Source organism: Achromobacter colocynthidis (assembly GCF_057334535.1).
Genome location: NZ_JBHFIZ010000038.1, coordinates 373,637 through 431,307 on the forward strand (window position 1 = coordinate 373,637; position 57,671 = coordinate 431,307).

Here is a 57,671-nt window from a genome sequence, read left to right on the forward strand (position 1 = left end):
CCCCCCCCCCCCCCCCAGCCCTACTTACCGCTAGAGACCCGCATGACTCAACGCATCCAGCACCACGGCCTGCAAGTGGCGGCCAATCTCAACCAATTCATCGAACAAGAAGCCTTGCCCGGCACCGGCCTGGATGCCGACGGGTTCTGGCAGGGCTTTGCGGCGCTGGTACACGACTTGGCGCCCAAGAACCGCGCGCTGCTGGCCGAACGCGACCGCCTGCAGGCGGAACTGGACACCTGGCACCGCGCCAACCCCGGCCCCATCGCCGACCCGGCCGCCTACCGCAAGTTTCTGGAAGGCATCGGCTATCTGCTGCCCCAGCCCGCCAGCGTGCAGGCCACCACCGATAACGTCGATACCGAAATCTCGCAGCAGGCCGGCCCGCAGCTGGTCGTGCCGATGTCGAACCCCCGCTATGCCTTGAACGCCGCGAATGCGCGTTGGGGCAGCCTGTACGACGCCCTCTACGGCACCGACGCCATTCCCGCCACGCCGGGTGATACCGGCAAGGGCTACAACCCCGAGCGCGGCGCCGCGGTCATTGCACGCGCGCGCAGCTTCCTTGATACGGCGGCCCCGCTGGCCAACGGATCGCACGCCGACGCGCAAAGCTACACCGTTGAAGGCGACCAACTGCGCGTGGCCTTGGCCAAGGGCGTGGTTACCGGCCTGAAGTTCGGCTCGCAGTTCGCCGGCTACCAAGGCGAGGCGTCCGCCCCCACGGCCATCCTGTTGAAGAACAACGGCCTGCACTTCGAAATCCAGATCGACCGCGCCAACACCATCGGCAGCACCGACGCCGCCGGCGTGAAGGACGTGCTGGTTGAAGCCGCGCTGACCACCATCATGGACTGCGAAGACTCGGTCGCCGCCGTCGACGCCGACGACAAGGTCCATATCTACCGCAATTGGCTCGGCCTGATGAAGGGCGACCTGACCGAAGAGGTCACCAAGGGCGGCAAGACCTTCACCCGCAAGCTGAACGCCGACCGCCAGTACACGCGCCCGGACGGCGGCGCGCTGACCTTGCATGGCCGTTCGCTGATGTTCGTGCGCAACGTGGGCCACTTGATGACCAACCCCGCCATCCTCGATCGTGACGGCCAGGAAATCCCGGAAGGCATTCTGGACGCCGTCGTCACCAGCCTGGCCGCGCTGCACGACCGCACCGCCAAGCTGAATTCGCGTACCGGCTCGGTCTACATCGTGAAGCCCAAGATGCATGGCCCCGATGAAGCCGCCTTCGCCAGCGAACTCTTCGACCGCGTGGAAGACCTGATCAAGGTGCCGCGCAACACGTTGAAGATGGGCATCATGGACGAAGAGCGCCGCACCAGCATCAACCTCAAGGCCTGCATTGGCGCCGCCGCCTCGCGCGTTGCCTTCATCAATACGGGCTTTCTGGACCGCACCGGCGACGAAATGCACTCCAGCATGGAAGCCGGCCCGATGCTGCGCAAGGGCGACATGAAGTCCACCGCCTGGATCACGGCCTACGAGCGCAACAACGTGCTGGTCGGGCTGGACACCGGCCTGCGCGGCCGCGCCCAGATCGGCAAGGGCATGTGGGCCATGCCCGACCTGATGGCGGCCATGCTGGAACAGAAAATCGCGCATCCGAAGGCCGGCGCCAATACCGCCTGGGTGCCTTCGCCCACCGCCGCCACGCTGCACGCGCTGCACTATCACCAGATCGACGTGCAAGCGGTGCAGAAGGAACTGGAACGCACCAAGCTGGATAGTGTGCGCGACGACTTGCTGGGCGGGCTGTTGACCGTGCCGGTGGGCGACCCGTCCAAGTGGTCCGCCGCCGACATCCAGCAGGAACTGGACAACAACGTGCAGGGCATCCTGGGTTACGTGGTGCGCTGGATCGACCAGGGCGTGGGTTGCTCGAAGGTGCCCGACATCCACAACGTGGGCCTGATGGAAGACCGCGCCACCCTGCGCATCTCCAGCCAGCACATCGCCAACTGGTTGCGCCACGGCGTGACCAACAAGGACCAGGTCATGGAGACCTTCAAGCGCATGGCCAAGGTGGTGGATGGCCAGAACGCCGGCGACGCGCTCTACCAGCCGATGGCCGGCAACTTCGACACCTCGCTGGCGTTCAAGGCTGCATGCGCCCTGGTGTTTGAAGGTCTGACCCAACCGAACGGCTACACCGAACCCTTGCTGCACAAGTATCGTCTGCAATTCAAGGCGGCCTGATCACTGTTCGCGTTACACGCCAAAACGGGCAGCCTGGGCTGCCCGTTTTTTTGCCAGCCAAATGAGCCCCATTTAATAAACACGTTACTTTCGCACAGTCGTGCTAAATTCTGCCGCATGACTGCCAAAACAGAAAAAAGCGAGCTGACCTTCGCCGCCATCGTGGATGCGTCCCTGGAGATGGCCGCGACGCAAGGCATGGAAAGCCTGTCGCTGGGCCAGGTTGCCAAGCGGCTCGGCATCAGCAAAAGCGGCGTGTTTTCGCGTGTGGGTTCGCTGGAAGCCTTGCAGCAGGCCGTGCTGGACGAATATGACCGGCGCTTTGTGGCCGCCGTCTTCACCCCCGCCATGGCGCAACCGCGTGGCCTGCCCCGCTTGAACGCGCTGGTGTCGCTATGGGTGGAGCGCGCCAGCAACGTCGAGCTGTCGACGGGCTGCGTCTACGTGGCGGGCGCCTTTGAGTACGACGACGTGGAATCGCCGCTGCGGGCCGTGCTGGAAGGCAACTTGCGACGCTGGCGCATGGCCATGGTGCGCACGGTGCGCCAAGCGCTGGAAGCCGGCCATTTGCGGCCCGACACCGATCCGGAACAACTGGTGTTCGAGGTGTACAGCCTGATGATCGGCCTGATGCATGACGCCCGCTTCCTGCGGGACCCGAAAGCCCCCGCGCGCGTGCGCGCTGCCTATGACAGGCTTATCTCGACGTACCGCAGCTTTACGTACCTGGAATAACCCACTCCCCGCCGGCCAATGCCGGCGATTTTCTGGACCAATTTCGCACGATCGTGCGAAATATTCTTTGGATACTGCCATGTGGATGCTGATCGTCGCTCTTGCCCTTGCCATACTTGCCTACCTTTGGGGGCAGTGGCGCGCCCTGCTGCGTGAATTGCCCGACTGCGCGGAACATCTAGTGCTGTTCTAGTGGTCAAGCGTCATCCCGGTCTATATTCCGGAAAAGGCCATCGAAATTCCCCATGCCGCGTTCCGTCCATTTATTGATCGTCGACCCGCAGAACGATTTCTGCGATCTGCCCGAGCCTTACCTGCCCCGGGATCCCATGACCGGACAGGCCAGGCAACCCGCCCTGCCCGTGCCGGGCGCCCACGCCGACATGCAGCGGCTGGCGCGTTTCATCGACGCCACCGCGCCAGTATTAAGCTCGATCACCGTCACGCTGGATTCGCACCATCGCGTGGACATCGCGCATCCAACGTTCTGGCACGCCGGTGAAGGTCAGGCCGTCGAGCCGTTCACGCCGATATCCGCCGCGCAGTTGCGTGCCGGCCAGTTTGTGCCTCGCCACGCGGACGACCTGCCACGCACCCTGACCTATCTGGACCAGCTTGAAGCACGGGGCCGATACACGCTGATGGTGTGGCCGGTGCATTGCGAAATCGGCACGTGGGGCCACAACGTGCACCCCGACGTGCGGGCGGCGTACAACCGGTGGGAAGACGCCGGGCAGTTCATCGTGCGCAAGGTGCCCAAGGGCACGAACCCATGGACGGAACACTACAGCGCGCTGATGGCCGAAGTGCCGGACCCCGACGACCCGCGCAGCCAGCTCAACCGGGGCTTGCTGGATTCGCTGGATCGTTCCGACCTCATTCTGGTCGCGGGCGAAGCGGGCAGCCATTGCGTGCGTGCCACGGTGGAGCATCTGTCCGAACATCTGCCTGGGGGCAACCTGTCGCGCATTGTGCTGCTGACGGACTGCATGAGCCCCGTCCCCGGCTTCGAAGACGCTCAGACAACTTTTCTGCAACGCATGCGCGACCTGGGTGTGCAGGAACGCACCAGCATCGACATGGCGCGCGCGCTGCAAAGCTGACATCCGTGGTTGACGTCAGTCCTGCTGCGCTTAGACGCCAGCCGCGGGCTTGGCGGCCTTGTCGCATGCCACGTACAAGGCGCTGATGGCCTCGCACAACGCGGGCGGTTGCTGGAACAGCCGCGAGACCAGCAGGCAGCCTTGCACGGTAGCAAAGACCGCGCGGCCTGCCGCGTCAGCCGAGCCAGAGAATCTCAGCGTGCCCTCAGCGGCGCCTTGAGCCAGCACACGCGCCAGCCACGCTTCGTGAGCACGGAAAAATCCCTGCAATGCGCCGCGAACGCGCTCAGACAAGGTCATGATGTCGGCGGCCAACATGCCGCCCAGACAAAGTTCACCTTCGCCGCAAGCCGCCGATTCCATCATCGACAGGTACGCCTTAAGCTGCGCTTGGGCAGGCTGCGTGGTGTCGATGCCGCGTATGGCACCCAGCGCGCGCGTGCTGTAGGCTTCGACCGCTTCGTACAGCAGGTCGTCCTTGCCTGGAAAATAATAGTGAATGCTGGACGTCTTCACGCCCACATGCTCCGCCAGGTCGCGGTAGCTGAAACCATTGCATCCGCGCGTGCGGATGAGCTTTTCGGCATGCGCCAGCAGCAGGTCTCGGGTTGTGTTGGGGGTCGGAGTGTCCATGGCTGAATATTACCTACTAATAGGTCGGTCCGTCATCGGTGCCCGCCCTAGTGTGTGGACCGAAGCCCGTGCGAACCCCGGCCGGGAAACATCCCGCCCCCCGGGGTTCGCATGTGCCGGCATCGGCTTAGCCTTGCACGGGCGGGTAGTCGAGTTCGCCGGTGTCGGTCAGGCCTTGGGCACGGGCTGCAGCCAGTTCTTGCTTGACCTGAGCGCGGGTCTTGTTGGCACCAACGGCGGCAAAGGCCGTGGCGGATTCGCCTTCTTCACCGAACACCAGTTCGCCATTGGCGCGGGCGTCGGCCAACTCTTGCTGCACTTGGGCACGGGTTACGGTGCTGGCGGTGTTAAGGGGAGGCGGATAGTCCAGTTCGCCAGCTTGGGCGGCGCCGATAAACGAGGCGGACAAAATCAGGGCGGATACGAGGGTCTTCATGGTTGATCTCCAGTAAGGATCGGTGCTGCGTAAGGGGGCAAGCGGTTTGAACAATCAGGATGAAACGCTGCTTCGAAAAGCCATCTATACCTAGATAGATAAGGCTTCAAAAAACTCAGCCTTCCACGGGCGGGTACGCCAGTTCGTTGCTTTCGGTCAGGCCTTGCGCACGGGCGGCGGCCAATTCCTGCTTCACTTGGGCGCGGGTCTTGTCCGAGCCAGCATCAGCAAACGTCGTCGCGGCGTAGCCTTCTTCACCGAATTCCAGTTCACCGTTGGCGCGGGCGGCAGCCAGTTCTTGCTGCACTTGAGCGCGCGTCACGGTGCTGGCGGTGTTCAGGGGAGGCGGGTAATCCAGTTCACCGGCTTGAGCGGCGCCAATGAACGAAGCGGACAGAATCAGGGCGGATACGAGGGTCTTCATGGTTAATCTCCAGTAAGGATCAGTGCTGCGTATGGGGGCAATCGGTTTGAACAATCAGGATGAAACGTTGCTTCGAAAGCTATCTATGCCTAGATAGATAAGGCTTCAAAAAAACTCAGCCTTGCACCGGCGGGTAGGCCAGTTCGTTGCTCTCGGTCAGGCCTTGGGCACGGGCGGCGGCCAATTCCTGCTTCACTTGGGCGCGGGTCTTGTCCGAGCCAGCATCAGCAAACGTCGTTGCGGCGTAGCCTTCTTCACCGAATTCCAGTTCACCGTTGGCGCGGGCGGCAGCCAGTTCTTGCTGCACTTGGGCGCGCGTCACGGTGCTGGCGGTGTTCAGTTCGGGCGGGTAGTCCAGTTCGCCGGCTTGGGCGGCGCCAATGAACGAGGCGGACAGGATCAGGGCGGATACGAGGGTCTTCATGGTCAGTTCTCCAGATGGAATATGCGAAAGATGCTTCGGTTTGGGTTACGATCACCAGCTATCTACTTATAGATAGGTACGGCGATAAATAAAAAGGGCCAATCAAAAAATCGTCCTACTGTATTTCTCGCTTCGGCGGCAGCGGTGTTTCCGGGGTGTGGCCGGAGTATTGCCTGTACTTGCCTGCTGCGGTTGCTGCTTGTGCTGCGTCGATGGATGAATCTTACCTACTACTAGATAGATAGCGCAAGCGGGTTTTGTGAAACTAAATATTTCATGATGCCGGGGGACCACAACGTGCTAGCGCGTCGCCGCCACCAACACCATCATCGGGCGATCACGCTCTTCATCCAGCGCCGGTTGCGCCGCCAGTTGCTCAGCGGGCGGCGCCCACTCCTGCACGTGCGTGATGGTGAACCCGGCCGCGATCAACTGGTTCAAATACGTGCCCAGCGTGCGGTGCTGCTTGATCACGCCTTTGGCCAACCAGTCCGTGGTGCGCGGCCCCTCCACGGCGTATTGGTTCAGCGGCCAGACCCGGCGCCCGGTGGCATCTTGCACGAAGCCCGGCTGCGCCGGCGCGGTGTAGATGGGGTGCTCCGCAGAGAACAAAAAATGCCCTCCTGGCGTCAGCGCGCGATAAATCGCGGCAAACAACTCGGGTAATCGTTCGATGTAATGCAGCGTCAGAGAGCTGTAGGCCAAGTCGTAGACCGCGGCGGGCAACGCCAGGTTTTCCAGGTCGGCGCATTGATAAGTAATTCGGCCGGCGGGCGTCGTGGCGCGTGCGCGGTCCAGCATGTTCTGGGATACGTCCAGGCCCAATACCTGGGCCGCGCCCTGCGCTTCTGCCCACCGGCAGAACCAGCCAAAGCCACAGCCCAGGTCCACCACGCGACTGCCGGCCAATGCGGGTATCAGCGCCTGCAACGCCGGCCATTCGGGCGCGCCATCCAGGCCGTGCACGGATCGGGCCATCTGGCTATAGCCTTCGAAAAACTCAGCGGTGTCATAGATGTTTTGCGTCATGGCGCGTCCTTTGTGCAGGGCATTCGTACGCCTGTATTGCGCATTCCGGCTGCGGATGCGTCAGGCTGGACCGACCTTACCAGGATCGCGGCGACGCGCCGTAGCGCAGTTTGAAGACCTTGCTGAAATGGCTCAAGCTGGAAAAGCCCACCTCGCCCGCCACCTGCGTGACACTCATGCCGGCCTGCAACAAGTCCGATGCGCGGGCCAGCCGCATATCACTCAGATAGGCATGCACCGAACGGCCCACGCATTCGCGCATCAATTGCTGCAAGCGCTTCTCTGACAGCCCCACCGTGCGCGCCAGAAGCCCCGGCGGCCAGTGTTCCGCGCAGCGATCCCGCAACAGTTGGCACGCGTGACGCACCCGTTGATGCTCATGCGCCGCGGGGCCTGCCAGCGCGGCAGGCAAGGACAGTAGCTGCACGAATGCCGACAGCATTTCAAGGGTCTTGGCGCGATACCAAAGGCGCCGCGCGTCTGCCGCCGGCGGCGCATCGCTGGAAAGGCTACCCGCCAAGGCCAGCAAGCTGGCGGGCGCGTCCAACGATGCCACCAAGGACCCGTGCGCCGGTACGCTGACATCGCGGTGGAAACGCTGCCGCAGCAAGCCGATGGGCATCGTGCCGCCCGCGCGCGCCAGCGCGTCCGGCGTGTAGCGGATATCCACCATCCGCACTCGACGCCTGGCCGGCAGATGCGTGGCCCAGCCCATCACGCGCTCGTGGTTGAACAAAAGCGCCGCGCCGCCCGTCACCTTCAGAGGCTCACCCCCTTCCAGCGCCAACAGGGCATCGCCTTCCAGCCAGACCTGCATGCCGAATACCGGCGCGCCCGGCGCGGGAATCGTCAAGGTTCGTCGTGGGCAGCCATCCAGCACCACCAGGCTGACGCCATCATCAACCCGCAGCACTTTTTCGATGACATCTTCCCAGTCGTGGGGGGGGGGCACGGTCGGCAGCGTGCCGCGCCACCATTCATGCGGCTTGACGGGACCCGTGCAGGGGTCGGGCAGTGACAGAGTAGACAAGGGCGCGGTGGCGCTGGCAGGCATAGGTGGCGGGCGCAAAAAACGGGGCGGCAGCAAAACCGTCAATCGGCGCCGAAGAAACGTCAGACAGAAAAACCGGGATCTGGAATCATGCCGACGCTTAGGAATGATTCTTGTTAATTATAAATTGAACCAGGGGTAACACCGTGTCCTTTTCCAAGAAGCCGCTGCCGTTGGCGCTGTTGGCCGCCATTGCCGCGTCGCCGGCTGTCGTCGCCGCCCAAACCGCGCCGCCTGCCGCAAGCGGCGTGACCACGCTGGCCCCGGTGGTGGTGCAAGGCGCGCGCGACGCGTCGCCCACTTCTGGCGCGGACTTCGTGGCCACGCGCAGCCGCTCGGGCACCAAGTCGGACGCGGAACTCATCAACACGCCCCAGACCATCAACGTCATTACCCGCAATGAAATGGACCAGCGCGGCGTCACCTCGGTCGCCCAGGCCGTGCGCTACACCCCGGGGGTGATCGCGCAATACGGCGACAACGATGTGCGTTATGACTGGCTGACCATACGCGGCTTTACGCCGTCGCGCTATCTGGACGGCCTGCTGCTGCCCTTTGGCGCGCGCGGCTATTCGCAGCCACGTATCGACACCTATGGCCTTGAGCGCATCGAAATCCTGAAAGGCCCGTCGTCAGGCCTGTACGGCCAAAGCGCGCCGGGTGGTCTGGTCAACATGACCAGCAAACGCCCTACCGCCGAACCACTTAACGAAGTGGTGTTGCAGGCGGGCAGCTTCAACCGGTTTCAGGGCGCATTCGACTTCTCTGGCCCGGCCGATGAAGAAGGCAAGTTCCTGTACCGCTTGACGGGCACGCTGCGCGACAGCGATACGCAGTATCAGCACGTTGACGACGAACGCCAGTTCATCGCCCCCAGCTTTACCTGGCGCCCGTCGTCCGACACCAGCCTGAACCTAAGCGCCCAGTATCAGAAGATCACCAGCCATGGCGGCGGCGGCGCCCCCGTGTTGCCCGTCATCGGCACGCTGTAAAAAAGCGACACCGCCGGCTACATCCCGCGCGACCGCTTTGTGGGCGAACCCGGCTACGACATCTTCACCAACGAACAAACCATGGTCGGCTACACGCTAGACCACCGCGTGAACAACACCTGGAGCCTGCGCCAAAGCGCCCGTTACACGAACGTTGATACCAACACGCGGCGCGTGCAGATTGGTGCAATGGTGTCGGACACCCAGGCCATCCGCTACGCCTGGGCCTTTCCCGAAACCTCGCACACCTTCCAGATCGATAACCAGTTGAACGCCAAGTTCAGCAGCGGCCCGATGCGTCATGACCTGACCTTCGGCCTGGACTACCTGCGCGAAAAGTCCCGCTACAACGAGAGCAGCCTGGGCCTGATGCTGCCGCCCGCGTCCCCCTTGTTTGACGTGTTCGACCCTGACTACGGCACCTCGGTGACGCGCCCGCCCACCGCCACCAAGATCAACATGACACGCACCCAATTGGGCCTGTACGCGCAAGACCAGATTGAACTGGACCGCCTGCGCTTCACGTTTGCCGGCCGCTATGACTGGACCGAAGGCACCACCGACAACGGCACCGTGGGCAGCGGCGGCCAATGGGGCTGGACGTCCCGCAAGGCCGATGCCGACCGCTTCACCGGGCGCGCCGGCGTAACCTACCGCTTCGACAACGGCCTGGCGCCGTACCTGAGCTATTCCACGTCCTTCCAACCCATGACGGGCGTCACGCGCGACGGCTCGGCGCTCAAGCCCACCACGGGCGAACAGTACGAAGCCGGCGTGAAGTTCCAGCCTGATGGCTACGACAGCTTCATCACGCTGTCGGCCTTCCAGATCACGCAGAAGAACGTCAGCACGCCGGATCCCGTCAACACCAGCTTTGTCGTGCAGACCGGCGAAGCGCAGGTGCAGGGCATCGAGCTGGAAGGCAAGGCCAGTTTCGACAACGGCCTGGACCTGACCATGTCGTATGCGTTGAGCGACAGCGAAATCACCAAGACCAACGTCGCCGCGCAACGTGGCAACCAGTTGATCTTCGTGCCGCGCCATCAAGCCGCCTTGTGGGCCGACTACACGCTGCGCGACGGTCCGCTGCAAGGCGTGGGCCTGGGTGCGGGCGTTACGTATCGCGGTGGGTTTTATGGCGACTTGAACAACCGCTACGCCATCCCCGCCGTCACGCTGGTGGACGCGGCCATCCGCTACGACCTGGGCCGCGCCAGCCCCACGCTGGCCGGCGCGCAGGTGGCGCTGAACGTGTCCAACCTGTTCGACAAGCGCTACGTCGCCAACTGCCTGGGCACGGCCGTCAGCTGCTACTGGGGCGCGGAACGCACGGTGATGGCGACGCTGCGGTATCGCTGGTAAATCGGACGTGGATCGCGGGTGATTCGCGGGTGAGCTGCTGAGGATGACCCGCTGAGAACGACCCGCTGAGAATGACCCGCAGCGGGGTTCGCCGGAGATTCGCCGGCAAACCCTGAGCGGGGCGGCTGCCGCCTACGCCGACAATTGCCGCATGACGGTGATCAGGTCCGATTTGCCTTCAAATCCGATGCCGGGCAGCTCCGGCATCGTGACGTAGCCACCATCCACCTTCACGCCATCGGGAAACCCGCCGAAGGGCTGGAACAGGTCCGGGTAGCTTTCGTTGCCGCCCAGCCCCAAGCCTGCCGCAATGTTCAAGGACATCTGGTGGCCGCCGTGCGGAATGCAACGGCTGGCCGACCAGCCGTGCTGCTTCAGCATGTCCAGCGTGCGCAGATACTCCACCAGCCCGTAGCTCAGCGCGCAATCAAATTGCAGCCAATCGCGGTCCGGACGCATGCCGCCATGGCGGATCAGGTTGCGCGCGTCCTGCATCGAAAACAGGTTCTCGCCCGTCGCCATGGGGTTGGCGTAGTAGTTGCGCAGCGTGGCCTGCAATTCGTAATCCAGCGGGTCGCCCGCCTCTTCGTACCAGAACAGGTCGTACTGTGACAGCGCCTTGGCGTACTGGATGGCGGTGTCCAGATCAAAGCGGCCGTTCGCGTCCACCGCCAGCTTCTGCCCGTCTTGCAGCACGCTCAAGATGGAATCGATGCGGCGCAAGTCCTCATCCAGCGACGCCCCGCCAATCTTCTTCTTCACGACCGTGTAGCCACGGTCGATGTAGCTGCGCATCTCGTCCTTCAGCTTGCCGTGGTCCTGGCCCGGGTAGTAATACCCACCCGCCGCGTAGACGAACACGCGACGGTCGGCCTGGCCGTTGCCGTAGCGGTCGGCCAGCAACTGGAACAGCGGCTTGCCTTCGATCTTTGCGACCGCATCCCACACCGCCATGTCGATGGTGCCGATCGCCACCGAGCGCTCGCCATGGCCGCCCGGCTTCTCGTTCGTAAACATGGCGTTCCAGATCTTGTGCGGGTCCAGGTTCTTGCCCGTCGCGTCCACGAGGGATTCCGGATCCGCCTCCATCACGCGCGGAATGAAGCGTTCGCGCATCAACTTGCCCTGGCCATATCGGCCATTTGAATTGAAGCCGTAGCCCACCACCGGCTTGCCGTCGCGGATCACGTCGGTGATCACGGCAACCAGGCTCAGCGTCATCTTGCTGAAATCGATATAGGCGTTGCGGATGGGCGAGCTGATGGGCAGCGTCTGTTCGCGGATCTCGACGATTCTCATGGGTGTCTCCTGATGCGCCGCCAGTTCGCGGCGTTGGTGCAAATGGGAACCCCTAGCGTAGAGGCGAATACCCGCACTAAGATTCACCATTATTCATTTGATTATTTACTTTCAGTGAAAACCGACATCGCGTCCGAACTGGAGTTCTTCATCCATCTGGCCCGGCTGGGTAGCCTGTCCGCCGCCGCGCGGGAACTCAATTTGACGCCGCCCGCCGCCACCAAGCGCCTGGCGCTGATGGAGCGGCGCCTGGGCGTGCGCCTGGTAAACCGCAGCACGCGCACCCTGAGCCTGACGAGCGAAGGCGAGACGTATCTGTCGCACGCCACCAAGATCCTCGAAGACCTGCGCGACATGGAAGACGCCGTCTCCAGCAGCGGCGCCACCCCGCGCGGCGCGCTGAAAGTGAACGCCACCTTAGGCTTCGGCCGCACCACCATCGCCCCGCTGGTCTCCGACTTCGCCAAGCGCTATCCCGAGGTCCAAGTCCAACTGGAAGTCACCGACCGCCCGGTGGACCTGGTGGAAAGCGGGTTCGACCTGGCGATCCGCTTTGGCGAACTACCCGACAGGCGCCTGAGCGCGCGGCGCGTCATGTCCAACCGTCGCTTCCTGTGCGCGGCGCCGCGCTATCTGGATAAACACGGCACACCCGCCACGCTGGCCGATCTTGCGTCCCACCGCTGCATCCTGCATACGCAAAACGATGAGGCGCACGGCGTGTGGCGATTCACCCGCGATGGGGAAAGCGTGGCAATCAAGGTGGATGGGGCCTTGTCCAGCAATGACGGAGATATCGTGCTGGGCTGGGCGCTGGACGGCCATGGCATCTTGATCCGGTCGGAATGGGATCTGGCCAAGTATTTGAAAAGCGGACGGCTGCGGGTGGTGTTACCCGACTTCACGCTACCGTCCGCGGACCTCTTTGTGTATTACCCACAACGCAGAAATCAAACCGCCCGGGCCAGGGCATTTATTGATTATCTGGTTGAGGTGTTCAAGCGGTCGGTGTGACCTGCCCATCGCACGGCCACGCGCCACTATTCATTATTCATGTTGATCCGGCTTACAAAAAAAAAATGCCCCCGCATTGCGGAGGCATTGATTGAAACCGTGCAGTGGCCGGAATCAGAACGGAATATCGTCGTCCATATCCGCCAGGTTCGCACCGCTGCTGGCCGGGGCCGCAGCAGGCGCCGGGCGCTGTTGCGGGGCCGGGCGTTGCGCCGGGGCGCGTTGTTGTTGCGGGCGCGACGGGGCGTCGTCGTAGCCACCGCCACCACCGTAGCTGGCGCCACCGCCACCGCCGTCTTCGCGGCCGCCCAGCATTTGCATCTGGTCAGCCACCACTTCGGTGCTGTAACGGTCAGCGCCGGTGTCCTTGTCTTGCCACTTGCGCGTCTTCAGACGGCCTTCGATGTAGACCGAACGGCCTTTCTTCAGGTATTCGCCGGCGATTTCAGCCAGGCGGTTGTACATGACGACGCGGTGCCATTCGGTTTCTTCGCGGCGCTCGCCCGATGCCTTGTCCTTCCAGGTGGAGGTGGTGGCGATGGACATGTTGCAGATTGCAGCCCCTTCCGGGCTGTAGCGGACTTCCGGGTCGCGACCCAGGTTGCCCACGAGTATGACTTTGTTAACCGATGCCATGCCGATGTCCCTCAGTTGTTGACAGCCTGCGCCTGTGCGTTGCCGCGAGCGCGCCGGCAACAACATAAAAAGCGATGTTGAAGACCGGCTTCATGAAACACGCCGGTCATCATGACAATGACCGGCGACGCCTGGGATCCTGATGACCCCTACTTCCGTGAAGCCCTAATTTGGTACGTATTATCGACGAAAAGCACGCGGCACGCCAAACGCGATTCGTGACAAAGCGATCCACCCAGGGAATCGATTTCGGGGCTGTTGGCCGCCATTCACAGCGCGATCAGGGACGTTTCGGATGAATTCGGGGACGCATAACCAGTTCGATCCAGAGCCCGATCCAGAGCCCGATCCACAGCCCGATCCACAGCCCTGCAACGGGCCGCACCGCCCTTAGCCAGCGGCCCCACGCCCACCTCAGCCGCCCTTACGCCAGCGGCCGCAACGCCCAGGTCACCGCCAACCACACCGCCGACAAAATAGCCGCGCCGATGAACACCGCGCTGGCGCCTGAATGCGCTGCCAGCCAGCCCCCTAAAGCGCCGCCCATGAACAGCCCCGCCGCCTGCGCCGTGTTGTAGAAGCCCAGCGCCAAGCCCTTGTAAGCCTGCGGCGCCACGCGCGACACCAGCGACGGTTGCAGGGCTTCCAGCACGTTGAAGGCGACAAAGAAGCCCGTCAGCGCGATGGCCAGCGTGTAGAAACCATGGCTGGCCGCCGGCATCAACGCGCACACCAGCACCAGGCCCGCCACGGCGGCGCGCAAGGCGCCTCGATGGGCGCGGCGCTTTTCCGCCACGAACACCACGGGCACCATCAGCACGAACGACACCAGGATGACGGGCAGATAAACCTTCCATAGCTCGCGCGCGTCCAGGCCCCCCACCTTGGCCAGCAGGGCCGGCACCACGACAAACATCGACACCTGGATCAAATGCAGCACGAACACGCCGAAGTTCAGGCGCAGCAGGTCGCGGTGGGTCAACACTTCCATCGGCCGGGCGGCTTGCATGGTGCGGGCCTGGGTGCGCGGCACCACGGGCACGACGAAACGCGCCACGGCCAGACAGATCACGCCCAGGCAGGCAATGGTCCAGAACAGGCCGGACAAGCCCCACCAGCCCACCAGCACGGGCGACAGCACCAACGACACCGCGAAAGACAGGCCAATCGACGCGCCCACCATCGCCATGGCGCGGGTGCGGACTTCGTCGCGGGTGGCATCGGCCAGCCACGCGGTGACGGCGGCCGAGATGGCGCCCGCCCCCTGAATGGCGCGGCCGATGGTGATCCAGTACACATCGGTCGCCTGCGCACAGACGATGCTGCCGGCCACGAACAGCAGCAGGCCGAACAGCACGACGGGGCGGCGGCCCCAGCGGTCGGACGCCAGGCCGAAGGGAATCTGCATGAACGCCTGGGTCAGGCCATACATGCCTAGCGCCAGGCCGACGCGGGCGGGGTCGTCTCCGCCCGGCATGCCGGCCGCCGCCACGGCAAACACCGGCAGCAACAGGAACAGCCCCAACATCCGCGCGGCGAACAGGCCGGCCAAAGCCACGCTGGCGCGGCGCTCGGAAGGGGTCAATTTCAGTTTGATGTCTGCCGGCATGCGGAAAATTCAACAATGACAAGGGCGGTGCGCGCGCGTGGATGTCACACGCTCACAGTCTGATCTGGCGGTGCGGCGCCGGAGCCCATTCAGTCCAAATCACGGACTGCCTTGAACGCGGGGGGACTCGGCGCGCTATAGTAACAAGTTGGCCTTTGAAACCGCTTAAAAGAGCCTGATGGACACCCGATCGACGTGACAATACGCATACGGGGTGCTCGCACCCACAACCTCAAGAACGTTTCGCTGGACCTGCCGCGCCACAAACTGGTGGTCGTCACCGGCTTGTCCGGTTCTGGCAAATCTTCGCTGGCGTTCGATACGCTGTACGCGGAGGGCCAACGACGTTATGTGGAAAGCCTGTCCGCGTATGCCCGCCAATTCCTCCAGCTGATGGACAAGCCGGACGTCGACCTGATCGAAGGCCTGTCGCCCGCCATCTCCATCGAGCAGAAGGCCGCCGGCCACAACCCGCGTTCCACGGTCGGCACCATCACCGAGATCCACGACTACCTGCGCCTGCTGTATGCGCGGGTGGGCACGCCCTACTGTCCCGAGCACGGCCTGCCGCTACAGGCGCAGTCGGTCAGCCAGATGGTGGACGCGGTACTGGGTTGGACGCCCGAAACGCGGCTGGCCGTGCTGGCGCCCATTGCGCGCGGCAAGAAAGGCAGCTTCGAGGACGAATGCGCCAGCCTGCAAGCGCAAGGCTATGTGCGCCTGCGCGTGGACGGGCAGTTGGTGGAAATCGACGGCATGGCGCCGTTGAAGAAGACCGAAAAGCACGATATCGATGTCGTCATCGACCGGCTGCGCATCAAGGCGGAAAGCAAGCAGCGCCTGGCGGAAAGCTTCGAAACCGCGTTGCAACTGGCCGACGGCCGCGCGCTGGCGCTGGACATGGACAGCGAGCACGAACAGGTGTTCTCCAGCCGCTACGCCTGCCCGGTGTGCAGCCACAGCCTGCCCGAGCTGGAACCGCGCCTGTTCAGCTTCAACAACCCGATGGGCGCCTGCCCCAGTTGCGACGGCATCGGCCAGGTGGGCTTTTTCGACCCCAAGCGGGTCGTGGCGTTTCCGGAACTGAGCCTGGCCGCCGGCGCCATCCGAGGCTGGGACCGCCGCAACGCTTTCACGCATTCGCTGTTGGCCAGCCTGGCGGCGCATTACGAATTTGATATCGAAGCCCCGTTTGAAGACCTGCCCGAAGCGCTGCGCGACAAAGTCCTGTACGGGTCCGGCGAAGAAGAGATTTCGTTTCTCTACCTGAACGAAAAAGGCCGCAGCACGGTCAAGCGGCATACCTTCGAGGGCGTCATCCCGAACCTGGAGCGCCGCTGGCGCGAAACGGATTCGGCGACGGTGCGCGAAGAACTGGGCAAGTACCGCAATATCAAGACCTGCCCCGACTGCGCGGGTTCGCGACTGCGCCCCGAGGCCCGCAACGTGCTGATCGGCCACGATCCGCGCGGCGGCGAACGCCATGGCCAAGCCATCTATGAAGTCGAGGCCATGCCGCTGTCCGGCTGCCTGGCCTGGTTCCGCGACCTGAGCCTGACCGGGGCCAAGCAGGAAATTGCACAGCGCATCGTGCGCGAGATCGAGGCGCGGCTCAGCTTCCTGAACAACGTCGGGTTGAATTACCTGTCGCTGGACCGCAGCGCCGACACCATTTCAGGCGGCGAGGCCCAGCGCATCCGGCTGGCCAGCCAGATCGGCTCGGGCCTGACGGGCGTGATGTATGTGCTGGATGAACCCTCCATCGGTCTGCATCAACGCGACAACGATCGGCTGATCGGCACCTTGCAGCACCTGCGAGACCTCGGCAACAGCGTCATCGTGGTCGAGCACGACGAAGACATGATCCGCATGGCGGACTGGGTGGTCGACATGGGCCCGGGCGCGGGCGAGCACGGCGGCGAAGTGGTGTCGCAGGGCGATCCGGAAACCGTGCAGCGCGATCCGAACTCCCTGACCGGCCAATACCTGAGCGGCGCGCGCGAGATCGCGATTCCCCCGCGCCGCCCGGTCAACGACGAACTGCCCTGGCTGACCCTGAGCGGCGCCAGCGGCAACAACCTGAAAGACGTCGAACTGCGCGTGCCCGCCGGCCGCCTGGTGTGCGTCACGGGCGTATCGGGTTCCGGCAAATCCACGCTGATCAACGACACGCTGGCGGTCGCCGTGTCGCGCCAACTGCATCACGCGCAAAGCGAACCCGCCCCCTACGTGTCGATGCAGGGGCTGGAGAATTTCGACAAGATCATCAGCGTGGACCAAAGCCCCATCGGCCGCACGCCGCGCAGCAACCCCGCCACGTACACGGGCCTGTTTACGCCCATCCGCGAGCTTTTCGCGGGCGTGCCCGAGGCGCGCACTCGCGGCTACGACCCCGGCCGATTCAGCTTCAACGTGAAGGGCGGGCGCTGCGAAGCCTGCCAGGGCGACGGCGTGGTCAAGGTGGAAATGCACTTTCTGCCCGACATGTACGTGCCCTGCGACGTGTGCCACGGCAAGCGCTACAACCGCGAAACGCTGGAAATCCGCTACCGGGGCCGCAACATCAGCGAAGTGCTGGACCTGACGGTTGAGCAGGCGCTGGACTACTTCGAATCCGTGCCGGCCATCTCGCGCAAGCTGCACACGTTGATTGATGTTGGCCTGTCCTACATCCGCCTGGGCCAAAGCGCGACCACGCTGTCGGGCGGTGAAGCGCAGCGCGTGAAGCTGTCGCTGGAACTGTCGCGCCGCAGCACCGGACGCACGCTGTACATCCTGGACGAACCCACCACCGGCCTGCATTTCCGCGATATTGAATTGCTGCTGCAAGTGCTGAACCAGTTGGTCGACAGCGGCAACACCGTGCTCATCATCGAACACAACCTGGACGTCATCAAAACGGCGGACTGGCTGATCGACATGGGCCCGGAAGGTGGCGATGGCGGCGGCTACGTGGTGGCGCAAGGCACGCCGGAAGATGTCGCGAACACGCAGGCCAGCCATACCGGCCAATACCTGGGCAAGCTGCTGCGGCGTAACGCAAGCAGGTAGAACGACTTATCAACACCCCGCAAGGAACCGCGCCATGTACACCCTGATCATCGGCAACAAGAATTACTCTTCGTGGTCCTTGCGGCCGTGGCTGGCGCTGCGTGCCACGGGCATCGCCTTCACCGAGCAAAAGCTCGGGTTCTTCACAGAAGAGTTTTCACGCAAGGTGGGTGCGGTGTCGCCCGCCGGGCTGGTGCCGGTCTTGCTGGACGGCGACTTCGCCGTGTGGGATTCGCTGGCCATTTGTGAATACGTGGCCGAGCAACACCCGGAAGCCGGCCTATGGCCGAAGGACGCCAAGGCCCGTGCCCGCGCGCGTTCACTGGTGGCGCAAATGCACAGCGGCTTTGGCGCCCTGCGTAATGCCCTGCCGATGAATATCGAAGCGCATCTACCGGGCATCAAACTGCCCGAGGCCGCGCAACAGGATATCTCGCGCCTGCAAGCCATCTGGCACGACACCCGTGCTGAATTCGGCCAGGGCGGCCCGTTCCTGTTCGGTGCATTCTCGATTGCCGACGCATTCTTTGCGCCGGTGGTGTCGCGCTTCACCACCTACGGCATCGCTGCAGCGGGCGCCGTGCGCGACTACATGGATGCGGTCCTGGCGCTGCCGGCCATGCAGGATTGGATGCGCGATGCGCGCGCTGAAGCCACGTTCGTGCCCGAAGACGAACCCTATCGAAAGCACCGCTAAGCGGGCAAGGCGCGCGGCCGGCCAACCCCGGCCGCGTCAGCCCATTTCGAACAGGCGCTTGTGTTCGCGAATGGCGTAGCGGTCGGTCATGCCGGCGATGTAATCGGCAATGGCGCGCGCCTGCTCGTTGAACGACGGACGCCGGTAGTCGGGCGGCAGCAAGCGCGGATCATCAAGAAACGCCGCGAACAGTTCACGCACGATGCGGCGCGCCTTGGCCGTCATGCGCAGCACCTGGTAGTGCCGATACAGGTTGTCGAACAAGAACTTCTTCAAGGCATCGGCCTCTCGTCGGATGTCGTCCGAGAACCCCGCCAGCGGCGGTGAGCGGCGCACGTCGTCCACGCTAGCCGGCGCCGCGTCGCGAATACGGGCCAGCGAGGTTTGCGTCAGGTCGACGATCAGCGTGTTGATCATGCGGCGGATGGTCTCCGCCACGGCACGGCGCGGCGCCAGGCCCGGATAGCGGTCCAGCACATAGGCGTGATGCCGTTCGAAGATCGACACGTCTTGCAGTTGCTCAAGCGTGATCAACCCGGAACGCAGGCCGTCGTCGATATCGTGGTTGTTGTAGGCAACTTCATCGGCAAGGTTGGCCAGTTGCGCTTCCAGCGACGGCTGCGTGCGGTTCAGGAAACGTTCGCCCACATCGCCCAACTGGCGCGCGTGCGCGGCCGAGCAATGCTTGAGGATGCCTTCGCGCGTTTCAAAGCAAAGGTTCAGGCCGTTGAAATCCGCGTAGCGCTCTTCAAGCTCGTCCACCACGCGCAGGCTTTGCAGGTTGTGCTCGAAACCGCCCGCCTCGGGCGCCAGTTCGCGCATGCAGGCGTTCAGTTCGTCCTGCCCCGCATGGCCGAAGGGCGTATGGCCCAGGTCGTGCGCCAGCGAGATGGCTTCGGTCAGGTCTTCCGACAGCTTCAGGCTGCGGGCCAGCGTGCGCGCAATCTGCGCCACTTCCAGGCTATGCGTCAGGCGGGTGCGAAAGAGATCGCCTTCATGGTTGACGAAGACCTGCGTCTTGTATTCCAGCCGGCGAAACGCGCCGGAATGCACGATGCGGTCGCGGTCGCGCTGAAACTCGGTCCGGTTCTCGGGCGGCGGCTCTGCCGTTTTCCGACCACGCGATTGAGACGGGTCGGATGCGTAAGAAGCCAGTTCATTCATCTGCAACACCGTCTCCAATCGCGGTTACTGGGTGGTTCGGGACAAGACGGCGCGCACCGCGTCGTCGGGGGCCGCGCGCATGAAGGCTTCGCCAATGCGCGGCATGAGCACGTAGCGGATGGACCCGCCTTCCGTTTTCTTGTCGACCTGCATCAGGTCCAGCCAGCGGTCGGCGCCCAGGTCGGGCGCCACAACGGGGCAGCCAATGGCGGCCACCAGCGCGCGCACGCGCTCGACATCGGCCCGGTCAAAGCCCGCCACGTCGGCAGACAATTCCGCCGCCTGCACCATGCCGCAACCGACGGCCTCGCCGTGCAGCCAGGCGCCATAGCCCAAGCCGGATTCAATGGCGTGGCCGAAGGTGTGGCCCAGGTTCAGGATGGCGCGCAAGCCGGACTCGCGCTCGTCCTTGCCCACCACCTGCGCCTTCAGCTCGCACGAACGGCGTATGGCATGGGCGACGGCCTGCGGGTCCAAGGCGCGCAATTTTTGCGCATTCTCTTCGCACCAGGTCCAGAAATCCGGGTCCAGGATCAAGCCGTACTTGATGACTTCGGCCAGCCCCGCCGACACTTCCCGCGCGGGCAGGGTGTTCAGCACATCGGTGTCGATCTCGACTGCCACCGGCTGGTAGAACGCGCCAATCATGTTCTTGCCCAGCGGATGGTTGACGGCGGTCTTGCCGCCCACCGACGAATCCACCTGCGCCAGCAGGGTGGTGGGCACCTGCAGAAAGCGCACGCCGCGCATGTAGACGGCGGCGGCAAAGCCCGTCATGTCGCCGATGACGCCGCCGCCCAAGGCCACCAGGACGCAACGGCGGTCCAGGCGGTGGGTTAGCAAGGCGTCGAAGATCAGGTTCAGCGACTGCCAGTCTTTGTAGGCTTCGCCGTCCGGCAGTTCAATGCGCAACACCCGCTTGCCGGTGCGCGCCAGCGCCGCCTCGGCGCGTTCGCCGTAGAGCGCCGCCACGGTGGGGTTGGTCACGACCGCAATCGCGGTGGCGTCGGCGGGAATGCATTGGTCCAGGGCATCGATGCGGCCGGGGCCGATATGGATCGGATAGCTTCCGCCCGGGGTGTCGACGTCAACAACGTTCATATGCGCTTCTCAAAGGCTTGTAATTGCGGCAGCAGCGCCTTGACCAGGGTGTGGATGGGCGTCGCGCCCGTCTCCACGACCAGGTCGGCGACTTCTTTATAGAGGGGTTCCCGCAAGGTCATCAGGTCCCGCAGGGTGCCGCGGGGGTCCGCCGTGGCCAGCAAAGGCCGATTGCGGTCGCGGCAGGTCCGGCGGAACAATTCGTCCACGCTGGCCCTTAAATAGATGACAATTCCGCGCTCGTGCAGCCGTTGGCGATTTTCGGCCGCCAGGATCGCGCCGCCGCCGGTGGCAAGAATTATGTTGCGCCGTTGGGTACACTCCTCCAAGGCGGCGGACTCTCGGCGACGAAAACCGGCTTCGCCCTCGATTTCGAAGATAACCGGCACCCGAACGCCGCAACGCGCCTCGAGCTCATGATCCAGATCCATAAACTCGCGCCCCAACGCACGCGCCAGACTACGGCCTATGGTGGTCTTGCCCGCGCCCATCATCCCGACCAGGAAGACGGGCAGATCGTGCGGCAACGGCACAGCCTTGCCTGTGCATTCGACGGCGCACGGCACGTTTTCAGGCGCCTCGCCAGTGGGCGCTGGGTCCGGGTCAGCTTCCGGACATGAGTGAGCGGAAAAGTTCATGTCGGCATTATCACATCTGCCGCCAGTTGCCCGCGCACCACACAGAACAATCTTGTTACAGAAACCGGTCCCTCTCGCTGAGATGGGGCCGGAGTTACCCGTAAAATCGCCGCGATGAGCAAGCCCCAGAATTCCTCCAAGAAAGACAAGCCCGCCAAGAGCGGCTCCCCGATCCTGCGATTTTTCGTAAAAACCGGCATCTTCTGTGTCGGCCTGTTCCTGTGCGGCGTATTGCTGGCCGGAATGGCGCTGGCGCTGGCTTGGCCCAACCTGCCAAACCTGAATGCCATGACGGACTACCGCCCCCGGGTGCCGCTGCGCGTCTACACGGCGGACCGCGTCCTGATCGGTGAGTTCGGCGAAGAACGCCGCAACGTGCTGCGCTTCAATGAAATTCCCGACGTCATGAAGTCGGCGGTGCTGGCGGCCGAGGATGACCGCTTCTACCAGCACGGCGGGATCGACTGGATGGGCGTGGTGCGGGCGGGCCTGACCAACGTGATCAACATGTCGAAGACGCAGGGCGCCAGCACGATCACGATGCAGGTGGCGCGTAACTTCTACCTGTCGTCGGAAAAGACCTATTCGCGCAAGTTCTACGAACTGCTGCTGACGTTCAAGATTGAATCCGAGCTCACCAAGGACCAGATCCTTGAGCTCTACATGAACCAGATCTACCTGGGCCACCGCGCCTACGGCTTCGCGGCCGCGTCGCGCGCCTACTTCGGCAAGCCGCTGTCGGAAGTCACGCCGGCCGAAGCCGCCATGCTGGCCGGCATTCCGAAGGCGCCCTCGCGCTTCAACCCGATTTCGAACCGCCCCCGTGCCGAACTGCGCCAGCGCTACGTGCTGGGCCGCATGCTTTCGCTGGGCTACCTGACCGAACCCGAATACAAGCAGGCGATGGCACAGCCCATCGTCATGAAATCGGCGGAAGGCACGCCGGCAGGCGGTTATGCCATCCACGGCGAATACGTGGCCGAACTCGCGCGCCAACTGCTCTACAACGTCTACCAAGACAACGTCTACTCGCGCGGCATCAACATCTACACCACGGTGCAGTCCAAGGACCAGGAAGCGGCCTATCGCGCCGTGCGGGAAGGCGTGCTGGAATACACCCGCCGCGCGCCCTACCCCGGCCCCGAAGAACAACTGGACCTGCCGCCGGGCACCGAAAGCAACCCGGCCGCGCTGGATGAATTCCTGGACGGCGTGTTCGACAAATTCAGCGACAGCGGCGACCTGCTCACCGCCCTGGTGCTGTCGGCCAGCCCCACCGAAGTGAAGCTGGCGCGCAGCTCGCGCGAAATCATCACCATCACGGACAAAAAAGTGTTGGCCGTCGTGGCGCGCGCGCTGAACGACAAGGCCAAGCCCGACCAGCGCATCAAGCGCGGGTCGGTGGTCTACATCCGCAAGTTCGGCGACCACTGGGAAATCATCAACCTGCCGTCAGTGCAGGCAGCGTTCGTGGCCCTGACCCCGCAAGACGGCGCCATCCGCGCCATGGTGGGCGGCTTCGATTTTTATCGCGGCAACTTCAACCGCGTGACGCAAGCCTGGCGCCAGCCGGGTTCGAACATCAAGCCGTTCATCTACGCCGCCTCGCTTGAGCGCGGCCTGACCCCGGCCACGCAGATTTCCGACCAACCGTTTGAACTGACCGCGGCGCAAACCGGCTCCAAGGCCTGGAATCCCAAGAACTACGGGAACCAGTACGAGCCCATGCTGACCTTGCGCCAAGGCCTGTACAAGTCGAAGAACATGGTGTCGATCCGCATCCTGCAGGCCATCGGCCCGCAGTACGCGCAAGACTATCTGACCCGTTTCGGCTTCGACAAGGCGCGCCAGCCGCCCGTGCTGCCGCTGGCGCTTGGCGCGGGTTCCGTGACGCCGCTGCAACTGGCGGGCGCGTTCTCGGTGTTCGCCAACGGCGGTTACCGCGTCACGCCCTACCTGATCGACCGCGTCACCGACAGCAGCGGCAAGGTCATCATGCAGTCCCGGCCCGTTGTGGCCGGCGACGCGGCGGCCCGCGCCATCGACCCGCGCACCGCCTGGGTCATGGACGACATCCTGCGCGGCGTGGCCACTTACGGCACCGCGGCCCGCGCGCGGGCGCTGCTCAAGCGCAACGACATCGCCGGCAAGACGGGCACGACCAACGAGTCCGTGGACGCCTGGTTCTCGGGCTACACCCCGAACCTGGTGGCAACGTCGTGGCTGGGCTTTGACCAGCCCAAGTCGCTGGGCTCGCGTGAAACGGGCGGCGGCGTCGCCATGCCGATCTGGGTCGATTACATGCAGGACGTCTTGAAGGGCGTGCCGGAAGAAAAGCCGCGCCCCCGCCCCGACGGCCTGATCGTGGAAAACGGCGAGTTCTACTTCTCGGAATTCCCCCCTGGCCAAGCCGTCGCCCGCCTGGGGCTGGCCGAGGCCGATACGCTGGGTGAATTCCTGAACGGTCTGGGCAGCGGCAGCAGCAACCCGGACACGCAGATCAAGGTTGCACCGGGCGTGGGCACGCAAAACACCGCGCCCTGGTCACAGAAGATCCCGTTCTGACGAAAAAAGGGCGGCCTGAATAGGCCGGCCTTTTTACTTGCCGAGTACGCCAGCCTTATAGTTTCAGCGTGACGGGCACGCCGGCCGCGGCCGAGCAGATCTGGGACAAGGCGTCGGGCAGTTGCGGGCCGCCCCGGGTGTCGTGCCAGTGTTGACCGTCGTAGCGGTAGTGGAAGCCGCCGCTGCGCGCGGCCACCCAGAGCTCCTGCATGGCGGCCTGGCTATTTACGACGACATGGGTGTTATCTTCGAAAACCATGGTCAGGACATTGCCGCTGCGGCTGGTTTCCACATCGACGTCGAGCGAAGCCGCCCAGTCATCGGCCTGGCTTTCGATGCTGTCCAGCACCTGGTCGATCAACGCAAGAAATTCGGTTTCGGTCATAATCGAGCCTGCAAGAATTACGGAGTTCCCAGTGTTCCAATTGGCATTCAGCCGCATGGCTCTTCGCATTGTAGCCACGCTTGTGGCCTCCGGCATGGTGGCGGCTTGCGGGTACAAGGGGCCTTTATATATGCCGACGCCTGACGGCAAGCCGCCGTCGAGTTCGCAGCCCGCGCCGCAAATTCCCCCAGCGCCCTCGATTCCATGACGTCAGCCTATCCCTTGCCGCCCGAGCTGGCCGGCCATCCTTATTTCCAGTACCGCAACAACGTACTGTACGCCGAGGATGTGCCGCTGGACCATCTGGCGCATGGGCTAGGCACCCCGCTGTACGTCTATTCCCGCGCGGCCCTCAAAGCCGCCTGGGAAACCTACCATAGCGCCATCGGGCAACGTCCCGTGCTGGTCTGCTACGGCATGAAGGCCAATTCCAATCTGGCGGTACTGAAGGAATTCGTGCGGCTGGGCGCGGGCTTTGACATCGTGTCCGGCGGCGAGCTCAAGCGCGCGCGGGCGGTGGGCGCCGACCCGTCCAAGATCGTATTTTCCGGGGTGGGCAAGCAAGCCTGGGAAATGCGCGACGCGCTGGCGGCCAAGGTGAAGTGCTTCAACGTGGAGTCCGAAGCGGAACTTCACCGTCTGTCCGACGTTGCCGAAGCGCTTGGCGTGCGCGCCCCGGTGTCGCTGCGCGTGAACCCCGATGTGGACGCGCAGACGCACCCCTACATCTCCACCGGCCTGAAAGAAAACAAGTTTGGCATTGCCATCGAGTCGGCGCTGGACGCCTATCGCGTCGCGCGGTCCTTGCCGGGCCTGGATATCGTGGGCGTCGATTGTCATATCGGCTCGCAACTGACCGACATCAGTCCCTATTTCGATGCGCTGGAAAAGTTGCTGGACCTGATCGACGCCTTGGATCAGGACGGGATCCGCATCGCCCATCTGGACTTGGGCGGCGGCCTGGGCATCCGCTATACGGATGAAACACCCCCGTCACCCAAGGCGCTGCTGGACCGCGTGTTTGAACGCCTGAACGCGCGCGGACAGGGGCATCTGCACCTGGTGCTGGAGCCGGGCCGTTCGCTCGTCGGCAACGCAGGCGTGCTGCTGACCACCGTGCAATATCTGAAGCACGCCGAGGCCCGCAACTTCGCCATTGTCGACGCCGCCATGAACGACCTGCTGCGCCCCGCGCTCTACGAGGCCTACCACGGCGTGCAGGCGCTGCGCCCGCGCGCGGGCGATCAAGTGGAATACGACATCGTGGGCCCGGTGTGCGAAAGCGCCGACTGGCTGGCCAGGCAGCGCAAGCTGGCGATCAAGCCAGGCGATGTGCTGGCGGTGGAATCCGCGGGCGCCTACAGCATGGCGATGGCCAGCAACTACAACACACGCGCCCGCGCCGCTGAAGTCATGGTGGATGGCGACCACTATCACGTGGTGCGCCAGCGCGAGACGCTGGACGATCTGCTCAAGGGCGAGTCCACGCTGCCCTGAGCCGGCGTCCGCCGTTCACCCCTTCACTTGAACTCGTGCGAGATCGAGGCGGGCTTGCCCGCCGCAACGGTCAATGTCATGCGGTGCTCGCCCGCCGACGCGTTGCGCACCGTCACCTGGTAGCGGCCCGGCGTCAGAGACAACTCGCGCAAGGGCGGGCTAACGCCGCGTGACCGGCCATTGATCAGCACTTCCCCCCACGGACGCACCGCCACGCGCACTGCTACAGGCGCTGCCTTGGGCGGTGCTTTGGGTGCTGCATCAGGTGGGGTTTCGGACGCTGTGGTGGGCGCTGCGGTCGTGGCGGGCGTCGGCGCGTTGTTGGAAGCCTCGGCAGCGGCAGCGGGCGCCGACGCGGGTGCGCCGCCACCGGTGTCGGAGTCAACGCGAGACGGCTCCGGGGCAGACGACGGCTGAGACGCAGACTCGGGTGCCGACTGAAGGTCGGTCGGCGGTGTGGGCTGAGGTGCGGGCTGAAGTTCAGGCCGAGCATCAGGCTCAGGTGTGGGCTCAGGTGTGGGCTGACGTTCTGGCTGGGCTTCGGATGGCGTTTGCCCGGCGGGCGCGGCTTCAGGAAGCTGCGGCGCCGGGATCGGTGCGGGAGTAGGCGCTGATGCTTGCGGCGTACCAGCCAGTTGGACAGGGGCAGGCGTCATCTGCATCCAGACAACCCCGACTGCGGCCAGCAGCAACAAGCACGCCAATACCCATGGCAAGACGCGCGTGCGGCGGCGAGGCGGATATTCCGGTGGCGTCTGCGCCACCGGGTCGGCCTCGGCAAGCAGCGGCTCCTCATCAACAGGCATGGCTATCGTCGGCGGGACGACAGGCAAGACCGTTGGCTCCCGCAGGGGCAACGCCCCCATCGCTGCCGCGAACGCCGCCACCGTCTGCGGCCGTGCGTGCGCCGGCATCGCCAAACCGCTGTCCACCGCGTCGCAAAACGCCTTGTCGTATTCGTTCGCGCCCCATTCCTCCAGGGGCAGACAATCATCGCGCACGCGACGCGCCAGCGCGCTGGGCGGCGCGCTGCCCGTTGCCAGGAAGTACGCCAGCGCCGCCAACCCGTACACGTCCGTCCACGGGCCACAGGGATACGCCGGATCATCCGTGTATTGCTCGAACGCCGCAAAGCCGGCATGACGAGGCGCGTCCTCGGCATCCGGCGCAGGCTGCACCGGCGGCGTGGCCAGCATGGCCTGGCCCGATGCGTCGAGGCCGACGCTGTTCAGGGCGCACCGGTCTGCGGCGACCCCGTCTGAGGCGACCCCGTCTGAGGCGACCCCGTCTAAGGCGACCCCGTCTATCGCGACCCGGTCTGAGGCGCCCCCGTCTAAGGCGACCCCATCAAACCCGACCGCGGCCGGATGAATACCGCCATGCACCCGGCCTTGCGCATGCAGCGGCGCCAGCGACGCGGCCAGCCTGGCAACAATGCGCGTGATCTCGTGCTGGCGCTTGCGGCCCGGCGGCAAGCGGATCAGATCCTCCAATCGCGGGTCGACAGGCAGGACGGGAATACCGGCCCCGCCCGAGTCGGGCGGCATGATGGAAGCGGGTGTCATGCGCGGTCCTCCGGGGTCTATCGGGCTCATGGCCGCCACGTCGGCAGCGACGAGAACAGTCTGGCGAACAAGGTGGCGTTCAGCGCGCCGCCATGCACGTAGGTTTGCAACGCCGCGCCGTCCGCCTGGTTGGTCCACCAATAGCTGGTGTGCGAACTGGGGTTGAAGCAGAACGGCAGGTCGGGCCACGCATTCAAGGCGCGGCGCGCCAAGGGCGCCGATTCCTGCTCAAGCCCCGCGCGCAAGATGTCCATGATGTCGTTGCCCGCGCGCGGCGCGACCGGGCTTGGCGAGGCGGCAGGCATGCGTACCTGCTGAAGGCTGCGGTCAAACTGCTCCGGCGCGCAGCCATGGCGCACGGCCGCCAGCATGCTGGCGCCCACTTGACGGTAGTAGTCGCTGGCGCCGTCCAGCATGCTGCTGTGATATTGCGCGGGCGGCAGCGCCACGACCACGCACAAGGGATAGCCACGCCCCACGCGATCGCGGCTTGGCGTGATGCAGCCCAGCTGCGCCACGCCAGCGCCGGGCCCTGCCGGAATGGCGAAATTCCAGATTGGTGCCGACGCAAAGCTGCGCGCCGCCGTGGCGTCCGGCGCCTGCTTCAGCGCCACCAGCCCGAACTGCAACCAGTGGTCCCACCACGCGATCAGTTCCCGCGGCAGCCGCCGGTGCACGAAGTCCCCGGCGGCCGGGATCTTGCCGTACCAGCCTACCTGCCCGCTCTCCACTCCTAGGTCCATGTCGATGTCCTGGTCACGACGCGCCGGGGCAGGCAAAAGCCTGCATCTCGGCTAGATGAAAAGGGCTTTTGACGCTGCTGGCGGTGATCTCCAGCACCACCTTGCGCCCACCCAGATCGAAGGTGGCCAAGGTGATCTCCGGCGACGCGCCACGCCGCAACTGCGCGCGGTCCAGCATGCGGTTCAGCGCCCAGGGGCCCGAGGGCGTCATGCCTGCCGCGCCGACTTGCGGCGTCAACTCGATCCGCACCTGGTTGCTGCCCCGAGGCCCCGGCCATTGCACCGTGGTCGCCACCTGCGGGCCATGCGCGTAACGCACCGACTGGCCGTCCACGTCCATCACGAACTGCGTGATGCCCGCGTCCATCTCCACCGGCCGGATGGCCACGCGATACGACGGCAGCGGGTTACCCGCCATGAAATACACATCGCGGATGACGCCCGCGCGCTGGAACGCATCCAGCGTGGCCGAGCTGCCACCTTGCCGACCATCGACACCGGGCTTGAAGCGCCAGCGCGACCCGGACACGTCGATCTGCGTCGCCAGGTTCTTCTGAAAGAAGTCGTCCATCAAGCCGTTGGGCGCGAACAGCCGCGCCATGTCGTTGGGGGCCACGTCGCGCGTCGAGCGGCTGGAAAACGGATAGCGCCCCGCCACCGACTGGCCGCAGAACACGCCGATGGTGGCGGACACCGTCTCGCCCATGCGTGCGCGCGCCACATCGGACACTTCGCCTGACGCATTCACCGACAACGCATTGAGCACATCGCGCAAGGGTCCTGGCAGGCGTCCGGCTTCCGCGCGCAGCTTGGTCACCGAATCCGAACTGGGGGTTGGGCTGCCGCTACGCAAAGCCGCATCCGCCGCCGTCAGATAGGTGTAGAGCTCATTGATCAGGCCCGTGGTGGCGGCGATGGGTGGCGCGGCGCCCCCGGCTCCGCCTTCGCCCTGCGCCAGCCGGCGATACGGCTCGAAGTACTGATCCACGATGCGTTCCAGCTTGTCATCCGACGCATCCGCGCGCGCGGCGGCGCCCGGCCCCGTCGGTCCGAACATCTGCTCCAAGGCTTCACGCGTGCTGCTGACACGGTCGCGCGCCTGATCCACCAGCGATCGATCATCCTTGGCCGAGTCGCGCAGCAAGGATGTTTCGCGCGCGACACCGCGCACCAGTTGCACCAGCGGTGATTCCGGCGCGGAAAGCGTGCGCGCCATCTGGATGTTCTGCAGCAAGGACTTGCTGGGCGCCAACTGCAAGTCATTCAGATAGGCGTCCCACTGCGCCACATAATCATTCATGTACAGGCGCTTGATGCCCGCCACCAGTTGGCGTTGCGCGGCCTGGTCCAGCACGCCCGGCGCGGGAATGTTCAAGATCCACGCATCGTCCGACCGCAGCACCTCGGCCACGCTGGACACGCGCTTGTTGAACACATCCCAATAGCCGCGATAGCTATACAGCGGCGGAATGCCCTGGCTTAACGGCTTGCCGCTCTTGCGCACGAACACGGCGCTGGCCTGCGCGCCGCCCAACGTCACCACCGTGTTTTCAGGAGCGATATCGGTATTGGCTAGCGTCCGGCGCAAGCGGCTGTAGGCGCGTTGCGCCAGCGTGTAGCGCGCCAGTTTCTCGCGCGCCTGCGCCACCAGCGCCTCGTCCTTCGGGAAAGGCGAGGCCAGCACGTGACCCTGCGTCAGGTTGCGCAAGTGCAGCGACAACTGCTCGTACTGGCGGCGCGTGTAGCCGTCCGGCAACGTCGATTGCATGTCCGACAGCAGCCACGCATGCATGAACTCCGCGTCGTAGCGGTCGGCCTCGTACAGCATCAGATACGCGCGCAACGCTTCGTAGGAATACTCCAGATCGCTGGCCGACGCATCTCGCAGCGCGGCCTCGATGCGCCGCGCCACTTGCGGCAACAGCACCTGATCCAGCGTGTTGTCGTACACCCCCTGCGCAGCGGCTTGCAGCTTGAAACCCTGATACAGCCCGAAGCGGTAGGCAAGCGGCGGCTGGTCGATTTCAAAGCTCTCGTGGCGCGGCAGGTACCAAAGGCTGTCCAGGAACGGCATCAGCCCCAGCACGTCGCCCGTGCGCGTGATCTTGATGTCGCGCGTCAGCTTTTCCACCGCCGGTACGCGGCGCGCCACTTCCTCCACATACCCCGAGTTGTTGCGGTAGCTCAGCGCCCAGCCTGCAATCAACGCCACGAACATCGCCGTGACGACGCCGTAGCCCGCCCAGTGCAGTTGTCGATAACGACGTTCCCAACGCAGGTTACGGCCCGCCAGGCCCGCTTCGCGGAAGATGACATCGCGCAGCAGGTTCTTCAGGAAGTAGCTGCGGCCCTCGCCTTCTCCCGGCACGCTGGACGCAGGCGCGGCCGCGCCATCGATGCGCAGATAGCGCTTCAGATGCCCGGTTACCTGATCGAAGGTCTCTCCGCCCTGCGTGCCGCTGGTGAAGTACACGCCCCGCGGGATAACGCGCGCTTCGAACTTCGACGTGGCAAACACATCGCTCAGGAAATGGCCCAGGATGTTCTGCAACCCGGCGAACTGCTGCGGCAGCATATAGGCCAGCGCGCGCCGCGACGGGTCTTCCTCGGCGGCCACCACTTCCGGCAGCGCGTCGTCCAGCCGCCGTTGCAGCAGCGCGTACTCGGCATGAAAGGCCGCGTATAGATCGAAATCGGGCTCCTGCGTGCGCGCATAGGGCAAGGTGAAGCCCCACACCTGCGCCAGCTCGTCGCGGCTGAACGACGCGAAATACTCTTCGAAGCCGGACAGCAGATCCGTCTTCGTCACCAGCACGTACACCGGAAACGCGATGCCCAGTTGCTCGCGCAGTTCCTGCAAGCGACGCCGCAACACCGCCGCATGCTGCGCCCTTTGCGCGTCGGACGCCGACAGCAGGTCTTCAACACTGACCGTCAACATGGCCCCGTTGATCGGCTGCCGGCCCCGGTACTTCGTCAGCAGGCGCAGAAAGCCGCGCCACTCTTCCTCGTCCCCCGTGGGGTCGCTTTCATGCGTGGTGTAGCGCCCCGCCGTATCCAGCAGCACGGCGTCGTCGGTGAACCACCAATCGCAATTACGCGTGCCGCCCACGCCGCGCAGGGCCACCTTGCCGTAGCGCTCGGCCAAGGGGAAGTTCAAGCCCGAATTCACCAGGGCCGTGGTCTTGCCAGCCCCCGGCGCGCCGATGATCACGTACCAGGGCAGTTGGTACAGGTACTGTTTCGAGAACCGATCCAGCGGACGGCGCTTGCCGCGATTTTCGAAGCGCGTCTTGCGCAGCAGTTCAACGGCTTCATCAAAGCGCGCTTCCAACTGACGGATCTCGTCGTTCTCGGCAGCCTCCTCCACCGCTTTCTCGGCGCGCGGCCGGGGACGCAACTGGCCCAACAATTGCGCGTTCAAGCGCCCTTCGCGCCACTTGCGCCACAACCACCGCAGCAGCCAGATCGCGAACATCGCCACGATCACGATGATGCGAACCACCTGGCTTTCCAGCGGCCGTACAGTCCCCACTGCAATCAGCGGCCCCGCAATCCAGATCAGCAGCGCCAGCGCCACCAGCCCCAGGAAATTCCATACGCGCCGGCTGAAGAACCATCCGAACAATCGATAGATCATTCTTGGCCTCCTTGTGCGCCACCCTCATGCGGGGCGGGCGGCACCAGCACCGTGATTTCCACGCGGCGGTTCAGCGCGCGGCCTGCCGCCGTGTCGTTAGGCGCAACCGGGTCGGCGTCTCCGCGCCCTTCGGCCCGCACGCGCGCCGACTGTCCCAGGCGTTGTTCCAGCATGTCCTTGACGGCGTCGGCGCGGGCTTGCGACAGATGCCAGTTGGACGGAAAACGCGCGCTGCGCATCGGTATGTTGTCGGTGTAGCCGCGCACAAGAATGTTGCCCTGCGTCTCGCGCAGCGCGTCCGCCACGCGCGACAGCACCGGCAAGTACTGATCACGAACCGAACTCGCGCCGGACTCGAACACGCCGTCTCCGCGCAGCACCACCACGCTGCGGTCGACTTCGTCGCGCACGCTGACCAACTGGTCGCGGATCTCGGGGGCCAGGAACACCGCCAGGCGCGGCGTGGGCGCGGGCCGCTTCACCGCCACCGGCGCAATCTGGACCACGGGCGGCTTAAGCTGGCTGATGGATGCAAACACCCCGTCCGACTGGCTACCCAGCCGCCAGCCCAGCCCCCAGTACAAGGCCAGCGCCAGCACGGCGGCCAGCGCACCAAAGACCCACAGCGGCACCGGCAAGCGGCGCAACGGCGTCTGCGCGGGCTCGTCGCGCCAATGCGGCGACAAGGCCAGCGCGTACTCGCCGCGCGCACCACGCAGAATCCGCAACAAACGCTGGCGCAGCGTTTCCAGTTGCGAACGGCCGTTGTCCATCACGCGGTAGCGGCCTTCAAAGCCCAGCAGCAGGCAGTAGTACAGCAGCTCCAGCAAGTCCAGATGTTGCGCCGGGTTCTGCGACAGCTTGGCCAGCAGTTGGAAGAATTTTTCACCGCCCCAGGTCTCGTTATGGAAGGTCACCAGCAGGCTATGCGCCGACCACACGCCGCCCCCGCCCCACGGCGTCAGCGCCGCGGCTTCGTCCAGCGCCGTGCACAGGCAATAGCGCGCGCCCAGAATGGTTTCGTTCGATATGCCCGCCTGCTGCGCGCGCAGCTCAAACTGGCGCACCTCGTCCAGCAAGTGCTCGCGCAGCATCGCGGGCGACGGATGCGCCGCCGTTGCGCGGATCTGTGGAATCAGGTCCAACAAGGGGTTGGCCGCCGCCACCAGCGGGTTGGTGCCGCTGATGACGTAGTCGTGGGGCCGCAACCGGCTGGAAGCCTGGCCAGGGCTGTCGCCCAAGCCACCGGGCGGTGCGGACAGGGTGTGATCCGATGCATGCATAGCTGTCTCCGCGTTCAATCCCGCAACGCCCAGAACTCCATCGTCAGCCCGGGAAAGTCGCCGGCCAGATGCAGCGCAAGCGCGCCGGTGCGCTCCAACTGCTTCCAGAAGTCGCCGCTTTTATCCAGTTCGAAATACACGTGCCCCGCGCTGTAAGGAATCTGGCGCGGCGCCACCGGCAACGCGCGCACCGCCACGCCGGGTAGCTGCAAGTGCACCAGATCGCGAATACGTTCAACCGGGCCGATCTTGACCTGCGCGGGAAAGCGCGCGCGCACGGTATCGGTACCCATGTCCGCGTGCACCGCCAGCACGAAGCCGGCGGTTTGCAGCAGTTCGGGGTCCGTGATCTGCGCCACCCGCACGCCCTGGCCCCGGTCTTGCAGCGGGATCTGCAACGCGCGCTGCTCCAGCACCGCCGACAGCGAACGGCGCAGCTCGTGCATCAGCGGTGCGAAGGTCCCTTGAAGATCGTCGTGCGCGTACTCGGGCAATATTTCCGGACGCCGTGTGGTGGACGTGAACGTGGACAAATCGCACGCCAGCATCAGCCAGTCGTGGAACAGGCGTTCGGGGTGCAGCGCGGCGCTCTGGCGCGCATGCCACAGCGCGCCCACGTAACGGTTGACGGTTTCCAGCAGCATGAAGTCGGACACCTCGGATACGCCGCCGCGCCCCGGCTGCGACAAACGCTCGGCCAGCGCCTCGCTGCGCGCACCCAGCAGGCCGTAGAGCTCGTTGACCCACCCACGCAGCACCGTGTGCTCCCCCGCCGCCAGCCACGGCGACACGTAGCCGTCGTCCAGCACCACGCGGTTGTCCTGACGACGTTCCACCACGCGCGCCACGCCCAGGCCCAGCCAGTCGTCGGTCAATTCGTCTTCCAGCATCAGACGCAGCCGCAGACGGCCCAGTTGCAGCAGGGCGGGTTCCAGCCCCATCGAGCCGGTGTCTTCCACCTCGGCCTCGTGCACCAGATAGCGCGCCAAGGTGTCCTCTTCGCCTTCGTAGATCACGTCGGTTGCACCGGGACGTGCACGCGGAATCGCCAGCATGACGCGCGTATCGCGTGCCTGCGGCGGCACCTCCAGCGCGGCGGGCGCGGCGGCGGGGTCAGAAAAGTCGAACGGCGTGCCGTCGGGCATGACGCCCGTGGCTTCAGTCAGCACCAGCTTGCCGATCGCCAGAGCATCTCGGTCCAAGGACAGATGGGAAAATCCCCAGAAGAACCCTTGCGCCGCCGCGCGCTGCCGCGTCGCCGCGTGCAGCACATGCCGCTCAAGCTGCTGGAAATGCTGGGGTCGCAGGAACATACCCTCCGACCAAATCACTTTGTCTCTGCTCACCATGCTCAGGTTCTCTTGTTCTCGTTTGATTTTCTGCTGCTAGAAGGGCCACCACGAACGGCTGCGGTCCACTTCTTCCAGGCCGGCGCGCGTCACCGCGACTTTCACCGTCTCCTCATTCGGCGAAAACTGCCAGACCTTGTAGATATTCGTGTTCTGCGGTTCGGGTAGCTGCACCAGCAGGCGCCACTTGCTTTGCTCAAGGTCCCGATATGCCGCCACCACCCCCACCACGCGCGCGTCGGGGTTGCCGGGGTAATGCAGCACCTTGGTATCACCCGGCCGCAAGATCACCTGCTCGGTGTTCAGCAGCTCGGTGCCCAACGCCGCACGCGCATCGGCCTGCAAGGTGAAGAAGTCGCTGGCTTCGAAGGTGCTGGCCGATTTCAATTCATAGATGGTCACCTGCACCGGCGAAGGCCTGCCGCTGGCGTTGGCGTTTACCTTCGGGTCGGCACGCAGTTCGATGGCGTAAGGCGCCGGCACGCGCTTGGCGGTGGACGAGCATCCAACGAGCAGCCCGCCCACGGCCAGGCAAGCAGCAATGCGCCGCCAACGCCCCTGGCCCCCCCTTCCCGCCAAGCTTGTCCGGTGAAAAAAAGCGTTCATAGGCCCTCGGAAATAAAACCCACACGTCTGTTACGCCACGACGCAACCCCTGGGCGCAGGGCCGCTATCATCGGCGGAATATCCAAGCCAATTTCGTCGTGAATCGACACGCCCGTGCCATGAAACAGCCCGTCCGTCTCAGTCTGATTGCCATTTTTGCGGTGCTTGCGGCCTGTAGTTCCTCGCCGTCGCCGCAAGCCGCCGATGCCTTGCAAGAGGTTCGCGACGAATACGCCGCCAGCCGCTTTGGCGACGTGGCGCGTACCGTGGCCACGTCCGATGCCCTGGCCTCCGCGCCCACGTCCATTCGGGTCGAGGCGCTGAAGCTCCAAGCCTTCAGCTACTGCGTCATCGGCTACCACCAGCTTTGCGAAGACAGCTTCACCCGCATCCTGCAATTGCAGCCCTCGTTCGAACTTGCTCCCAATGAAGCGGGGCATCCCCAATGGGGCCCGGTCTTCAAGTCGGCCAAGGCAGCCCAGGCCCGTTGATGCGCCGCCGGCGCCCAGGAGATAGGCATGAAGCTCACCGTGTTTCAACATGCCGGCGATCCGGCCTTCGAACCCATGCATGCCGAGTTCACGGCACCCGGTGGCACGGTGGGACGCAGCCCCGAGAATCATCTTTCCCTGCCCGATGCCACGCACGAGATTTGCCGCGTGCAGGCGGCCATCCGCATCCATGACGCGGGCGCCACGGGCTTCCTGATGAACCTGAGCAGCATGAGCGCGGTGAGCGTCAACGGGCAGCCTGTCGCGCGCGATCAGGAAGTGCCGTTGAACCCGGGCGACGAACTGGAAATCGGCGCCTACCGCTTGCGGGCGGAAGCCGCCACCGCAGCCGTCATGGCCGCGGCCGATCCCGAACCCGTGGCCGCCACGGCTACCGAGGACATCTTTAGCGACCTGATCGGCCCCGGCACCTTGCCGGTGGGCAGCGCACCCGACGTGTCCACCCACCCCTTCGACCTGGATTCCGCCGCCGCGCGCAACCCTGTTGACCCCCTGCGCCATCTGCCACGCGGCGACGCCACGGTGTCGCGACCAGTCACCGATCCGCTGGCCCTGTTCGACGCGCCCGGTGACGGCTCGCCCAGTGTCTTCACCGACGGCACGCCGTCCACCCTGCCCGCCCACGACCCGCTGGCTGAACATCGGACCCACCCCGTGGACGACGCCTTGCGCGGGCCGCGCGAGGCCACCGACGGCCGCGCCGCCTCCGATCACCTGCGCGAGATCGGTGGCTTCCTGCGCCCCGCGCCCGTGAAGAAAGCGCCCGACGACAAGGGCCGCTAGCACGACACGCTTAGGTGTAGTCATAGCGAAACTCCCCGTCAGCAGCGGATAGGCGCACACCTTGCAGCTTGCGGTCCTGCATGGACGCGCCCAGCAGTTCGCGGCTGATCTGCGGCAGCACCGTGTTGGTAAGGATGGCGTCCACCATGCGCGCCCCAGACTCCACTTCCGTGCAGCGCGCCACGACCAGCGCCGTCGCATCCTCCGCCACGTCCAGCGCCACGCCATGGTGCTCTTGCAGGCGGCGGCGCACGCGATCGAACTGCAAGTCCACGATGCGCGCCAGCATGTCGTCCGACAGCGGCAGGTAAGGCACGGCCACCAGTCGACCGAGCAGCGCCGCCGGGAACGCCTGCAACAAGGGTTCACGCAATGCCGCCGCCAAGCCTTCGGCGTCCGGCATCAGCGCCGGGTCGCGGCACAGCGCGGCGATGCGCTCCGTGCCCACGTTGGACGTCAGGATGATGACGGCGTTGCGGAAATCGATGTAGCGCCCTTCGCCGTCTTCCATCCAGCCCTTGTCGAAGACCTGGAAGAAAATCTCATGAACGTCGGGATGCGCCTTCTCGACTTCGTCCAGCAGCACGACGCAATAGGGCCGCCTGCGCACGGCCTCGGTCAACACGCCGCCTTCGCCGTAGCCCACGTACCCCGGCGGCGCGCCCTTGAGCGTGGAGACGGTGTGCGACTCCTGGAACTCGCTCATGTTGATGGTGATCAGGTTCTGTTCACCGCCATACAGCGCTTCGGCCAGGGCAAGCGCGGTTTCGGTCTTGCCCACGCCGCTGGGGCCGCACAACAGGAACACGCCCACCGGCTTGCCCGGATCGGTGAGCCGGGCGCGCGATGTCTGGATGCGGCGCGCCACCGCCTCCAGCGCATCACGCTGGCCGATCACGCGCTTTTCCAGCGTGTCCGCCAGGGCCAGCACGGCGTGTGCCTCATCGCGCACCATGCGGCCCACGGGGATGCCGGTCCAGTCGGCCACCACGGCCGCCACCGCCGCCGCGTCCACAGCGGTATGTATCATCGGCGCCTCGCCCTGGCCGCTGACCAAGGCGTGCGCGGCGCTGGCCAAGGCCTGCCGTGTGCTTGCGTGTTCGGAAGCCGGCGCCGTCGGCGCGTTCAAAGTCTCGCGTAGCGAGAACACCTTTGCCGCCAACTCGCGTTCCGTCTCCCAGCCAGACGCCAACGTCGCTTCCGCCAGCACCGCTTCGGCCAGTTCCGCCTCCAGGCGTTCAACGCGCTGCGCGTCGCCCGCGCCAAGATGGACTTCGTGCCGCGCAATGCGCAGCGCAGTCTCCAGCGCCTGAATGCGACGGCGCGCATCCTCCAGCGCGGGCGGAACGGCGTGCTGGCTGATCGCCACGCGCGCGCAGGCCGTATCCAGCAATGCCACCGCCTTGTCGGGCAATTGCCGCGCAGGGATGTAGCGGTGCGACAAGCTCACCGCCGCCGTGATCGCCTCGTCCAGCAGCAGCACGCCGTGATGCGCCTGCAAGGTCTCGGCCAGGCCGCGCAACATGTTGAACGCGCGCGCTTCGTCCGGCTCGTGCACTTGCACCACCTGGAATCGGCGGCTTAACGCGGGGTCCTTTTCGATATGCTTCTTGTATTCCGACCAAGTAGTTGCGCCAATGGTGCGAAGCTGACCACGCGCCAACGCGGGCTTGAGCAGGTTGGCGGCGTCCCCCGTGCCGGCCGCGCCGCCCGCGCCCACCAGCGTGTGGATCTCGTCGATGAACAGCACGATGGGGCGCACGCTTGCCTGGACCTCATCGATCACGCTGCGCAAGCGTTGTTCGAATTCGCCCTTCACGCCCGCCCCCGCTTGCAACAGGCCGATGTCCAGCAGATACAGCGACACATCGCGCAAGGGCGGCGGCACATCGCCCGCGGCCAGTCGCAAGGCCAGGCCTTCCACCACGGCGGTCTTGCCCACGCCCGCCTCTCCGGCCAGCAGAGGGTTGTTCTGCCGGCGGCGCATCAGCACGTCGACAATCTGGCGGATCTCTTCATCGCGACCAGACACGGGGTCGATCTCGCCCGCGCGGGCCTTGGCGGTCAGGTCAACCGCAAAGCGCTCCAACGCGGCCAGGTCCTTACCCTGCGTCGGCGCATCGTCGCCAACCACGTCCGTGGCGGTGGCGGCTTCCGGTGAACCTTGCACCATCGCATCCATCTGCTCAAGCAGCTTGTCCGGCACGATGCGCGAGAACTGGGGCGACATGCCCAGCAGCACGTGACGCAGCGCGTAGGTCCTGACCAGACCGGCCAGCAGATGGCCGCTGCGGATGCGCGCCGCGCCATAACGCAAGGATCCCAGCACCCACGCGCGCTCAACGGCGTGATCGATATGTTCCGACAGATCGGACACCGAACCGGCGCCGGCCGGCAGGCGGTCCATCTCGGCCGTCAGGTCGGCTTGCAATTGCCCCAGGTCCAGCTCGAACGCGCGTGCGATGCGATGCAGGTCGCTGTCTTGGGCATGCAGAATTTGATGCACCCAATGCACCAGCTCCACGTAGGGGTTGCCGCGCAGTTTGCAGAATGCGGTCGCGCCCTCCAGTGCCTGGTAGAGCAGCGGATTGAGCTTTCCGAAGAGTTCGATACGACCGATATCCGACATGGCTTCATGGCGCGCTCAAGCGCGTGGTGTCCTGGAGGGTTGAGCCGGCGAGCGGCCACGTGCCGGGGTTTGTTCCCTGCGTTCATAGTCCAGCAGCAAGTCGTCGGCATCGCCCTGCGCGGGCCGGCGCTTGCCCAGCCACGCCGACAGCCCCAACGGCCGGGGCGCGCCAAGGCGCACGCCGCCTGCATCTTGCGCACGCAACACCGGGCGCACGTCCCAGGCCAGCTCCACACCGATGTAATGCCTGACCCAATGCGTCAGTTGTTGCGCGCGCGGGCCGCCCGGCAGGAAGCTCTTGTAATCGTCCAAGGCCAGCGGGCCGATCTCGATGCGAAACTTGTGCTGCGCATCCCGCACCGCCACGCCCAGCACCGTGTCGCGCCCCAAACCCACCGCGCTGCCAAGGCCAAGCCGCTGCTCGGGCTCAAGGCGTATCCATTGCGGCACGAATTCGCGGATGCGCACCGGCAAGCCGAAGAACGTTTGCAGGATGTGCTTGAGGCCTTCCGGGTTGCGGGTCTGGCGCACCAGATGCCCCGCCATGAAGTACTTGGCATGGTCCAGCACGGCATCGCGCCGCTGCATGGATGGCTCGCCCATGTGCAGCAGGCTGGCCACATAGCGCGTGAAGCGCGCATCCTTGCGGTCCAGGCTGACCGTACTTTGCGCGTCGGCCCAGGCGCGGTAGAACAGCAGGATGAGCCGGTGATGAAACACATCGGCAAAGGCGGCCAGCGTGCGGTCGCCGTAATGCGCCATGCGTTCGTGGGCATGTTCCGTCAGATGCAGCGGCAAGGGGCCGTTCGGGCCGAACAGGCCGAAGCCGTAGATCGACACCTCTGCGGGCCGGTCGCCCTTCGCCGCCTGCACCCGCGCCACGGTGGACGGCGCGAACGCCATCGACGGCTCTTGCCGCAACCGCACGGGCTCATAACGCGCCACCGTGTCGCGCCCCAGCGGCTTGCGCGCGCCACAATGCGCGTCGATCCAGCGCAAGGCATGGAACAGGTCGTGCGCGTAGGGCTCGCGTTCCAACGCGCGCCACCACTGCGCCTGCGCCTCGTTCGGGGCAGCGGCGCTGGGGGAAACCTGATCGGCGACGGGTTGCGTGACGTCCACCGCGTCACCCCATGTGTATCTGCTTGGCGTCCACCTTGACCAGGTCGGAACCCGTCACAAGCGTGTACGACGCATGCAGCCGCGCGCTTTGGTCGGCCTGAAAATCAATGGAGCCCGCGCGCAACTGGTCTACCTCGCTGACGCTGCGCATCGACAGGCGCGCCATGAGCGTCATGCGGTCCAGCACGGCTTCGTAGTTCCGGCCCACCAGCCGCGTCTCGCCGATGGTGGCGTGCAACTGTTCGGCAACCATGCGCACACGCTTGCAGGCATGGCGTTCGTCGGCAGCTTCCACCGAGTATTCGGACGTACGGACGCGCACGGCATCCTGGCCCTGCAACGTCAGGTCGCCCGCGCTTTCTAACCGCACGCCGCCCGTTGACCGCAGCACCAAGTCCCCCTGCGTTTCCAGCACGGTTTGGAAGGGCTCGGCCTGCACCGTGACCGCGATGAGATACACGCGCGATGGGTCCGGCCCGCTGATCAGCACCTCGTCACCGGGTTTCGGCGCCAGCAGGCAACTCGCGGCGCGCTGCGCAATCCACGTGCGGCCATCGCACGCGATGGCGTAGCGGCCGTCGGGTTCAATATGCAGCACTTGGCCCAGCAGATGCACGGGGTCATACGCGATACGGTTCAGGCTAACTGCGGATTTCATCATGCGCTCCGGTTCGTGAGGGGCGCCGGCCTAGACTGCGGGCCGGCGTCCCATGCGGGGCTTGAAGCGGGCAAGCTCGCCGCGCTGCAGGGTCGACAAGACCAGCTCCGACATCATGTTGATCGAGACATGGCGCGCGAAAAACTGTTCAAGCACGGCGCCAAACAAATACGGACTGATGCCGGAAAAGGCTCCCTCGTCCACTTCCAGCGCGATGCGCACGCCGCGTCCATGCACGATGGGCCCCGGCACCGGCAAGCGGTGATACACGGGCTTGGCGCTGACGTGCCGCAGGCCGGAAATATGCTTGCGCACCACCGGGTCGGCCAGGTTGCCGTAGACGTGCAGCATCTCGCGCAGCGTTTGCGCGCCCTGCTCCGTGTCCAGGTCCGTCAGGCTCAGGTAGTTCAGGCCCAGGTGGCTGATCAAATGCCAGGTGGCGGCGTTCTCGGCCAGCGCCGCGCAGGGGCGTGTGGGGCCGTGCAGCACCTTCACCGCGCGCACGGGCGCCGACACCCGCAGCGTCATGTCCGTGTCCGTCCCCAAGGGCAACAACATCGCCATGTCCCGATTGGTACAGAGCGTTTCCAGCGAAACATGGCGCAATTGGCCAGAGAACGGCGCTTCGTTCCGGTCCACCAGCGACAGGAACACTTCGCTGCCGGTGTAGCCGGTGCGCGTGCCGTTGCGCTGGGCGGTGTCCGAGATCAGCCGGGGCTCGCGGCGCACGGAGAAATACGCGCCGTAGTCATCCGGGTCGCTGCCCAGGGATCCATAACACGGCCGGAACTCCTGCTCTTGTTGCTGCGCAGAGGCGTGACCCGTCACGCGCGTGACGCCGAACACTTCGTAGTCCAAGGGGCGGCTGCGATCGACCACCACGTGATACTCGGACGTGCGCGGCGTGATCGCCACGCGGTCCGCGCGCTTGGGGAACAGGTTGATCACCGGCGCGCAGTGCAGCGCCAGGTTGTCGGCCGATACTGCCCCTTCCAGTTCCGGCGCGGCCACCGAGAACAGGAAGGTCAGATCGAATGCGCGAGTGTCACGCGGCGTGCCTTGCGATGGCGATTGCGCCGCGCCGGGAGAGCCCGCGCTCGAGCCCGCCCTCGCCCCCGTCTTCAAGCCCGCTTTCAGCCCATTCACACTGAAGAACAGATAACGCTGCGCAAAGGCGAAATACTCCTGCAGCAGCCGATAGCCCTGGAACACGCGCGCATCGCCCGGCAACAGCGCCTGGTCATCCGCGAACCCTTCGTGGCGCACGGCGGTAGCCGGCAACTTGTTGATCCACGCCACCGGTCGCGCCGTGTCGTGACCCAGCACCGCCACCGTGTGCCCCATCAACACTTCCAGCAAGCGCTGCATCTGCAGATCTTGCCCGTTCAGATGGAACACCAGTTGATCAAGATCCAGGTCTTCCAGGCGCTGGCCGCCGCCGATTTCGATGCGGATGCGCAGCGCGCTCAGCACGCGTCCGGCCCGGCCCGCCAGGCCCAGGCGCGCCAGCGGCAGGTCCTGCGGCGCGGCGGTGAAGTCGGCCTGGGTGACTTGCAGGGGCCACAGGCGCACGGCGTGCCCGGTCGTGAATTCGCAAGGCGTCTGCTCGTCACGCGGCACGCGGCCACGCAGCAGCGTGCCGCGCGGCAGTTCAAAGCCGCCCGCCAGCGTGCCCTCGTTCATGCTGGGCGAAAACTGCACGATCGCCATCGATGGCGTGGGCGCCAGGTAGTTGGGATACACCACTTCCAGCAAGCGCTGCGAGAAGCGCGGAAACTCCGCGTCCATCTTCATCTGGATGCGCGCGGTCAGAAAGCTGAAGCCTTCCAGCAGACGTTCAACATACGGGTCCGCCACTTCCGTCGCGTTCATGCCCAAACGGCCCGCCACCTTGGGGTGTGCCTGCGCGAACTCCGCTCCCAGCTCGCGCAGATACACGAGCTCGCGGTTGTAGTAGTCCAGCAAACGGGCGTCCATCAGAGGCCGCCCAGATCGCGCAGATCCATGTGTCCGCTTTCCAGATCGATGTCCGTGCGGAACAGGAACTCAAGCGGATGCGGCACGCACCACAGCATGCCCCGGATCTCTAGGCTCAACACGTTGTGGTGTTCCAGCGTGCCCGTGTCCGTCACGCAGCGCACCTCGACCGAGGAATCCAGAATGCGCGGTTCAAACGCAGAGATCGCATTGCGGATGGAGTCTTCCACGTCGATCCAGTCGATCTCCGACATGCGCTTTCCGGCCATCGCGCGCACACCGAAGTTAAGCGTCGATGTGGCGACAGGACGATGCGCTGACAGGTCCTGCGACGTTTGCAAGTTGACCGTGTTCAGCAGCCAGCGCAAATCTCGCAACACGGCCGCGCGCAACTGCTCATGCGTGAGCATCGCGCTGTCGCGCGGCTCTTGGCGACGTGCCGGCTCGTTGTCCATCAAGCGATCCAGCAGCGACGGCTGAAGACGGTCCCGCGCCGCGCGCGGGGTGCGCGGCGTGCGAGCAAGGGGTTCCCAACTGGCGGTATCGTCGGCGTGGCCCATCACGCAAACTCCAGGCTACGAAGGTCGAGCAGCGCGAATTCGCCCGCGTCGGTCAGCCACATCTTCTGACCCACGCCCGCATAGGTGTCGGCATACAGCGGCCGCCATTCGGTGACCCGCCCTAGCTTGACGGGGTCAGGCAGGTCAATCATGCGAGCACCCGGCGCGGGCGGATAGCGCGCCGGCACCAGGCCTTGCAACGACCGGCCGCCAACCAGTTCGATCTCGGCGCGCGCCCACACCAGGTCGCACAGGCCTTCCGGCGCCAGCAGGCGCACCCGCTTGAGCGCCGCGAAGGGCAGCCACACGTAGCGCCCCGCGCCCAGGAACTCGAAGACGGGTCCCAGGCGGCTGTCACCGTCACAGATCCACTGAAACGGCAGCGGCGCGTCCTGCATGACCCCTTGCACCCGGCCCGCGCCCGCCGTTGCGTCCTGCAAGGCCTGGGCACGCAGATCGGCGGCCTGGGCCTTGGGCCCGCGCTCATCCTGGCTCAATGCCGACATCAGAGCCTGCATCCAGGCATCGGGCTCGTTCAGCAAGACCGGCTCGCCCTGACCCGCCAGCACGGCTTCGCGCTCGCGCTCTGCCGCGATGGCGCTGGCGTACAGCGCCACCATCGGCCGCGCCTGCGCACTCAGCGCGCCACACACGCTCAGTTGTTCAGCGGCGCGCGCCCAATCCCCCTGCACCACCAGCAGCTGGAACAGTTGCGCGCGCAAGTCCGCGGCGGCCGGCCGGCGGCGAATCTGCGCCTGCACCTCGTCCAACTGGCCAGACAGGCTGATCGCGCCGAAAGGAACGGCAACTATAGACATGGAGGCTCCGCGCTAACCGACTTCCTTGTTCTGCTTGATATCCCAAGCCACCAGGCTTTCGGCGCCCTTGCCGCCCTTTTCGGTCTGCTCCCAGTACTGCTGCTTGACCTTGGCTGCCTGGAACGCGAAGTTCACCACCACGCCTTCGGCGCTGCGGTCACCCGAGATCTGCACCGACGACACGATTACGTCTTCCAGCGTGATCTTGGAGTATTCGATCTGCTCGCCGCCCGCCTTGCACATGGACAGCTCGATCTTGCCTAGGTGCTTGCCGCTGGCGCAGTGCTTCATGACGGCGGGCGCCGCCTTGTCGATACGCGCCACCACGTGCAAGTCGTTGAAGCTGGCCTTGCCCGCCCCCAGGCCGCCGCCGCTGGCCAGGTTGCCCGGCTGCGTCGCACCCCACGAGAAGGACACGATATCCGTCCAGTCCTTGTGGTTGGCGTCTTTGGATTCGCCGTTGGCGCCATCGATTTTCATGAACATATCCACAGCCACATCTGTCTCCTGAAGTTATCGGGCGCGGCTGCGCCCATCTAGTCTGAGGCTCAGCCTTCGTTCTGCTTAAGCGAAGGCAGCTTGGACACCAGCCGCAGCGACACCGTCAGCCCTTCAAGCTGATAGTGCGGCCGCAAGAAAAACTTGGCGGAGTAATAGCCCGGGTTGTCTTCGATTTCCTGCACTTGCACCTCAGCCGCCGCCAAGGGCTTGCGCGCCTTGGTTTCCTGCGACGAGTTCACCGGGTCACCATCCACGTAATTCATGATCCAGTCGTTCAGCCAGCGCTCCATGTCATCGCGTTCGCGGAACGAGCCGATCTTGTCGCGCACGATGCACTTCAGGTAGTGCGCGAACCGGCAGCACGCAAACAGGTACGGCAGGCGCGCGGCCAGCTTGGCATTGGCCGATGCGTCGGCCTCGTAGTACTCGTGCGGCTTCTGCAAGGACTGCGCACCGATGAAGGCGGCAAAGTCGGAGTTCTTGCGATGCACCAGCGGCATGAAGCCGTTCTTGGCCAGCTCGGCCTCGCGCCGATCGCTGATGGCGATTTCGGTCGGGCACTTCATGTCCACCCCGCCGTCATCGCTGGGAAAGCTGTGGCACGGCAGGTTTTCCACCGCGCCGCCAGACTCCACGCCCCGGATCGATGTGCACCAGCCGTACAACTTGAACGAGCGGTTCACGTTCGCCGCCATCGCGTAAGCGGAATTGGCCCAGGTGTAGCGGTCGTGATTGGCGCCGTCGGTGTCTTCTTCAAAGTCGAACTCGTCCACCGGATTGGTGCGCGCGCCGTAAGGCAGGCGGGCCAGGAAGCGCGGCATCGCCAGCCCGATATAGCGCGAGTCCTCGGACTCGCGCAGGCTGCGCCACGCGGCGTATTCGGTGTTGGTGAAGATCTTGGTCAGGTCGCGCGGGTTGGCCAGCTCCTGCCACGAATCCATCTGCATCACATTGGGCGATGCGCCTGCAATGAAGGGGCAATGCGCGGCGGACGAGATCTTGGCAATCTCGCCCAGCAGTTCCACATCGGGCGGACTGTGGTCGAAATGGTAGTCGCCCACCAGGCAGCCGATGGGTTCGCCGCCGAACTGGCCATACTCTTCTTCGTACACGCGCTTGAAGATGGGGCTTTGGTCCCAGCCCACGCCCTTGTGGCGCTTGAGCGTGCGCCCCAGCTCCGCCTTCGAGATACTCATCACGCGGATCTTCAACAGCTCGTCGGTTTCGGTGTTGGTGACCAGGTAATGCAGGCCACGCCACGCGCCTTCAAGCTGCTGGAATTCGGGGTGGTGCATCACCCGGTTGATCTGTTCGGACAGCTTGCGGTCGATCTCGGCGATGATCGCCTGGATGGTGCGGTAGGCATCCGACGACAGCCCGACGCCGCTGTTCTCAAGCGCCTGATGCGCCAGCGTGCGCACGGCGTGTTCCACCGCCTCGCGCGCCTGCTCGGTCTTGGGTTTGAACTCTTTCTTCAGGAGCGCGGACAGGTCGTCGGCCTCCAGGGTGTCGACAGCGCGCGCGTCCGCGCGTTTGGCCACTGCGGTCATGGCATTCTCCGAAAACGGTTCAAGCGGAACTAGGCGGCCGGGTCCGTGGCTGCGGGGTCGGATGCGGGCGGTGCTTCAGGCTTGGGTGCGGCCGCCAGCGCGTTCATCAGCGCGGGGTTCTTGAGCACGTTGCCGATCAGTTCCTCGGCGCCCGACTTGCCATCCATGTAGGTCAGCAGGTTGGCCAGTTGGGTCCGCGCGCTCAACAGCTCGTTCAACGCCCCGACTTTCTTGGCAACCGTGGCCGGCGAGAAATCGTCGATGCTCTCGAACGTGATATCAACGTTCAAGTTGCCTTCGCCGGTCAGCGTGTTGTCTACCTGGAACGCCGCGCGCGGTTGAATCGAACGCATGCGTTCATCGAAGTTGTCGATATCGATGTCCAGGAACTTGCGCTCGCCCACTTCGGGCTGGGGCGTTTCGGACTTGCCGGCCAGGTCGGCCAACACGCCCATCACGAAGGGCAACTGGATCTTGCGCTCCGCGCCATAGATCTCCACGTCGTACTCGATCTGCACACGCGGCGCGCGGTTTCTGGCAATGAACTTCTGGCCGCTTCCTTTCAGGCTGGTCGCCATGGTGTTGTCTCCTCTTGTTTATGTGGGGGCTGGCCCGCCCTACGAATCCGGCCGGCTCTCCGTGTCGCGCGGCAACCATGCCTCGAATTGCTCAAGGCCTTGGGGCGCCAGGTTTTTGATGATGTCGTGAAAGCTCAACGGAATGAGTTGCTGGGTGCGGCGGATCAGATAGGGCGCGGGGTGGCCGGGCTCGTTGGCCTCGAAGTACGCGCTTACCTTGCTCAGCATGGCCATGGCGTCGTCCCGCGACTGAATGCGCGCGTCCTGCCAGCGCACGTCGGCGTTGGGTGTGGTGTTGGATGTGGTATTGGATGTCGCTCTGCTGGCGGATGCGTCAGACGCCTGCGCCGAGTCATCCTGTGGGGCCGCTTGCGGCGGCGCAGACATTCCGGCTGCATCAGAGGACACCTGCGGCCCATCGCGCGCGGCATCCAGCACGACGTTCAGCGTGCGCAGGACAGCGGTGTAATCCGGCGTCCACGTGGGGCCCAATTTGTCCGTCACAAGTTTCTGTATGCGCCGCAGCGCATCCGCGGCGGACGCCAGCGCCAGCACATCGGCTTCGCGTTGCGTCCAGGCGTCGCGCAGGCGAGCGACCACGCGCGGACGCCCACCCGGATAGCAATCGGCATCCTGGCGGCTGCCATCCAGCAGCGCCTCGGTATCGCGCAAGGACAGTTGCCCATGCACACCATTGACCAGGCTCGCCGAGCGCACGCTGCGCGCGCAGCCCTGCATATCGCCAAACGCCGCCAGCGCGTTCATGCGCGGCATCGGATCGTCTTCGCCCACGCTATCCAGGCGCGGATGCACGGGTTCCCAATAGCGTTCCAGGGTGTCGACGGCCAGCGCCAGCCCGTCTGCGTAACCCGGCAGGCCGCGGATCTCGGTCCATGCACAGGTCAACAGGCCGATCACGCGCAGGTCTCGCGTGCGTTCAAGCAGCGCGCGGGCCAGGCGTTCGACCTCGCGCCAGTCAGGCGGCTGCGCGGCGATGATGGTCGAGCCGAACTGCTGTTCGTCCCGGCCGGCCGCGGCTCGCTGCAACTGCAGGAAGTCAGCGTCGTATTCAAGGTCTTCCCCGCAGGGCAGACGTGAATCGAGTGTATTGAGGATATCGGCGAAGTCCATAGTCATTGCTTAGATGCCTGGGGATGCTGCCTGGAACCAACCACTACGCTCCGCGCTGCTTCACGGAAGGGAGAATTCTAGGCACGTCTTTCCGCATGCAACGAACAACTCACAACTTCAGATTTTTCTTACAACCAGCTAACAAGCACTAAACAAATGCACACTTTTCGCCCTGCTGTACTGATGTTTTGACATATTCCTTACGCGACAGGGGTGTCGGCGCAAGCGTTGTTACCGAACCGTAAAAAACACAAAAGCATGTGTTTGCGCTTCTCGCCCGCTTTGCACGCTGCCTACAATCGGCGCTCACGCTGGCGACAGACCGGCGCGTAAGTAGATACAGAGACAGATATCCCCGGCATCGGTGCTCTCCGCTTCACGGCGGCACCCGCCCTTTTGCAAGCGGTCCATGACGTGGCCGGCCCTCACATTGCAGTCAATGCGGCGCGCGCCATTTGCGTGCTCGCGCAACACTCGTAGCAGCAAGCGCAGCAGCTTTGAATTCTCATAAGGAGACGATGAGATGGACCGCACCGTGCCAAGCGAACGCGTCGTCAAGGCGCATACGCCCTTGCCGCCAGAGCAATTGAAGTTTCGCGGCATGCACGGCGCGGAAAGCCTGTCGCAGCTATTTGAATTTGAAGTCGAGCTGGTCTCGGAGTCTTATTCGCTGGACATGAAATCGCTGCTTGGCAAACCGCTGACGCTCGAGATCGAGACCACGCCGGGCGCACCGCGCTATCTCAGCGGACACATCACTCGCTGCGTGCTGGTGGGCCGCGAGAACAACACGTCGCGCTACACCATCTACCGCGCCACGGTGCGGCCGTGGCTCTGGTACCTGACGCAAACGTCGGACAACAAGATCTTCCAGAACAAGAACGTGCCCGACGTGATCCGCGAGGTGCTCAAGGACTACAGCTACCCCGTCGAGTTCAAGCTGACGGAGACGTATCGCAATTGGGAATACTGCGTGCAGTACCAGGAAACCGACTACGCCTTCATCTGCCGCCTGATGGAACACGAAGGCATTTACTTCTGGTTCAAACACGACAAGGGCAAGCACACGCTGGTGCTGACCGACGACATCACGCAGCACGAACCCGTGCCTGACTACGAGCAAATTCCCTATTACGGCCCCGACCGCATCACCGTTCCGCGCGAAGACTACATCCACAAATGGGAAGTGGCCGAGCAGATCACCCCCGGCGCGTTCGCCACCACCGACTACCACCCGCTGACGCCCGCCGCCAGCCTGGAAGCGCGGCGCAACAATCCCGGCGCCTATGACCACGGCGATCTGGAGATGTACGAATGGCAGGGCGGCTACACCAACCCCGACGACGCCGAACACTACACGCGCGTGCGTCTGCAAGACCTGCAATGCCGGCAGGAACAAAGCACTGGGGCGTCGAACGCGCGCGGGCTTTCCACCGGGCATCTTTTCACGCTGCGCAACCATCCGCGGCAAGCCGAGAACCGCGAGTACCTCGTCGTCAGCATCTACTACCGCATCCGTGAAACGGGCTACGCCAGCGGCCAGATCGATCCGGGTGACTTTGATCTGGAATTCGTTGTGTTGCCCTCCAGCACGCAGTTTCGCGCGCCGCGCATCACGCCGATTCCCCGCACACACGGGCCACAGACCGCGACGGTGGTGGGCAAGCAGGGCGAGGAAATCTGGACCGACAAGATGGGCCGCGTCAAAGTGCAGTTTCATTGGGACCGCTACGGCAAGAAAGACGAAAACAGTTCGTGCTGGGTGCGTGTGTCCAGCCCATGGGCCGGCGGGGGCTTTGGCGGCATCCAACTGCCGCGCATACGCGACGAAGTGATCGTGGATTTCATTGGCGGACAGCCCGACCGCCCCATCGTGATCGGGCGCGTCTTCAACGCGAACAACCTGCCACCGTGGGATCTGCCCGACAACGCCACGCAAAGCGGTTTCTTGAGCCGCTCGAAAAGCGGCACGCCCGCCACCGCGAATGCGCTGATGTTTGAAGACAAGAGCGGCTGCGAACGCATCTGGCTGCACGCCGAGCGCGAGCTATGCACCGAGGTCGAAGCCAACGAAACGCACACGACGGACCTGAACCGCAGCACGACGATCGGCGAGAACGACACCACCAAGATCGGCGGCTTTCGCGACATCAACATCACCGGCACCGACAACTTGAAAGTCGGCAAGCGCCGCGACGTCTTCGTCACGGGACACGAGGAATACACCGTCAAGGCATCGCGCACGGTCAACGTGAAAGACGGCCTGATGGATGAGAAGTTCGACAACGGTTTGAAGACCACCGTGGCCGCCAAGGGCGAAGAACGCGAGGTCACGGGGCTGTTCAAGGAAACGTTGAAGACGGGCCAGCAGGTTTACGTCAACAGCGGCGACTCGCTGCATCACGTCAAGGAAGGCACGCTGACCGAGAAGGCCAAGGGCAAGGTTGAAGTGTTGTCCACCGACGCGAACATGGACGTGAAGGCCAAGACGGCGATGCTGGTGCAGTCGGAAACCGCCACGATGGACATCAAGTCCAAAGGCAAGGCGCACATGGAATCGGAAGGTTCCACGGTGACGGTCAAGGCCAAGGGCAACATCACCCTGGAAACCCCGGCGGATGTCGTGATGGACGCCGCCAACGTCAAGGACCTGTCGAAAGAAAGCTGGCTGCAAGCCACGCCGTTTTCTATCGGCCTGGCGGTGGCCAAGGCGGAATTCGGGCTGCATCGCGTTGCGCTGTTTCGCACCACGGTCATGTTGAATTTGTCGTTCACGAACTACGCCGCGGTCAGCAGCATCGGCCAGTTGGTGTCGTACCGCACAACCGGGTCCAGCTACGCCTTTGATATGCAGAAGGCAGAACAAGTGGGCCTGGGCGCATCCATGGTCGGCCTGTGGACCATCATCTGAGGCGCCCATGTCCGACTTCGTGACCGCCTGGCCGGATTGGGGAAAGTGGGTGGTGCTGGGCTTGCTGTTATCGGGCGCGCAGGCGATGTTCATGCTTCGGCGCGAACGCAAGCGCCGGGCAACGGGGCGCGCGGACGCGCAGCGGCTCGACACCGTGCGCGCCACCGGCGTGGCCAGCACCGCGCGCGTGACCGCTGCGCGCGACACGCGCACCCGCATTGGCGAGTCGCTGTATTTCATCATCGAGCTGGACCTTGACGTGGCCGCCACCGCCACCACGCCGGCCTTGACCCGCACGGTGCGCGTGCCGCTATCGCCGCTGCACCTGGCTGACTTCGGCGTGGGCAAGACCGTGCAGGTGCGCGTTCAGGATGATGGGGCCACGCATGAAGTCGCCATTGATCAGCCCACCGGGTAACGCATGAAGACCATCAAGCCTTTCCGCCTGGGCATTCTTACGCGGCCGTATCGTAGTCAGCGCCGCGACGTGCTGGGCGTGTCCGTCTTCGCCTTGGTCGACATCGCGCAATCCCCCACCTTGTTGAGCGACCAGGACCTGTGGAAGCTTGCCGCTGAAGAAGGCATCGGCGCGCTGGACCTGGCCACGCCCAAGCAGTACCCGGAAGTGTTGGTCTCGGGCCATGCCTACCCGCATGACGCCAAGCAACCCGGCGCGTGCGGCGTGCGCGTGCAGGTGGGCGCCATCGATAAGTCATTGCTGGTTTTTGGCGACCGCTACTGGATCGATGGCAAGGCGACGGCGCCGCAGCCTTTCGCTCGCATGCGCCTGGACTGGAGCCGCGCCTATGGTGGCCCGGACGTTGCCGAAAACCCCTTGGGCATCGGCGCGCACGACGAAACCATCAATGGCGTGCGCGCGCGCCGGTTGCCGAACATCGAACATCCCTTGCAGCGCATCAGCGCCCCCGGCCAGCGTGTGGCGCCCGCGGGCTTTGGCGCGTTGCCCGTGGAATGGCCGCAACGGGCATCGCATATGGGCCGCGACTACGGGCAGGAATGGCTGGAGCACGACTTTCCCGGCTTCGCGCGCGACATGGACTGGCGCTTCTTCAACGCCGCGCCACCCGACCAATGGGGGCCGGCCAACGCCGAGCTTGCCGGCGGCACGGACTACGCGCTGTGGAACCTGCACCCGCAACAGCCGGTGCTGCGCGGCCACCTTCCCCACTGGCGCGCGCGCTGTTTTGTCAGCCGCCACGCCGACGGCAGCGCGCTTGAAGACGTGTCGCTGCGCCTGACCACCGCGTGGTTTTTTCCCGACCACACGAAGATGGTGTTGATGTGGCATGGCGCAGTTCATGTGCAAGAAGATGACGCGGCGGATATCCGCCTCATCATGCCCGCGCTGGAACACGTGGATCAGCCGAAAGCGCTTGCCCATTATGAAGACGTGGCGCGGCAACGCCTGAACCCGGAGTTAGGCTCCGTCTACGCCTTGCTGGACTCGCAGCTCGTGCCCGAAGATCTTTGCGGCGGGCAACTGGAAGGCGATGCGCAAGCCGTGGCCGTGCGTCCCACCAACAAGAACGTGCACGCTGGGCTGGCACGCCGCCACGCGCGCGAACGTGAGTCACTATTGGCGCAGGGCCTGGACCCGGATCGGTACATGGTCCCGCTGGACCCGCCGCCCACGGCGCCCCGGCTTGCCGATCTGCCGCAGACCATTCTGCGCATGCAGGAAGAGCTGGAAGCCGCCAAGCGCCTGTCTGGCGGGCCAGGGGCGCGCGCGCTGGCTGATCCCAACTTGCCGCAGATGGCCGAGGTGGCCGGCGTGGACATGGACGCGCTGCGTCGGCAAGACGCGGATGGCAAGCTACCGTCGGGTTTCGATCCCCGCAAGATCAAACGGCACATCGCCGAATTCGACGCCAGCCCGCATGCACAGGCCGGACGCACCTCGGCGGACAGCGAAGGAACGCAGCCGCCATTGGCCGACACGCTAGGGCCGCAGGTACACCAGGCTTATCAGCAGTCGGCGCACCATTTCGCGCCGCCCCCGCCCATGCCGCCGTTGCGCGCGCAGCGCACGCGCCGCAAGCTGGAAGCGCAGTTGAAAACCAGCCGGGACTGTCGCGACATGAATCTGACCGGCGCGGATCTTTCAGGCATGGACCTGTCCAACGCCAACTTCCAACGCGCGATTTTCGCGGGCGCGAAACTCGTGGATGCGCGGCTGGATGGCTGCGACCTGACGGATGCGGTCCTGACCGGCGCCGACATGACCCGCACAAGCCTGTCCGACGCGAACCTGACGCGCACCAACCTGGGCCGCGCGCAATGCGTGAACACGAACTTTGCAAAGGCCCAGATCAAGGAGTGCACGTGGGACCACGCCCACTGCGAAGACTGCGATTTTGTTGATAGCGCCTGGCAGTTGGGACGCTTGCATCAGGCGCGGCTGATACGTTGCGACTTCGGCCGCGCGAGCTTTCACCAATGGGCAGCGATGAGCGCCACGTTCGAGGACTGCCGCTTTCTCAAGGCGCGGCTGGATCAATGCGTGTTCATGCAAGGTGCGCTCATCAACGCTGACTTTACCGACGCGGCGCTGGTGCGCGTGAGCTTCATGGATGCCGGCTTTTCCGGCCGCTTCAGCATGGAGGCCGCCACGCTGGACGGCTGCGCCTTCGCGGGCCGCGTCGAGCTGGCGGGCGCGCGGCTGCGCGGCATGCAGTTCAAACACGGCAGCGCACGCGGCGCCACCTTGACGGGGGCCGACCTGCGCGGCGCCACCCTGAACGCCTGCGACTTTTCCGAGTGCCTGTTGCAAGACGCCGATCTTAGCGGCCTGACCGCCCCCGACACGCACTTTGTGCGCGCGGATTTCACCGGTGCCCGCCTGCGCGACGCCAACCTGATCAACGGCTTGCTGGGCAAGGCCATCTTTCTGCGCGCCGATCTCACGGGCGCGAATTTCTTCCGCGCCGATGTCGCACAGACTCGGATGGACGACAGCACCGGGCTGGACCACACCTACACACAAGGCGCGAAGCGCTGGCCCGCCAGACAGCCGGAGCGCCCCGCATGAACCTCGACAAGCTGCTGGACAGCGTGCGCCATGGCGAGCCGATCCAACACCTCAGTTTGGCGGGTGCCGATCTGCGCGGGCAGGATCTGGCCGGCGCGTTCTTCGATCACGTGGACTTCACGGGTGCGCGAATGAGCGGCTGCCAGTTGCAGGACAGCCAGTTCATCAGCTGTGACATGACACGCTGGGAAGCCGACGGCGCCAACCTGGATACGGCGCGCCTGCTCCGCTGTCGCGCGCCAGGCGCGACGTTCAGCGGCGGCCACTTCCATGGCTCGAGCTTCACCGAATGTGATCTGGCGGGCGCCAGGTTGGATCAAGCCACGCTTCATGAAGCGTCTTTCACCGCGACCTCACTGGCGGACGCGTCGTTGCGGGCGGCTCGTGTGGAACGCTCGGTGTTCTCGCGCGGAGCATTCGCGAACGCCGATCTGACGCAAGCGCAATTCAACTACACCCTGTTCCATCAACTGGACCTGCACGCGGTAACGCTAACCGGCGTCAGCGCGGCCAGCACCATGTTCACGGAATGCAATCTGTCGGCGCAGAACGTCGCGGGGCAAGCCTTTGCGCTGTGCCATTTCACGGATTGCCAACTGGACGCGGCGGACTTTCGCCAATGCGATTTGCGCCAGTCGGGCTTCAAGGGCTCGTCGTTGCGGGGTGCGCGCTTTGCCGGTGCTTGCGCGCCGCAGGCGCTGTTTCCCCTGGCCGATCTAAGCGGAGCCGACCTGCAAGGCGGCCGCTTTGACGGCGCCATCTGGGCCGAGGCCACACTGGACGGCGCCACCTTCCAGGGCGCAAGCCTGGGCCTGTGCATTTTTCAGCGCGCGCGTTGTGCCAACACGGACTTTCGCGGCGCCCATCTTGTCGACGCCGATTTCTCGCTGGCGGACCTGGACGGCGCCGACCTGCGCGACGCCACGTTCCTGCGCACCCGCATGCATCGCGCGCTGACGCGCGGGGTGCGCTGGTCGCAGCGCCACGGCATCATCGACAACGACGCCCCCTTGCTCGACGCCGAACTGTGGTCGGCGGGACGCGCCGGCCTTTGACCCATCGCAACAGGAGTGGAAACCATGCAAGTGCTCTGCCAGTTACCCAGCGTGGGGTTGGGATTCCCCGATGTCTGCAAGACACCGGTGCCGCCGGTGCCGCACATTGACGTGTCCACGTCGTCCATGGGCATCCCGGTGGTGTGGAACGTGTGGCTGAGCTGCATGCCGATGCACAACATGGTCACGACCATACCGGTGACGCTCGGCGATACGGCTGGTGTGGGCGGCGGCCTGATCTCGCAGACCTTCATGGGTCGGGCGCGCTACATGACCGGGGCGTTCACGGTGCTGGTGCGTGCCGCGCCGCTGGTGCGCGTAACCAGCCTTACCTTGCAGAACACGATCAATGCGCCGGGTTTCAAGGCGGCCACGCCGCAGAAGTCGATGTTTGCCTTGGCGGCGTGACGCATTCGGGGCGGCTGGCAGCAGCCGCCCGAATCAAGGCTGACGGCTACAGCTGACCGTACGAGTGCAGCCCCGACAGGAACATGTTCACGCCCAGGAACGCAAAGCCGGTGATCAACAGCCCCATCAGCGCCCAGTAGGCCGCCATGGTGCCGCGCAGGCCCTTGATCAGGCGCATGTGCAGCCAGGCCGCGTAGTTCAGCCAGACGATCAGCGCCCAGGTTTCCTTGGGATCCCACTGCCAGTACGCGCCCCAGGCGTCCGCCGCCCACAGCGCACCCAGAATGGTCGCCACCGTGAAGAAGGCGAACCCGATCGCGATGGCGCGATACATGATGTCGTCCAGCACTTCCAGCGAGGGCAGCGCGGCGGCGATTCGGCGGCGGCCCAGCAGGATGGCGCCCACGATCACGGCACCCACGCCGAAGTACAGCATCCAGGTGGCGGACAGGCCATCAGTGCGGAACACCATCGGCTCGGCGCACAGCAGCACGCCCAGAATGAACAAGGGCGCCAGCTTGGCCCACGACGTGGTCTGCCCGTGCTGCTTGACCAGGTAGGCAAAGCCCACCATCGCCGCCAGCGAGAACGTGCCGTAGCCGATGAAGTTGGCGGGCACGTGCAGCTTCATCCACCAGCTTTTCAACGCCGGCACCAGCGGTTGGATCTGGCCGGCATCGCGCGTGAAGGAATACCAAAGCAGGAACACGACGGCGGACGTCACCACCAGCAGCACGAAACCGCCCAGCGCGCGCGTGGCGTACTTGCGTTCGTAATACAGGTAGAACAGCGCCGTGATCAGCGAGAACAGAACAAAGACTTCATACAGGTTGCTGACGGGGATATGGCCCAGGTCCGGGCCCATCAGATGGCCTTCGCGCCAGCGCACCAACAGGCCGGTGACGCCGGCAAATACCGCGCCCCAGGTCAACGCCGTGCCCAGCCACGCGGCGGTGGGGCTGAATACGCCGATCCAGTAGCAGACCATGGCCAGCGCGAACAGTGCGCACATCCACAAAATGGCGGACTGGGACGAGAACAGGTACTTCAGGAAGAACACCTGCTCGGCGCGGGCCAGGTCATTGCCGTACAGCATCAAGGCCAGGCCCGCCGCGATCGCACAGGCGACCATCAAACGGCGCAGCGGCCGCCACAACCAGCCCAACCACGTCAGCGCGGGCACGGTGCCGCACAGGATGATCTTCTCGTAATAATCCATCGCGTTGCCGTGACGGGTCAGCGCGAAGGCCGCGCCCACCGACAGCAATAGGAAGAAGACTACGTCGGTCCAGTCCGGCTTGCCGCGCCGGGCGCGGTTGTCGCCCGTTTCCGACAGGCTGTCTTGCCACAGGATATCGGGCGACGCGTTCAACGTGTCCGGCGAGGAGGGATGCGGGGTGGTCGTCGTCGACATAAAAAAACCTTAAGACCTTTTCTGGCGCAGCAGCGCCTGCTTGAAGCGTTCAAACTCCTGATTGAAGTCGAGTGTACGCTTCTGGGACGTCATGGCCGCCAGGACGCTGCTGCCGCTGCCTTGCGGCTTGACCCAGATCCAGACGCGGCGGTCGCGGATGTAGAACATCGAAAACACCCCCAGGACCAGCAACAGGCTGCCCAGGTAGACCGTATTCTTGCCCGGCGTGCGGCTGACCTGGAACACGCTGGCCTGCACATGGTTGAAGTCGGCCAGCGACAGGAACACCGGCGCCGGATAGACGGTCAGGTCGGACAGCGCCGCCACGGCCAGGCGCGACCACACGGCAGCGCGCTCGCCGTCGGGGCCTTCGACCGCGACGGGGGGCAAGCCGGCGCGTTCGCGTTCAATGGCGCGCAGCTCGTTCATGCTGGCCCCGATCAGCCGGATCACCACATCGGCGGCCCGCTCCAGGTCGGCGGCGGGCGTGTTGGCTTGCAGGAAGGCGGCAACGGCTTGCAGGCCACCCGACGCAAAGGTTTCCAGCGCGCGCTCGGCAGCGGTTTGCAGGGGCTGGCGGTCAGCGCCGGACGGACTGTTGCGCTCGGCGAAACGGCGGGCGGCTTCGCGGCGTGCGGCCGGGTCGGCCAGCGTGGCGCGCAGCCGCATGAATTCCGCGATCGAGCTGTCGTCGTCAGCCGGAATGCGCAAGTAGCGGAAAGGCTCGGACGCATTGTTGCGCACCCCGGCCAGGAACACGCTGGCGCCGT

49 protein-coding genes (1 of these 49 cut by a window edge) are annotated in these 57,671 nt (G+C 64.9%); 18 read left to right on the forward strand and 31 right to left on the reverse strand.

Going from position 1 to position 57,671, the window contains the following annotated elements; all coding sequences use genetic code 11:
* The first annotated feature begins 42 nt into the window (after positions 1-42).
* From ACE04A_RS25865 to ACE04A_RS25875, 3 genes are all read left to right on the forward strand, one after another.
* Positions 43-2,214, forward strand: coding sequence for a malate synthase G (locus tag ACE04A_RS25865; RefSeq protein ID WP_438859177.1), 2,172 nt, complete (start codon positions 43-45; stop codon positions 2,212-2,214).
* A gap of 117 nt (positions 2,215-2,331) precedes the next feature.
* On the forward strand, positions 2,332-2,949 hold the full coding sequence (locus ACE04A_RS25870) for a TetR/AcrR family transcriptional regulator (RefSeq protein ID WP_391439448.1): 618 nt from the start codon (positions 2,332-2,334) through the stop codon (positions 2,947-2,949).
* A gap of 245 nt (positions 2,950-3,194) precedes the next feature.
* A complete protein-coding gene (locus tag ACE04A_RS25875; protein WP_259251126.1) occupies positions 3,195-4,052 on the forward strand; it encodes a cysteine hydrolase family protein in 858 nt (285 codons plus the stop codon).
* Positions 4,053-4,082: 30 nt separating this feature from the next.
* Here the strand turns inward: ACE04A_RS25875 and ACE04A_RS25880 are convergent, their stop codons facing one another.
* The 6 genes from ACE04A_RS25880 to ACE04A_RS25905 form a co-directional block, all read right to left on the reverse strand.
* Positions 4,083-4,685 (reverse strand): TetR/AcrR family transcriptional regulator, encoded by a 603-nt coding sequence (locus ACE04A_RS25880; protein ID WP_259251127.1) that lies wholly within the window; start codon positions 4,683-4,685, stop codon positions 4,083-4,085.
* Positions 4,686-4,812: 127 nt separating this feature from the next.
* Positions 4,813-5,121, reverse strand: a complete 309-nt coding sequence (locus ACE04A_RS25885; protein ID WP_448718248.1) for a DUF4148 domain-containing protein — start codon at positions 5,119-5,121, stop codon at positions 4,813-4,815.
* Between the two features lie 115 nt (positions 5,122-5,236).
* Positions 5,237-5,545 (reverse strand): DUF4148 domain-containing protein, encoded by a 309-nt coding sequence (locus ACE04A_RS25890; RefSeq protein ID WP_259251129.1) that lies wholly within the window; start codon positions 5,543-5,545, stop codon positions 5,237-5,239.
* A 115-nt stretch (positions 5,546-5,660) separates the two neighbouring features.
* Entirely contained in the window at positions 5,661-5,969 is a 309-nt protein-coding gene (locus ACE04A_RS25895; protein WP_050448319.1) for a DUF4148 domain-containing protein, read from the reverse strand.
* 300 nt (positions 5,970-6,269) lie between these two features.
* Positions 6,270-6,998, reverse strand: a complete 729-nt coding sequence (locus ACE04A_RS25900) for a class I SAM-dependent methyltransferase (RefSeq protein WP_485820673.1) — start codon at positions 6,996-6,998, stop codon at positions 6,270-6,272.
* A gap of 76 nt (positions 6,999-7,074) precedes the next feature.
* Positions 7,075-8,028 (reverse strand): AraC family transcriptional regulator, encoded by a 954-nt coding sequence (locus ACE04A_RS25905; RefSeq protein ID WP_485820674.1) that lies wholly within the window; start codon positions 8,026-8,028, stop codon positions 7,075-7,077.
* Between the two features lie 167 nt (positions 8,029-8,195).
* On the opposite strand from ACE04A_RS25905, the gene ACE04A_RS25910 reads away from it, so the two are divergent.
* Positions 8,196-9,041, forward strand: coding sequence for a TonB-dependent siderophore receptor (locus ACE04A_RS25910; RefSeq protein ID WP_448718245.1), 846 nt, complete (start codon positions 8,196-8,198; stop codon positions 9,039-9,041).
* A gap of 21 nt (positions 9,042-9,062) precedes the next feature.
* Positions 9,063-10,403: a TonB-dependent siderophore receptor gene (locus tag ACE04A_RS25915; RefSeq protein WP_448718420.1), complete on the forward strand. Its 1,341-nt coding sequence runs from the start codon at positions 9,063-9,065 to the stop codon at positions 10,401-10,403.
* A gap of 132 nt (positions 10,404-10,535) precedes the next feature.
* On the opposite strand, the gene ACE04A_RS25920 is transcribed toward ACE04A_RS25915, so the two are convergent.
* Positions 10,536-11,702, reverse strand: coding sequence for a mandelate racemase/muconate lactonizing enzyme family protein (locus ACE04A_RS25920; RefSeq protein ID WP_050448316.1), 1,167 nt, complete (start codon positions 11,700-11,702; stop codon positions 10,536-10,538).
* A gap of 114 nt (positions 11,703-11,816) precedes the next feature.
* On the opposite strand from ACE04A_RS25920, the gene ACE04A_RS25925 reads away from it, so the two are divergent.
* Positions 11,817-12,716, forward strand: a complete 900-nt coding sequence (locus ACE04A_RS25925) for a LysR family transcriptional regulator (protein ID WP_448718244.1) — start codon at positions 11,817-11,819, stop codon at positions 12,714-12,716.
* A gap of 114 nt (positions 12,717-12,830) precedes the next feature.
* Here ACE04A_RS25925 and ssb read toward each other — a convergent pair whose 3' ends face one another.
* The gene (gene ssb / locus ACE04A_RS25930) at positions 12,831-13,352 is read right to left on the reverse strand and encodes a single-stranded DNA-binding protein (RefSeq protein ID WP_046802916.1); all 522 of its coding nucleotides are present in this window, start codon (positions 13,350-13,352) and stop codon (positions 12,831-12,833) included.
* Between the two features lie 424 nt (positions 13,353-13,776).
* On the reverse strand, positions 13,777-14,961 hold the full coding sequence (locus ACE04A_RS25935) for an MFS transporter (protein WP_259251137.1): 1,185 nt from the start codon (positions 14,959-14,961) through the stop codon (positions 13,777-13,779).
* Positions 14,962-15,156: 195 nt separating this feature from the next.
* On the opposite strand from ACE04A_RS25935, the gene uvrA reads away from it, so the two are divergent.
* Entirely contained in the window at positions 15,157-18,012 is a 2,856-nt protein-coding gene (gene uvrA, locus ACE04A_RS25940) for an excinuclease ABC subunit UvrA (RefSeq protein WP_404976394.1), read from the forward strand.
* Between the two features lie 34 nt (positions 18,013-18,046).
* Entirely contained in the window at positions 18,047-18,709 is a 663-nt protein-coding gene (locus ACE04A_RS25945; protein WP_438859609.1) for a glutathione S-transferase family protein, read from the forward strand.
* A 36-nt stretch (positions 18,710-18,745) separates the two neighbouring features.
* Here ACE04A_RS25945 and ACE04A_RS25950 read toward each other — a convergent pair whose 3' ends face one another.
* Genes ACE04A_RS25950 through ACE04A_RS25960 form a run of 3 tightly spaced genes read right to left on the reverse strand, consistent with a single transcriptional unit; the run spans position 18,746 to position 21,612 of the window.
* Entirely contained in the window at positions 18,746-19,873 is a 1,128-nt protein-coding gene (locus ACE04A_RS25950) for a deoxyguanosinetriphosphate triphosphohydrolase (protein ID WP_259251139.1), read from the reverse strand.
* Between the two features lie 24 nt (positions 19,874-19,897).
* Positions 19,898-20,974, reverse strand: coding sequence for a 3-dehydroquinate synthase (gene aroB / locus ACE04A_RS25955; protein WP_259251140.1), 1,077 nt, complete (start codon positions 20,972-20,974; stop codon positions 19,898-19,900).
* Positions 20,971-21,612, reverse strand: a complete 642-nt coding sequence (locus ACE04A_RS25960; protein WP_100853772.1) for a shikimate kinase — start codon at positions 21,610-21,612, stop codon at positions 20,971-20,973. Before ACE04A_RS25960 ends, aroB begins: the two co-directional genes overlap by 4 nt.
* Positions 21,613-21,726: 114 nt before the next feature.
* On the opposite strand from ACE04A_RS25960, the gene ACE04A_RS25965 reads away from it, so the two are divergent.
* Complete coding sequence (locus tag ACE04A_RS25965) at positions 21,727-24,177, forward strand: penicillin-binding protein 1A (RefSeq protein ID WP_259251141.1); 2,451 nt, start codon at positions 21,727-21,729, stop codon at positions 24,175-24,177.
* A 55-nt stretch (positions 24,178-24,232) separates the two neighbouring features.
* Here ACE04A_RS25965 and cyaY read toward each other — a convergent pair whose 3' ends face one another.
* Positions 24,233-24,562 carry an iron donor protein CyaY gene (gene cyaY, locus ACE04A_RS25970; RefSeq protein WP_100853770.1) on the reverse strand — a complete coding sequence of 110 codons (330 nt, stop codon included), beginning with the start codon at positions 24,560-24,562 and terminating at the stop codon, positions 24,233-24,235.
* Positions 24,563-24,617: 55 nt separating this feature from the next.
* Between cyaY and lptM the strand changes: the two genes are divergently transcribed.
* Both lptM and lysA read left to right on the forward strand, forming a co-directional pair.
* Positions 24,618-24,770, forward strand: coding sequence for an LPS translocon maturation chaperone LptM (lptM, locus tag ACE04A_RS25975; RefSeq protein WP_259251151.1), 153 nt, complete (start codon positions 24,618-24,620; stop codon positions 24,768-24,770).
* On the forward strand, positions 24,767-26,059 hold the full coding sequence (gene lysA, locus ACE04A_RS25980) for a diaminopimelate decarboxylase (RefSeq protein ID WP_485820675.1): 1,293 nt from the start codon (positions 24,767-24,769) through the stop codon (positions 26,057-26,059). The genes lptM and lysA overlap by 4 nt, the downstream gene beginning before the upstream one ends.
* A 23-nt stretch (positions 26,060-26,082) precedes the next feature.
* Here the strand turns inward: lysA and ACE04A_RS25985 are convergent, their stop codons facing one another.
* Genes ACE04A_RS25985 through tssJ form a run of 6 tightly spaced genes read right to left on the reverse strand, consistent with a single transcriptional unit; the run spans position 26,083 to position 35,245 of the window.
* Positions 26,083-27,624, reverse strand: a complete 1,542-nt coding sequence (locus tag ACE04A_RS25985; RefSeq protein WP_485820676.1) for a serine/threonine-protein kinase — start codon at positions 27,622-27,624, stop codon at positions 26,083-26,085.
* A 26-nt stretch (positions 27,625-27,650) separates the two neighbouring features.
* On the reverse strand, positions 27,651-28,367 hold the full coding sequence (tagF, locus tag ACE04A_RS25990) for a type VI secretion system-associated protein TagF (protein ID WP_259251154.1): 717 nt from the start codon (positions 28,365-28,367) through the stop codon (positions 27,651-27,653).
* 13 nt (positions 28,368-28,380) lie between these two features.
* On the reverse strand, positions 28,381-32,007 hold the full coding sequence (tssM, locus tag ACE04A_RS25995; protein WP_485820677.1) for a type VI secretion system membrane subunit TssM: 3,627 nt from the start codon (positions 32,005-32,007) through the stop codon (positions 28,381-28,383).
* A complete protein-coding gene (locus ACE04A_RS26000; RefSeq protein ID WP_259251156.1) occupies positions 32,004-33,290 on the reverse strand; it encodes a DotU family type VI secretion system protein in 1,287 nt (428 codons plus the stop codon). Before ACE04A_RS26000 ends, tssM begins: the two co-directional genes overlap by 4 nt.
* 14 nt (positions 33,291-33,304) lie before the next feature.
* Positions 33,305-34,639 (reverse strand): type VI secretion system baseplate subunit TssK, encoded by a 1,335-nt coding sequence (gene tssK / locus ACE04A_RS26005; RefSeq protein ID WP_448718239.1) that lies wholly within the window; start codon positions 34,637-34,639, stop codon positions 33,305-33,307.
* Positions 34,640-34,675: 36 nt separating this feature from the next.
* Positions 34,676-35,245: a type VI secretion system lipoprotein TssJ gene (gene tssJ / locus ACE04A_RS26010; protein WP_438858618.1), complete on the reverse strand. Its 570-nt coding sequence runs from the start codon at positions 35,243-35,245 to the stop codon at positions 34,676-34,678.
* 119 nt (positions 35,246-35,364) lie between these two features.
* On the opposite strand from tssJ, the gene ACE04A_RS26015 reads away from it, so the two are divergent.
* Positions 35,365-35,736, forward strand: coding sequence for a TssQ family T6SS-associated lipoprotein (locus ACE04A_RS26015; protein WP_448718238.1), 372 nt, complete (start codon positions 35,365-35,367; stop codon positions 35,734-35,736).
* Positions 35,737-35,763: 27 nt separating this feature from the next.
* Positions 35,764-36,540 (forward strand): FHA domain-containing protein, encoded by a 777-nt coding sequence (locus tag ACE04A_RS26020; RefSeq protein WP_438858617.1) that lies wholly within the window; start codon positions 35,764-35,766, stop codon positions 36,538-36,540.
* Positions 36,541-36,550: 10 nt separating this feature from the next.
* On the opposite strand, the gene tssH is transcribed toward ACE04A_RS26020, so the two are convergent.
* From tssH to tssA, 10 genes are read right to left on the reverse strand one after another with little or no spacing between them, the layout of a single operon-like run.
* A complete protein-coding gene (gene tssH / locus ACE04A_RS26025; RefSeq protein WP_448718236.1) occupies positions 36,551-39,169 on the reverse strand; it encodes a type VI secretion system ATPase TssH in 2,619 nt (872 codons plus the stop codon).
* Positions 39,170-39,184: 15 nt separating this feature from the next.
* The gene (gene tssG / locus ACE04A_RS26030; protein ID WP_448718235.1) at positions 39,185-40,291 is read right to left on the reverse strand and encodes a type VI secretion system baseplate subunit TssG; all 1,107 of its coding nucleotides are present in this window, start codon (positions 40,289-40,291) and stop codon (positions 39,185-39,187) included.
* A gap of 4 nt (positions 40,292-40,295) precedes the next feature.
* Positions 40,296-40,949, reverse strand: coding sequence for a DUF3540 domain-containing protein (locus ACE04A_RS26035; RefSeq protein ID WP_448718234.1), 654 nt, complete (start codon positions 40,947-40,949; stop codon positions 40,296-40,298).
* A 30-nt stretch (positions 40,950-40,979) separates the two neighbouring features.
* Positions 40,980-42,926 carry a type VI secretion system baseplate subunit TssF gene (gene tssF, locus ACE04A_RS26040; RefSeq protein WP_485820678.1) on the reverse strand — a complete coding sequence of 649 codons (1,947 nt, stop codon included), beginning with the start codon at positions 42,924-42,926 and terminating at the stop codon, positions 40,980-40,982.
* Positions 42,926-43,486: a type VI secretion system baseplate subunit TssE gene (tssE, locus tag ACE04A_RS26045; protein ID WP_438858613.1), complete on the reverse strand. Its 561-nt coding sequence runs from the start codon at positions 43,484-43,486 to the stop codon at positions 42,926-42,928. The genes tssF and tssE overlap by 1 nt, the downstream gene beginning before the upstream one ends.
* Positions 43,486-44,304: a type VI secretion system accessory protein TagJ gene (locus ACE04A_RS26050; protein ID WP_485820679.1), complete on the reverse strand. Its 819-nt coding sequence runs from the start codon at positions 44,302-44,304 to the stop codon at positions 43,486-43,488. Before ACE04A_RS26050 ends, tssE begins: the two co-directional genes overlap by 1 nt.
* A gap of 12 nt (positions 44,305-44,316) precedes the next feature.
* On the reverse strand, positions 44,317-44,802 hold the full coding sequence (locus ACE04A_RS26055) for an Hcp family type VI secretion system effector (RefSeq protein ID WP_167400955.1): 486 nt from the start codon (positions 44,800-44,802) through the stop codon (positions 44,317-44,319).
* A 50-nt stretch (positions 44,803-44,852) separates the two neighbouring features.
* Positions 44,853-46,355 carry a type VI secretion system contractile sheath large subunit gene (gene tssC, locus ACE04A_RS26060; RefSeq protein WP_046807433.1) on the reverse strand — a complete coding sequence of 501 codons (1,503 nt, stop codon included), beginning with the start codon at positions 46,353-46,355 and terminating at the stop codon, positions 44,853-44,855.
* Between the two features lie 29 nt (positions 46,356-46,384).
* Positions 46,385-46,933 (reverse strand): type VI secretion system contractile sheath small subunit, encoded by a 549-nt coding sequence (gene tssB, locus ACE04A_RS26065; RefSeq protein WP_259251169.1) that lies wholly within the window; start codon positions 46,931-46,933, stop codon positions 46,385-46,387.
* 39 nt (positions 46,934-46,972) lie between these two features.
* Positions 46,973-48,070, reverse strand: coding sequence for a type VI secretion system protein TssA (tssA, locus tag ACE04A_RS26070; RefSeq protein WP_448718232.1), 1,098 nt, complete (start codon positions 48,068-48,070; stop codon positions 46,973-46,975).
* A gap of 517 nt (positions 48,071-48,587) precedes the next feature.
* On the opposite strand from tssA, the gene ACE04A_RS26075 reads away from it, so the two are divergent.
* From ACE04A_RS26075 to ACE04A_RS26095, 5 genes are read left to right on the forward strand one after another with little or no spacing between them, the layout of a single operon-like run.
* Entirely contained in the window at positions 48,588-50,975 is a 2,388-nt protein-coding gene (locus tag ACE04A_RS26075) for a type VI secretion system Vgr family protein (RefSeq protein ID WP_259251171.1), read from the forward strand.
* Positions 50,976-50,982: 7 nt separating this feature from the next.
* Complete coding sequence (locus ACE04A_RS26080) at positions 50,983-51,393, forward strand: hypothetical protein (RefSeq protein ID WP_448718231.1); 411 nt, start codon at positions 50,983-50,985, stop codon at positions 51,391-51,393.
* A 3-nt stretch (positions 51,394-51,396) separates the two neighbouring features.
* Positions 51,397-54,024 carry a DUF2169 family type VI secretion system accessory protein gene (locus ACE04A_RS26085; protein WP_485820680.1) on the forward strand — a complete coding sequence of 876 codons (2,628 nt, stop codon included), beginning with the start codon at positions 51,397-51,399 and terminating at the stop codon, positions 54,022-54,024.
* Positions 54,021-55,079, forward strand: coding sequence for a pentapeptide repeat-containing protein (locus ACE04A_RS26090; RefSeq protein WP_448718229.1), 1,059 nt, complete (start codon positions 54,021-54,023; stop codon positions 55,077-55,079). The genes ACE04A_RS26085 and ACE04A_RS26090 overlap by 4 nt, the downstream gene beginning before the upstream one ends.
* Positions 55,080-55,103: 24 nt before the next feature.
* Complete coding sequence (locus tag ACE04A_RS26095) at positions 55,104-55,487, forward strand: DUF4150 domain-containing protein (RefSeq protein ID WP_100853746.1); 384 nt, start codon at positions 55,104-55,106, stop codon at positions 55,485-55,487.
* A gap of 46 nt (positions 55,488-55,533) precedes the next feature.
* Here the strand turns inward: ACE04A_RS26095 and ccsB are convergent, their stop codons facing one another.
* A complete protein-coding gene (ccsB, locus tag ACE04A_RS26100) occupies positions 55,534-56,901 on the reverse strand; it encodes a c-type cytochrome biogenesis protein CcsB (protein WP_259251175.1) in 1,368 nt (455 codons plus the stop codon).
* A gap of 9 nt (positions 56,902-56,910) precedes the next feature.
* A protein-coding gene (locus ACE04A_RS26105; RefSeq protein ID WP_259251176.1) for a cytochrome c biogenesis protein ResB crosses the window boundary here: on the reverse strand, positions 56,911-57,671 show its end. The gene runs 1,318 nt beyond the window's last position; the window shows 761 of its 2,079 coding nt (coding positions 1,319-2,079); its start codon lies off the right edge, out of view; the stop codon is at positions 56,911-56,913.

What these genes read in the sequence shown, in the direction of transcription:
- tssE (WP_438858613.1), bottom strand. Translation starts at nt 43,486, where the DNA reads ATGGGCCACGCCGACGATACCGCCAGTTGGGAACCCCTTGCTCGCACG.
- tssK (WP_448718239.1), bottom strand. Translation starts at nt 34,639, where the DNA reads ATGGTGAGCAGAGACAAAGTGATTTGGTCGGAGGGTATGTTCCTGCGA.
- ACE04A_RS25865 (WP_438859177.1), top strand. Translation starts at nt 43, where the DNA reads ATGACTCAACGCATCCAGCACCACGGCCTGCAAGTGGCGGCCAATCTC.
- tssC (WP_046807433.1), bottom strand. Translation starts at nt 46,355, where the DNA reads ATGACCGCAGTGGCCAAACGCGCGGACGCGCGCGCTGTCGACACCCTG.
- tssB (WP_259251169.1), bottom strand. Translation starts at nt 46,933, where the DNA reads ATGGCGACCAGCCTGAAAGGAAGCGGCCAGAAGTTCATTGCCAGAAAC.
- ACE04A_RS26090 (WP_448718229.1), top strand. Translation starts at nt 54,021, where the DNA reads ATGAACCTCGACAAGCTGCTGGACAGCGTGCGCCATGGCGAGCCGATC.
- ACE04A_RS25920 (WP_050448316.1), bottom strand. Translation starts at nt 11,702, where the DNA reads ATGAGAATCGTCGAGATCCGCGAACAGACGCTGCCCATCAGCTCGCCC.
- cyaY (WP_100853770.1), bottom strand. Translation starts at nt 24,562, where the DNA reads ATGACCGAAACCGAATTTCTTGCGTTGATCGACCAGGTGCTGGACAGC.
- ACE04A_RS25880 (WP_259251127.1), bottom strand. Translation starts at nt 4,685, where the DNA reads ATGGACACTCCGACCCCCAACACAACCCGAGACCTGCTGCTGGCGCAT.
- ACE04A_RS25895 (WP_050448319.1), bottom strand. Translation starts at nt 5,969, where the DNA reads ATGAAGACCCTCGTATCCGCCCTGATCCTGTCCGCCTCGTTCATTGGC.
- ACE04A_RS26015 (WP_448718238.1), top strand. Translation starts at nt 35,365, where the DNA reads ATGAAACAGCCCGTCCGTCTCAGTCTGATTGCCATTTTTGCGGTGCTT.
- ACE04A_RS26000 (WP_259251156.1), bottom strand. Translation starts at nt 33,290, where the DNA reads ATGCATGCATCGGATCACACCCTGTCCGCACCGCCCGGTGGCTTGGGC.
- ACE04A_RS25965 (WP_259251141.1), top strand. Translation starts at nt 21,727, where the DNA reads ATGAGCAAGCCCCAGAATTCCTCCAAGAAAGACAAGCCCGCCAAGAGC.
- ACE04A_RS26085 (WP_485820680.1), top strand. Translation starts at nt 51,397, where the DNA reads ATGAAGACCATCAAGCCTTTCCGCCTGGGCATTCTTACGCGGCCGTAT.
- ACE04A_RS26075 (WP_259251171.1), top strand. Translation starts at nt 48,588, where the DNA reads ATGGACCGCACCGTGCCAAGCGAACGCGTCGTCAAGGCGCATACGCCC.
- ACE04A_RS25890 (WP_259251129.1), bottom strand. Translation starts at nt 5,545, where the DNA reads ATGAAGACCCTCGTATCCGCCCTGATTCTGTCCGCTTCGTTCATTGGC.
- ACE04A_RS25875 (WP_259251126.1), top strand. Translation starts at nt 3,195, where the DNA reads ATGCCGCGTTCCGTCCATTTATTGATCGTCGACCCGCAGAACGATTTC.
- tssA (WP_448718232.1), bottom strand. Translation starts at nt 48,070, where the DNA reads ATGACTATGGACTTCGCCGATATCCTCAATACACTCGATTCACGTCTG.
- tssM (WP_485820677.1), bottom strand. Translation starts at nt 32,007, where the DNA reads ATGATCTATCGATTGTTCGGATGGTTCTTCAGCCGGCGCGTATGGAAT.
- ACE04A_RS25950 (WP_259251139.1), bottom strand. Translation starts at nt 19,873, where the DNA reads ATGAATGAACTGGCTTCTTACGCATCCGACCCGTCTCAATCGCGTGGT.
- tssF (WP_485820678.1), bottom strand. Translation starts at nt 42,926, where the DNA reads ATGGACGCCCGTTTGCTGGACTACTACAACCGCGAGCTCGTGTATCTG.
- lptM (WP_259251151.1), top strand. Translation starts at nt 24,618, where the DNA reads ATGGCTCTTCGCATTGTAGCCACGCTTGTGGCCTCCGGCATGGTGGCG.
- ACE04A_RS26050 (WP_485820679.1), bottom strand. Translation starts at nt 44,304, where the DNA reads ATGTCTATAGTTGCCGTTCCTTTCGGCGCGATCAGCCTGTCTGGCCAG.
- ACE04A_RS26095 (WP_100853746.1), top strand. Translation starts at nt 55,104, where the DNA reads ATGCAAGTGCTCTGCCAGTTACCCAGCGTGGGGTTGGGATTCCCCGAT.
- ACE04A_RS25870 (WP_391439448.1), top strand. Translation starts at nt 2,332, where the DNA reads ATGACTGCCAAAACAGAAAAAAGCGAGCTGACCTTCGCCGCCATCGTG.
- ACE04A_RS25945 (WP_438859609.1), top strand. Translation starts at nt 18,047, where the DNA reads ATGTACACCCTGATCATCGGCAACAAGAATTACTCTTCGTGGTCCTTG.
- ACE04A_RS26020 (WP_438858617.1), top strand. Translation starts at nt 35,764, where the DNA reads ATGAAGCTCACCGTGTTTCAACATGCCGGCGATCCGGCCTTCGAACCC.
- aroB (WP_259251140.1), bottom strand. Translation starts at nt 20,974, where the DNA reads ATGAACGTTGTTGACGTCGACACCCCGGGCGGAAGCTATCCGATCCAT.
- ACE04A_RS25985 (WP_485820676.1), bottom strand. Translation starts at nt 27,624, where the DNA reads ATGACACCCGCTTCCATCATGCCGCCCGACTCGGGCGGGGCCGGTATT.
- ACE04A_RS25960 (WP_100853772.1), bottom strand. Translation starts at nt 21,612, where the DNA reads ATGAACTTTTCCGCTCACTCATGTCCGGAAGCTGACCCGGACCCAGCG.
- ACE04A_RS25885 (WP_448718248.1), bottom strand. Translation starts at nt 5,121, where the DNA reads ATGAAGACCCTCGTATCCGCCCTGATTTTGTCCGCCTCGTTTATCGGC.
- tagF (WP_259251154.1), bottom strand. Translation starts at nt 28,367, where the DNA reads ATGGACCTAGGAGTGGAGAGCGGGCAGGTAGGCTGGTACGGCAAGATC.
- ACE04A_RS26080 (WP_448718231.1), top strand. Translation starts at nt 50,983, where the DNA reads ATGTCCGACTTCGTGACCGCCTGGCCGGATTGGGGAAAGTGGGTGGTG.
- ACE04A_RS25935 (WP_259251137.1), bottom strand. Translation starts at nt 14,961, where the DNA reads ATGCCGGCAGACATCAAACTGAAATTGACCCCTTCCGAGCGCCGCGCC.
- ssb (WP_046802916.1), bottom strand. Translation starts at nt 13,352, where the DNA reads ATGGCATCGGTTAACAAAGTCATACTCGTGGGCAACCTGGGTCGCGAC.
- ACE04A_RS26035 (WP_448718234.1), bottom strand. Translation starts at nt 40,949, where the DNA reads ATGAAATCCGCAGTTAGCCTGAACCGTATCGCGTATGACCCCGTGCAT.
- tssH (WP_448718236.1), bottom strand. Translation starts at nt 39,169, where the DNA reads ATGTCGGATATCGGTCGTATCGAACTCTTCGGAAAGCTCAATCCGCTG.
- ccsB (WP_259251175.1), bottom strand. Translation starts at nt 56,901, where the DNA reads ATGTCGACGACGACCACCCCGCATCCCTCCTCGCCGGACACGTTGAAC.
- lysA (WP_485820675.1), top strand. Translation starts at nt 24,767, where the DNA reads ATGACGTCAGCCTATCCCTTGCCGCCCGAGCTGGCCGGCCATCCTTAT.
- tssJ (WP_438858618.1), bottom strand. Translation starts at nt 35,245, where the DNA reads ATGAACGCTTTTTTTCACCGGACAAGCTTGGCGGGAAGGGGGGGCCAG.
- ACE04A_RS25900 (WP_485820673.1), bottom strand. Translation starts at nt 6,998, where the DNA reads ATGACGCAAAACATCTATGACACCGCTGAGTTTTTCGAAGGCTATAGC.